Genomic DNA, 47,482 nt, shown 5'->3' on the forward strand with positions numbered 1-47,482 from the left:
GCGATCGCAAAGGCCAGTTCACCCGCTACACCGAGCTGCTTGCCAATGGACGCGGCCAGCGCGCCGCAGCGCTGGAAGCTTTCGGCGATTTCGACAAGCTGGAAAAGGATCTCGACCATTACTTGCGGCAGCGGCGGATGACGGCGCTGACGCTCAAGCCGGAACTGCTGACGATCGGCCCGGTGTCGCTGCGCACGCTCTCGGCGGGGGAGGCGGAGATCATGCCGGTGCGCATCCGTTCGCGGCGCGGCGTGTCGAGCGAGGAAGCCGCGACGCTGCTGGTCGAGGCGCGGGCGATCGCGGCGAAGTATCCCGATGATGCAGCGGTGCTCGCCGCGCTGGCTGAGTGTGAATATGACGCCGGGCACGACAAGGAGGCCGTCGCCGCCGCCGATACCGCGATCAGGCGTGATCCCTCGCAAGTCAACGCCTACGTCCAGAAGGGCTATGCGCTGTTCCGCGAGGCTGAGGACAACAAGGGCGACGACAAGGAGCGCGCTGCCGCGTACAAGACGGCGCGGGCTCCCTTCATCGCGCTCAACCGGCTGGAGAACGACCACCCGCTGCCGCTGATCTACTTCTACCGCAGCTTCGTCGAGCAGGGAGAGCAACCTCCGAAACTTGCGGTCGACGGGCTGATCCGGGCAGTGGAACTGGCCCCCTTCGATCTGGGCCTTCGCATGACGCTCGGGACGACGCTGCTGCGGCTGGGGCGTTCCCCGGAAGCCCGCATCGTGCTGGGGCCGGTGGCGAACAACCCGCACGGCGGCGGCATGAGCACCTTCGCGCACAACCTGATCGAGCGGATGGCGAACGATCCCGCCTGGAAGGGTGAGGATATGGGCGAGGAAATGCCCAAGGACTCCGAGGGTGAGGGCGCCGAAGGGTCCTGAGAGGGTGCCGCAGCCGTTCGGTCAGACCGAATAGCGCCGCGCGCGATCTGCGAGTCGCTCGACCGCGGCAGCATGGATGCCATTCGAGGAAACCAGAACGCCGAATGCGCGGGGATCGCGCTTGTTGTAGTTGAGCGGCTGGCCGAAGGCGTCGGTCACCGAGGCGCCCGCCTCGCGTGCGATCAGTGCGGCAGCGGCGATGTCCCACTCGTAGCCCCAGCGCAGGGTCGCCAGAAGATCGGCGTCTCCGGCTGCGATCATGGCCATGCGCAGGGCGATCGAATTGGGCTGCTCGACAAGGGTGAGGTCGGCGTCCTCGGGAGCCAGCTTGAGGGCGGGTACGCGCGATCCGCCCAGCACCTCGCGTTCGCTTGCGGTGAGCCGGGCGCCGTTCAGCCATGCGCCCTTGCCCGCTTCGGCCGACCAGAACTCGCCGCCGTTGTCGCGGTTACGCACGGGGGCGAAGAGGTAGCCCAGCAATGGCCGCCGCGTGTTCACCAGCGCTACCGAAATCGCCCAGCCCTTGCGACCATGAATGTAGTCTCGGGTGCCGTCGATCGGATCGACCAGCCAGACCAGTTCATGGTCCTGCCGATCCTGCGTGTCGGCCGTCTCTTCCGAAAGCCATCCTGCCGCAGGCAGCAATGCGCGCAGTTCGCGCTTGAGGTAGGCATCGACCGCGAGATCGGCGGTGCAGACCGGGCTTCCCGGCGTCTTTTCCCACGATTCGAGCGCGTGCCCATCGCCCGGCCATCCGGCAAGGGCGATGCGTCCGGCCTCCCGGACGATGGCTTCGAGTCGCTTTCTGTCGATCATCGGGCGCGCTCCCGCATCAATTGCTATTGAGAACTGATATCAAATAAGGTCGATGAAATTCGACGTGGCTATGCATTTGCGCAGGCGCCGGGCCTTTTCAAGGGCGCCGGGATGTGCTTAGGCGGACGCCGAACATATGGCTACGGCGCCTTCCCCGGGAACCTCCAGCAGAAAGCGATTTGAGCGATGAACATTCACGAATATCAGGGCAAGGAACTCCTCGCGAAGTATGGCGTGGGCATTCCCGCCGGCATCGCCGCCCTCACCGTCGAAGAGGCAGTCGCTGCTGCCAAGCAGCTCCCCGGACCGCTCTACGTCGTCAAGGCGCAGATCCACGCCGGCGGCCGCGGCAAGGGCAAGTTCAAGGAACTCCCCGCCGACGCCAAGGGCGGCGTGCGTCTTGCCAAGTCGATCGAGGAAGTCGAGGCTTTCGCCAAGGAAATGCTCGGCAACACCCTCGTCACCATCCAGACCGGTGAAGCGGGCAAGCAGGTCAACCGTCTCTACGTGACCGACGGCGTCGACATCGACAAGGAATACTACCTGTCGATGCTGGTGGACCGCAAGACCGGCCGTGTCGCCATGATCGTGTCGACCGAAGGCGGCATGGACATCGAGGAAGTCGCGCACAACACGCCCGAGAAGATCACCACGATCACCATCGATCCGGCCGAAGGCTTCCAGGCGCACCATGGCCGCGCCGTCGCTTTCGCGCTGAACCTGTCGGGTGACCTCAACAAGCAGGCCCAGAAGCTCGCCAAGCAGCTCTACACCGCGTTCATCGCGATGGACTGCGACATGGTCGAGATCAACCCGCTGGTCGAATCGAAGGGCGGCGAGCTGCTCGTCCTCGACACCAAGATGAGCTTCGATTCGAACGCTCTCGCCCGTCACCCCGACATCTTCGCCCTGCGCGACGAGACCGAGGAAGACCCGGCCGAGATCGAAGCCTCGAAGTACGACCTCGCCTACATCAAGCTCGACGGTGACATCGGCTGCATGGTCAACGGCGCCGGCCTTGCCATGGCGACGATGGACATCATCAAGCTGAACGGCATGTTCCCGGCCAACTTCCTCGACGTCGGCGGCGGCGCCAACAAGGAGAAGGTGACCGCGGCGTTCAAGATCATTCTCGCGGACCCCGCAGTGAAGGGCATCCTCGTGAACATCTTCGGCGGCATCATGAAGTGCGACATCATCGCCGAGGGCATCGTTGCCGCGGCGAAGGAAGTGAACCTGCAGGTTCCGCTCGTCGTCCGCCTCGAAGGCACCAACGTCCAGCAGGGCAAGGACATCCTGGCCAACTCGGGCCTCGCGATCGTCCCCGCCAATGACCTGGGCGATGCCGCCAAGAAGATCGTCGCCGAAGTCCAGGCCGTCGCCTGATCCTTTCGGTGATGCGCATCATGCGCACGATCATATAGCGAATATTGAGACGGCGGGGGTTTCGCGACCCCCGCCGTTTCTGCATGTATGCGTTGCGCGAAGTTTCTCTTTTCCCGTCGCAAGCTCTTAGCGCTTTAGCGAGGCTTGACGTCGAGGCAGAGGAACGCGATAGCTCGCACCAGAATTTAATCGTGCGGTTAAATTTGCCGTCCCAGCAGTGAGAGGACAGATCGCAATGAAGATCATCGTGCCCGTTAAGCGGGTCATCGATTACAACGTGAAGCCGCGGGTCAAGGCCGACGGCACGGGCGTTGACCTTGCCAACGTCAAGATGAGCATGAACCCCTTCGACGAGATCGCCGTCGAGGAAGCCATCCGCCTCAAGGAAGCGGGCAAGGCCGAAGAGATCATCGCCGTCTCGGTCGGGCCGGCGAAGGCCCAGGAAACCCTGCGTACCGCGCTCGCCATGGGCGCCGACCGCGCGATCCTGATCGAGACCGACGCCGAAGTCGAACCGCTGGCCGTGGCCAAGATCCTCAAGGCCATCGTAGCCGAAGAGAACCCTGGCCTCGTGATCCTCGGCAAGCAGGCGATCGACGACGATTCGAACCAGACCGGCCAGATGCTCGCCGCGCTGACCGGCCGTCCGCAGGGCACCTTCGCCTCGAAGGTCGATGTTGCCGGCGACTCGGTCTCCGTGACCCGCGAAGTCGATGGCGGCCTCGAGACGGTGAAGCTGTCGCTCCCCGCCATCGTCACCACCGACCTGCGCCTCAACGAGCCGCGCTACGCTTCGCTGCCCAACATCATGAAGGCGAAGAAGAAGCAGCTCGATGTGAAGTCGCCCGCCGACTACGGCGTGGACATCGCGCCGCGTCTCAAGACCCTCAAGGTCTCCGAGCCGCCCGTCCGTTCGGCCGGTATCAAGGTTGCCGACGTCGACGGCCTCGTCGCCAAGCTCAAGGAACTGGGAGTCGCATAATGAAGACGCTCGTTTGGGTCGAACACGACAACGCCTCCGTCAAGGACGCTACCCTCTCCGCCGTCACCGCTGCTGCCAAGCTGGGTGAAGTCCACCTCCTCGTCGCCGGTTCCGGCGCGCGCGCCGTGGCTGACGCCGCCGCGCAGATCGCCGGCGTGGGCAAGGTCCACTTCGCCGACGACGCGGCTTACGAGCACGCGCTGGCCGAGAACATCGCGCCGCTGATCGTGGACCTGATGGGTCACCACGACGCCTTCATTGCGCCGGCCACCACCACCGGCAAGAACGTCGCCCCGCGCGTTGCCGCGCTGCTCGACGTCGCGCAGATCTCGGACATCCTCTCGGTCGAGGGCGAGAAGACCTTCACCCGTCCGATCTACGCTGGCAACGCCATCGCCACCGTCGAATCGAGCGATGCGAAGCTCGTCATCACCGTGCGCGGCACGGCCTTCGCCAAGGCTGAGGCCACTGGCGGTTCGGGCGTGGTCGAGGACGTGACGGGCGCCGGTGACGCGGGCCTCTCCAGCTTCGTGGGCGCGGAAATCGCCAAGTCGGAGCGTCCGGAGCTGACCAGCGCCAAGATCATTGTCTCGGGCGGCCGTGCGCTCAAGGACTCGGAAACCTTCGAGGCTACCATCATGCCGCTGGCGGACAAGCTGGGCGCCGCCGTCGGCGCCTCGCGCGCTGCGGTCGATGCGGGCTACGTGCCCAACGACTACCAGGTCGGCCAGACTGGCAAGATCGTGGCTCCGGAAGTCTACATCGCGGTCGGCATCTCGGGCGCGATCCAGCACCTTGCGGGCATGAAGGACTCCAAGACCATCATCGCCATCAACAAGGACGAGGATGCCCCGATCTTCCAGGTGGCCGACGTGGGCCTCGTGGCGGATCTCTTCACTGCCGTGCCGGAGCTTACCGGCAAGCTTTGAAATCTGAAAATTCCCGTCTGTCACAAATGCTTAACCCCCGGATGCAAATCCGGGGGTTATTTGCTGGGTATCGTGTGGATGTCAGTGCCTACACGATGTGCATGGTCGGGGGACGTTGCAATCATGAGGCATTGGAATTTTTGGGCTCTTCTTGCGATGCTCTGCGGGTTGACCGTCGGAACCTGCTGCCACGCCAAACCCAAAATCACGACGTTGCCCGCGATTTCGCAATGGTTGGTAGATTACCAGAAGACGAGTTGCGTCATGGTTCGACGCTTCGGTACCAGTAAAAGACCGGTTTTGCTGAGCATGAGGACATACGGCCCCGGTCGCGATTTCGAAGTTACCGTTGCAGGCGAGATCGCTGCACGGCTGCAGCAGGCGCCGCAATTCGGAATCGCCTATGGCCTCCACGAGCTTTCGTTTCCCAGTCTGCATCACAACGCACGCGCGGGCGCATACGGTCCAGCGGTTCTGTTTTCCAGTGCATTGGCTACCAGGAAGCACCGGCAGGTGGGGGGCCTCGCAGCCGAGCCGATGCCGGATTCTGATTTCGAGGCCACGGTCGATCGGATCAGTCTGGCGACATCGCATCAGACATTCGTTCTCGACACCGGCAGTGTTCTTCCGGTGCTTTCCGCGCTGCGGACTTGCACCGACGCGCTGGTGCGGAATTGGGGCCTTGACCCAGCCGAGCAGGCCGAGCTTACGCGCCTCCCTAAAGTGGCGGACAAAAAATGGATATCCGAGATACTCAAGGATTTCCCGTCTGAACTCGAATATCAGGGCAAGGATGGACGCCTGAACTTGCGCGTCATGGTGGACAAGGCCGGACAACCGACGCAGTGCGAAACGGTAAACGCCTTCAGGAATGCCAACTTCAATACGAAAGTTTGCGACATGGTAATCGGCATGGCCAGATTCGAGCCCGCGCTTGATAGCAACGGTCAGCCTGTCGCCTCGTTCTTTTCAGGCAGCATCGTATACGATAACTGACGCCGCACTCAGCGGCCCCCAGGCAAGCGCTCGAACAGCATGAGTTTCGCATCGTCGCTGACATGCGCGCCGTAGCGCGCGAAGCCGAGGGCCGCCGCTACGCGTTCCGATGCCGCATTGCCCTCCTCGATCATGCAGGCGATGCGTTTTGGACCATGTGCTGGATCGAACCAGCCGAGAACGGCCTCCATCACTTCACCCGCCACGCGCTTGCCCCACCAGTCGCGGCGGACGATCCAGCCCGCCTCGGGAACGTCGTCCATGCCGACATCGTGGCCGAAGCCACGCCACGAATGGAAGACACCGCATGCAGCGATGATGCTGTCTGCGCCATGCGGTCGCACCATGAAGGTGCCGTAGCCGTAGAGCGCCCAGGAGCCCGCGTTGCGCATCAGGCGGTCGAACTGCGGCTGCTTCTCGGCCGAGGCAGGGCCGAGATAGCGGCGGGTCTCCTCGTCATCGATGAGCGCGCACAGCTGGGGCAGATCGCTCGCCACCGGGCGCCACAAGTCGAAACGGTCGGTTGTCAGCAGTGGTCCATCGGTCATAGCAGCCGATCGATGGCATGGATGCAGACCCCGAACAAGCCGCCCACCAGCGTGCCGTTGATGCGGATGAACTGCAGGTCGCGGCCGACTGCGCCTTCCAAGCGGTTGCTTATCGTGCGGGCGTCCCAGCGCTTCACGGTGCCCGAGACGAGGCCGACGATCTCCTCGCCATAGCGCGCGGTGACGCCGACCAGCGTGCGACGGGCGAAACGGTTGATCTGGGCCTGCAGGCGCCGATCGCCCTGCAGCGCGGTGCCCAGTTCGCCGAGCATCGTCGTCAGTTGCCCCGCCAGCGCCGCGTCGGGGTTGCGGGCGGCGTCGATCAGCTTGCGGCGCAGGCGTTCCCAGACCGACTGCCACCACTGGCCGACGGCAGGATTGGCGATCAGTTCACGCTTGGCGTTTTCCACCCGCTCTCGCGTTTCCGGATCGTTGACGAGGCGGTCGGCGAGGCTTTCCAGCATCTGCTCGACCTTGAGCTTCAGCGGATGGTCGGGCTGTACGATCATCTCGGCGAGCAGCTTGTAAAGGCCGTCGAGCACCGAATTGGCGATGCGGGTGTCGAGGCCGGTCAGGCGCAGCAGGCTGTGGGCGCGCTCGCGGATCATGGCGCGTACCATCTCCTCGTTCGCCTCCAGAGCCTCTCCGACCCAGCGCACCGAGCCTTCGACGAGCGGCAGGTGGCGGCGGTCGGCGATCATCGCGCTCAGCATCTGGCCGAGCAGGGGGGCGACTTCCACCCGCTCCAGCTGGCGTGCGAGCCCCGACCGGACCTGGTTGCCGAGCCGTTCGGGATCGAGTGATTCGAGCACGTCGGCGATCAGGTTCGCCGCGCCCGCGCGGATGCGCGATTGGCCGCCGCGTCCCGGGTCAGCAAGGAAAGTGCCGGCGGCGGCCGCGAAGTTGAAGGCGTTCACGCGCCGCGCGACGACTTGCGGGGTGAGGAAGTTGTCGCGCAGGAACGTCGCCATCGAATCGGCGATGCGGTCCTTGTTCTCCGGAATGATCGCCGTGTGCGGGATCGGCAGGCCGAGTGGACGGCGGAACAGCGCGGTTACCGCGAACCAGTCCGCGAGGCCGCCGACCATCGCGGCCTCGGTGAAGGCGATGGCGTACCCCCATGCCGGGTGCGTGCCTGCAACCTTGTGGAGCACGACGAAGGCGACACCCATCGCCAGCAGCAGCCCGGTCGCGAACAGGCGCATCCGGCGGCCTCGATCGATGGCGATGCCCGTCAGCGGTATACCTGCATTCCGGCGGCCCAATGGCAGCAAGCTGGCCCCTTCCTTACTCGGCCGGGTGCGCGTGAGTGGGCGTCCCGGCGTGGTGCTGATCGGGGTCGTAGGTCAGCAGCGACTTGCGCAGCTTCGGCCCGACCCGCTTCTCGAAACCATCGGCGAGGCTGAAGGCTGCAGGCACGATCACCAGCGTGAGCAGGGTGGAGAGCAGAAGTCCGCCGATCACCGTCACGCCCATCGGCGCACGGAACGCGCCGTCGCCCGAGATCGACAGCGCGGTCGGCACCATGCCCGCGGTCATCGCCACGGTGGTCATGACGATCGGCTGGGCGCGCTTGTGCCCGGCGTCCATGATGGCGGTGAGCTTGTCGACGCCCTTGCTCATCTCCTCGATCGCGAAGTCGATCAGCAGGATGGAGTTCTTGGCGACGATGCCCAGCAGCATCAGAATGCCGATGTAGACCGGCATCGAGATCGGCTGTCCGGCGACGGTCAGCGCCAGCATGCCGCCCAGCGGCGCCAGCAGCAGCGAGGCCATGTTGACCAGCGGCGAGACGAAGCGCTTGTAGAGCAGCACCAGCACCGCGAAGACCAGGAAGATGCCCGAGATGACGGCGGTGACGAAGTTGGTGATCATCTCCGCCTGCCACTTGTCCTCGCCGACGGGGGCGTTTGAGACGCCCATCGGCAGGTTCTTCATGATCGGCAGGTTCTGGATCTGCGTCATGATCGGCCCCTTGACCTGCCCTTCGCCAAGGTCGGCGCCGACGAAGATACGGCGCGACTGGTTGTAGCGCTGGATCTGCGTGGGGCCGGCGCCGAAGCGGATTTCCGCCACGCGCTTCAGGGGCACGGTGCCGCCGCTGACGGTGGAGACCGGCAGGTTCTCGATCGTCGAGAAATCGCGGCGCGAGGTGCGGTCGAGGATCACGCGGATCGGTACCTGACGGTCGCTCAGCGAGAACTTGGCGGCGTTCTGGTCGATCTCGCCCAAGGTCGCGATGCGGATCGTCTGGCTGAGCGCGGACGTCGTCACGCCAAGCTGCGCGGCAAGGTCGGGGCGCGGCACGATCAGCAGTTCGGGGCGCTGCAGGTCGGCGGCGATGCGCGGGGCAACGACGCCGGGGATCGCGCGCATCTGCTCCACGAGGGTCTGCGCGGTCTTGTTGAGCAATTCGGAATCGCTGCCCGACAGCATGATCGACAAGTCGCGGCCCGAACCGAACCCGCCCGACTGCGAGGCGAAGCTGACGCGCGCATCGGCGACGTCCTGCAGTTGCGGGGCCATGCGGCGCTCGAACTCGATGCTGGTCGCCTCGCGTTCCTTGGCGGGCTTGAGGGCGATGTAGAGCGTGCCGGAACCTTCGCCCGCGAACTGCAGCACGCGCTCGACCTCGGGCTGCTTTTCGAGCAGGCGCGAGACGCGGCCGCCGATCAACTCGGACTGTTCGAGCGTGGTGCCGGGCACCAGTTCGATCTTGACCTCGCTGGTGTCATTGTTGGTGCTGGGCTGGAACTGCTGCGGCAGGCCCGCGAGCAGCGCGAAAGTGACGACGAGCGCGTAGACCGAGGCGCAGAAGGCGTAGAAGCGGTGGTCGTGCATGCGCGCGATCACGCGGTCGGTGTAATAGCGATACCAGCGGCCAAGCGCCCCCATCGCGCTCGCCAGCAGCCGGAACAGTTTGCCCAGCAGCCAGATCGCCACGGGAATGGCGAGCGGGGAGAGGATCGCGGCGATCACGAAGGCGGCGCCCTTGAGGCCGATCTTGGTAATTCCGGTCTGCAGGGCGGTAAACAGCAATCCGGATGCGGCAAGCCCGGCGGCGATCAGCAGGATGAACGCGATCGTGGCGACCAGGGCATAGGCGGGGTGGAACGGCTGGCGCACCAGCGCGGCCTTGCGGCGGTGCGCTTCGCGGCTGTCGAGCGTCCAGGCGAGGATCTTCATGTAGAGGTCCATGGCCTTGCCGCCGCCGTGCTCGGCATGGCCGTGCGCCTTGAGGAAGTAGGCCGCGACCATCGGCGTGATCACGCGCGCGACCGCAAGGCTCATCAGCACCGCGACCACGACGGTCAGGCCGAACGCCTTGAAGAACTGCCCCGGAATGCCGGGCATCAGGCCCACTGGCAGGAACACCGCGACGATCGAGAAGGTCGTCGCGACGACCGCGAGGCCGATCTCGTCGGCGGCGTCGATCGAGGCCTGGTAGGCGCTCTTGCCCATGCGCATGTGGCGCACGATGTTCTCGATCTCGACGATGGCGTCATCGACCAGCACGCCCGCGACGAGGCTGAGCGCGAGGAGCGAGAGGAAGTTCAGCGTGAAGCCCAGCAGGTCCATGAACCAGAAGGTCGGGATCGCCGAGAGCGGGATCGCCAGCGCCGAGATCATCGTCGCGCGCCAGTCGCGGAGGAACAGGAAGACGATGACGATGGCCAGCACCGCGCCTTCGACCAGGGCCTCCATCGAGGAGGTGTACTGGCCGCGCGTGTAGTCCACCTGCGAGAACAGGCGGGTGACGTGGATGTCGGGGTGGGACTTCTGGATTTCCTTCAGCTTCTCCATTGCCGCGTCGTAGACGGCGACGTCGGAGGCGCCGCGTGCGCGCTCGAACCCGAAAGTGACGACTTCGCGGCCGTTGACGCGGGCGATGTCGGTCTGCTCGGAGAAGCCGTCATGGACGCTGGCGACGTCGGTGAGCTTCACCGAACGACCGTTGCCGAGGTTGATGCGCTTCTGCGAGAGGTCGTAGGCGGTCTCGGCATTGCCCAGCACCCGCACCGACTGGCGCGAACCGGCGATTTCCGCCTGACCGCCTGCCGCATCGACGTTGACCTGGCGCAGCACGTTGTTCAGCGCCTCGGCGCTGACGCCCAGCGCCTGCATCCGCTGCGGATCGACGACGACGCGAATCTCGCGGTTGACGCCGCCGTCGCGGCTGACGGTGGCCATGCCCTCGACGCCGAGCAGGGTCTTGGCGATGGTGTCGTCCACGAACCAACTGAGCTGCTCGATGGTCATGTCGTCGGCGCGCACCGCGAAGTAGGCGAGCGAGCCGCCGCCGCCTGCCTCGATCTTCTGGACCTGCGGTTCGAGGATGCCGTCGGGCAACTGGCCGCGCACCTGGTCGACCGCGTTCTTCACCTGCTGGGTCGCGACGTCGACATTGGTGCCGACGGAGAAGAACACCAGCGTGGTGGAGCGGCCTTCCGAGGCGGTGGACTGGATTTCCTCGACGCCGGGGATGGAGCGGACCGAACCCTCGACGATCTGGGTGATCTGCGTCTCGATCTCGGTCGGGGCGGCGCCGGGCTGCGAGACGCCGATGTGGACGCCCGGAAACTCGACGTCCGGCATGTTGTTCACGTCCATTCGGTTGAACGAGACGATGCCGGCGATCATCAGGCCGATGAAGAAGACGATCGGGATGATCGGATTGCGGATCGACCAGGCCGAGATGTTGCGCATGGGTTCGGGTCGCCCGTTACTTGGCTGCAGTCGAGGGGCGCGGCTTGACCTTGTCCCCGTCGTTGAGGAAGCCGCCCGCGCGCATCACGATCTTCTCGTCGCCATTGAGGCCCGAGGTGACGGTGATGCCTGTCGCGGTGACTAGGCCGGTCTTCACCGCCTGCCGGTGGACGCGGTCGTCCTTGCCGACGACATAGACGAACGCGCCCTTGGCATCGTTCTGGATCGCGGATTCGGGCAGCATCGGTGCGACGACCGTGCCGCTTTCGATCACGGCGGTGGCGAAGCCGCCCGGACGCAGCGCCGGGTCGTACTTGAGCGCGATGCGCGCGGTGCCCTGGCGGGTGGTGTTGTCGATGGTGGGCGCGAGCTGCCAGACCTGCCCGGTGAAGCTCCTGCCCGAGCCGACCGGCGTGACGTTGGCGGCGACGCCGACGTGCAGCTTGGCGAGGTCGTCCTCGGAGAGGAGCGCGAGCAATTCCATCTCGCCGTCGCGGGCGAGGTTGAACAGCACGCCGCTGCCGCCGCTCACCACCTGGCCGACTTCGACGTTGCGTGCGAGGACTAGGCCCGAGGCGGGGGCGACGATGTTGAGCCGCGCATTCTGCGCCTGCAACTGGCCGAGCGTGGCGCGGGCCACGCCGACGCGGGCAGCCGCGGCATCGCGGGTCGCGGTCAGCTGGTCGATGTCGGCCTTGGAGATGAAGCCGCGATCGACGAGCTTGAGGCCGCGATCGAGGTTGGCCTGTGCGAGCCGGGCATCGGCCTCTGCCACGCGGACCTGCGCGGACTGGCTGGCGGCGGACTGTACCTGCACCGAACGGTCGATCACCGCGAGGACCTGGCCCTTTTCGACCCAGTCGCCCGCATCGACGCGCACTTCGCGTACTTCGCCGCCTTCGCCGACCGAACCCACCGGCATCGCGCGGCGTGCAGCGAGCGATCCGGTGCCGGTGATTTCGCCGGCAACGCTGGAGCGGCCCGGCACGACGACCGAGACGACGGGAACCTGCGTGGTATCGGCACCGGCGGCATCGGCCGCGTCGCCCTTGTGGAGCACGAACCACAGCGCGGCCGCCAGCAGCACGACGGTGACGATGACGAGCACGATCACCCGGCGCGAGCGACGGTCCAGGGCATCGTCCCTGTCGAGCGACGTTCCCGTCGCGTCGAAGACGTGAGGTTCGTCTGCCTGCCCGCCGACCTGAGAGGGGCCGGCTTCAATCTTGCCATCGTAGTTCATCTGTTCACCGCACGCATGCACGCGCCCCCGGGCGGCGTGCTCTCCCGCCGCATCGTCCGCCCTTGTGCCTGTATTCAGGCGGGGCTGCCGATATGGCTTAAACCGCTGGATTCATATACTCGCGGGAACAGGGTGGCAACGCGAACCGGGTTTCACGTCGACAGGCATCGACGAACGACTTCATTGCGCCAGTCTGGCCAGGTAAATGCGTTTTATTGCGTCGGAACGTGAAAAGGCGACCGTGAAGATGCTCCACGGCCGCCTTTGGACTTGGTTGACGAAGTTAGAGAGTGCTCAGAACTTCTGCTGGCGCTCGTAGAGATCGCGGTAGTGTTGGATTCGTGTCACACGCAGGCCCTGCATGCCCGAACGATCGACGGCGCGCTGCCACGAGGCGAATTCCTCGAGCGTGAGGCAATAGCGCTCGCAGACTTCGTCGATCGTCAGCAGGCCGCCGTTGACGGCGGCGACGACTTCGGCCTTGCGGCGCACGACCCAGCGCGTGGTGTTTGGGGGGGGGAGGTCGGCAACCGTCAGCGGCTCGCCGAGCGGGCCGATCACCTGTGCCGGACGGATTTTCTGGTTCTCGATCATCTTTACCCTCGTTCGCCGCTATCGTTCACATCGGCGACTGGAGAATCCTTGCCTCCAACGGGCTTGCCATTGCTTGAAGCATCAAGGTTAACGTTTCTTGAGCATTCTTCGTAAGCATTAAGAGCCGAGGCGGCGCACCCGTCGAAGCTGCCGCGCAGCCGAAGCCGCGTGGCTGCCGCGTCCTCTCCCAGCACACCGAGCCGGTCGTGCGTGGCGAAGAGGCGGGAGCGCAGCGCCTGCCAGTCGATCATTGCGGGATCGGCGGGGAGGTGCCCTTCGGAAAGCCCGTCGCAGCCCGGAACCGCAGGTATACCTGCGGTGCGACCCGGAGCGTCCCCTGTACTGGGCCCTGTATCGGGGGTCATGTGATGTGGTGCGACGTTCATGATGCAGGCCCTATAACCCGCAGGTGGTCAAGGGATCGTAAAAGCCCTTTTTACCCTTTCTTCACGATGGGAAAGGGAGCGAAAAAGGCGGAGGATAGGAATCCGGCGCGCTTGGCTGTATGTGCGCCCCCACCATGACCGCGTTTTCCGATCTTCTTTCCGGGCTCGACCCCGCCGAACTGTTCCAGCTTGCCGAGCCTCTGTCCGCCCGCCGCATTGTCGTGGCTATGTCCGGGGGCGTGGACAGTTCGGTCGTCGCCGCGCTTGCCGCAGCCAGCGGCGCGGAAGTCATCGGCGTGACGCTGCAGCTCTACGACTACGGCGCCGCGACCGGCCGCAAGGGCGCGTGCTGCGCCGGCGACGATATTCGCGATGCGCGCGCCGTCGCCGACCGCCTAGGCATCGCCCACTACGTCTTCGATCACGAGAGCGCCTTCCGCGAGGAAGTGGTCGAGCGCTTCGCCGACGACTACCTCGCCGGGCGCACGCCGATCCCCTGCATTCGCTGCAACATGGGGCCGAAGTTCACCGACCTCCTGACGATGGCGCGTGAACTGGGCGCGGATTGCCTTGCCACCGGGCACTACGTGCGCCGGGTGATGGGCGCAGCGGGTTCGGAACTGCACCGCGCCCTCGATCCGGCGCGCGATCAGAGCTACTTCCTTTACGGCACCACCGAGAAGCAGCTGGATTTCCTGCGCTTTCCTCTCGGCGGCCTGCCCAAGACCGAGACGCGCCGTCTGGCCGAAGCGGCGGGCCTGCGCGTCGCCGCCAAGCCCGACAGCCAGGACATCTGCTTCGTACCCGATGGCGACTACGCCAAGATCGTGCGCGCCGTCCGTCCCGAGGGCGAGGCACCGGGCGAGATCGTCCATGCCGAGACCGGCGCGGTGCTGGGCAGCCATCGCGGCGTCATCCACTACACCGTGGGCCAGCGCCGGGGCCTCGAGATCGGCGGCCAGCCCGAGCCGCTCTACGTCACCGGCATCGAGGCGGAAACCCGGCAGGTCCGTGTCGGCCCGCGCCGCCTGCTGGCGACCGCCTCGGCGCGGCTGGTGGAGACCAACCGCATCGGGCCGATTCCCGATGCACCGCTGACCGCCAAGGTCCGCTCGCTGGCCAAGCCGGTGCCGATCGTGCTCGACGGCCCGCTGGGCGAGGGCGCGGACACGACGATCCGCTTCGCCGCGCCCGAATACGGCGTCGCGCCGGGGCAGGCGGCGGTGATCTACGCCGGGGAGCGGGTGATCGGCGGCGGCTGGATCGATTCGACCGAAAGCGCGGCTTAACTTTCGTCATTGCGAGCGCAGCGAAGCAATCCAGAGCGGCTCAATGCTGCCCTGGATTGCTTCGCTGCGCTCGCAATGACGAAGTGTGCTTAATCCTGCCACGGCTCCAGCCGGCACCCGCGGGCGGGATCGAAATCCGCGCTCTGCTTCGCCAGCAGCGGCACCGAGGCCCTGACCGTGCGCGTATCGGCATCCTCCGACAGCGACACCCAGCGCCCGGCGCCCGCGAGTCCCGCCACCTTGAGATCGCCCTCGCACAAGTCCATCGGGCGCTGCGATACGAACCGGCAGACGCAGCCGATCCGTGCGCCATAGGCAGCGCCCACCAGCGCTTCCTCGCGCAGGCCGCGCCACATCCAGCCGAGCCCCAGTACGGCGGCCAGCAGCACGAGCAGAATCACGTTGCGTTTCCACCGCGAGGGCTGCCGCGTCGGGTAGGCCCCGCCTGCGGCCTTGTCCCCCGGTCCGGGTTGCCCGGATGTTGCCATTCTCAAACGCCTCGCACATGACCGGCGCGCCATGTCGGTGCGCCGTCCCCCCCTTATCGCCGCGATGCTGATGCTGCCAGCCCTGTGGGGCTGCGGCTCCGGCGCGCCCGAAGGACCGCCGCCGCCGAGCACCGAATCGCTCGCCGCGATCAAGGATGCTGGCGGCGCCCCGCGCGAATCGCTGGGTCGGACCATCGACCGCCTGTTCGACGACGAGGCGGTGGGCAAGACCGACGCCCTCGTCATCCTCAAGCGCGGCTCGGTCGTGGTCGAGCGCTACGGCGAGGGCGTGAAGCCCGATTCGCGCCTTCCCGGCTGGTCGGCGGGTCAGTGCGTGACCGCGCTGATGATCGGCCAACTGGTCAGCGACGGCCGCCTGCGCCTCAACGAATCGGCCCCTGTGCCCGAATGGCAGCGACCCGGCGACCCGCGCGGCGTCATCACCTTGCGCCAGCTCCTGCAGATGCGCTCGGGCCTGCGCCACGTCGAGACGACCAGCGCCGGAACCGGCCGAATCGAGGACGAATCGGACCGCATGCGCATGCTGTTCCTCGATGGCCGCGACGACATGGCCTCCTACGCCGAGGCGCAGCCGCTCGAGGCCCCGGCGGGCAAGATTTTCGTGCATTCCTCGGCCAGCGCGGTGATCCTTTCGGACCTTGCCGCGCGGGTGCTCTCGCCGGACCACGATGCGCTGCGGCGCCGGGCGGCGGTGAGCGACTACTTGCGCAACCGCGTGCTGCAGCCGATCGGACTGGGCTCGGCGATCGTTGGTTACGACCGGGCGGGGACGATGATCGGCTCGGGCATGATCGCCATGACCGCGCGCGACTGGGGCAATCTGGGCGAGTTCATCCGCCACACCGGCTCGGTCGGCGGCGCGCAGATCCTGCCGCGCCGCTGGATGCAGTTCATGCTGGAACCAAGCCCGCGCGAGCCGGGCTATGGTGCCGGCGTGTGGCTCAATCGCGGGGAGGCGAGCGACGGCGCCCGCCTTTGGCCCGGTGCGGCGGAGAAGGACGTCTTTGCGTGCCTGGGGGACTATGGGCAGTTCGTGATCGGTTCGCCCGGGCAACTGCTGACGGTCGTGCGCATCGGCCACAGCGACCCGGCGCAGGCGCGCGAGGTACATGACCGGCTGGGCGCGTTGCTGGCACTGTTTCCGAAGAATTGAGGGGCGCGTATCGCTCAGGGGGCTTCGACAAGCTCAGCCTGAGCGGAAACACCCATAGTCTGAAAATCCGCTCAGGCTGAGCTTGTCGAAGCCCCCCGAGGCAAGGCGTGACCTCAGACCGTGAAGCTTTCCCCACACCCACAGGCGCCCTTGGCATTGGGGTTGGCGAACACGAAACCGGCGGTGAAATCGTCCTCCACCCAGTCCATCGTGCTGCCCACGAGGTACAGCACCGAGGCCCCGTCGATATAGAACAGGCCGCCGGGGGTCTCGATCTTCTCGTCGAACTTGGCTTCCTCGGTCACGTAGTCGACCGAATAGGCGAGCCCCGAGCAGCCCCGACGCGGGGTGGACAGCTTCACGCCGATCGCGCCTTCGGGCGCCTCGCCCATCAGCTTCGCGATGCGGGTTTCCGCGTTCGGCGTCAGGATGACGGCGGCGGGGCGGGCAGGGCGGGTCTTGGTGGTGGTGGTTTCGGTCATGAGAGCCTCTTCTGCCAGAACAGCGCGTGTCCGGTTTCGGGGTCGAGCTGGTAGTCGCCGTAGCCCAGCGATGCGTAGAGTTCCTTGGCGCGCTGGTTCCCGCTCAGCACTTCGAGCGTGATCTTGCAGGCGCCGCGCGTACGGGCCTCGACCTCGATCGCGGCGAACAGGGCGCGGGCGATGCCCTTGCCGCGATGGCCGGGGGCGACGGCGATGTCGTGGATGTTGACCAAAGGGCGCGCCGCGAAGGTCGAGAAGCCGGTGAAGCAGTTGGCGATGCCCACCGCCTCGCCGTCGATTCGCGCGAGCAGGACAAAGGCGCCGGGCACCTGTGCCAGAGCCGGCACCAGCCGTTCGCGCACGTCGTCGGAGAGCGGCTCGCCACCGCCCATCGGATCGCGCGCATAGACGTCGAGCATCGCCACGATCGCCGCCGCGTCGGCAGGATCGGCGAAGTCGGCGCGCGCGATCGCAAGGTCAGGGGCGAGAGTATCGCTCACAGCATTCCCAGTTCCAGCTTGGCCTCGTCGGTCATCTTGGCCATGTCCCACGGCGGATCCCAGACGAGGTTCACTTCGCAGTCGCGCACGCCGGGCACCGCCGAGACGCGCAGTTCCACTTCGCCCGGCATCGATTCGGCGACCGGGCAATGCGGGGTGGTGAGCGTCATGATGACCGACACCGACGCCTCGGGCGAAACCTCGACGCCGTAGATCAGGCCGAGGTCATAGATGTTCACCGGGATCTCGGGGTCGAAGATCTCCTTCAGCGCGTCGATCACGCCGTCGTAGATCGCGCCGCCGGGGTCGGAAGGGTCGATCCCCTGCGGCTTCTCGGCGAGGAACCCGTCGAGATAGTCGCGCTTGCGTTCCTCCGGAGGGGGCACGGCATCGTCCACGCGCGCACGCGGAGCGGGGGGAGCCGCATCGACTTCCTCTACGCTGAATGCAGGCTTCTGGTCACTCATCCGAAAATTCTCCTGGTGCGCTCGATCCCTTTCAGGAGCGCCTCGATATCGCTTTCATCGTTGTAGAGACCGAAGCTGGCCCGCGCCGTCGCGGGGACGCCAAGGTGTTCCATCAGCGGCTGGGCACAGTGGTGCCCGGCGCGGATCGCCACGCCTTCTTCGTCCAATATGGTGCCGAGGTCGTGCGGATGCACCCCGTCGAGCGCAAAACTGACGATGCCGAGCGAATCGTCGGGTCCGAACAGCGTCACGTCGTTGCGCTTGCGTAGTTCGCTGCGCAGGAGGACAGCAAGATCACGCTCGTGCTTTTCGGCGCGGTTCAGGCCGATGGCGGCAAGCCAGTCCATCGCGGCGGCCATGCCGATGGCCTCGACGATGTTGGGCGTGCCGGCCTCGAAGCGCTGCGGCGCGGGGGCGTAAGTAGTCTTCTCGAAGGTGACCTTGTCGATCATCGAGCCGCCGCCGTGCCAGGGCTGCATCCCGTCGAGGATGTCCTTGCGCGCCCAGAGCACGCCGATCCCGGTCGGGCCGTAGAGCTTGTGCGCGGAGAAGGCATAGAAGTCGCAGTCGAACGCCTTCACGTCGAGCGCGAGGCGCGGGGCGGCCTGGCAACCGTCGATCAGCAGCTTCGCGCCGACCGCATGCGCCAGCTTCGCGGCGTGTTCCACGTGGAGCACCGAGCCGAGCACGTTGGATACATGGGCGAAGGCGACCAGCTTGTGCGCCGGGGTCAGGATGCGCGCGGCGGCTTCGAGGTCGATCCGGCCTTCGGCGTCGAGCGGGCAGACGTCGATCTCCACGCCGTTTCGCAGCAACTGCCATGGCACGATGTTGGAGTGGTGCTCCAGCGTCGAGAGCAGGATGCGGTCGCCGGGCTGAAGGTTCGCGGCAGCCCAGCTCTGCGCGACGAGGTTGATCGATTCGGTCGCCCCGCGCGTGAAGACGATCTCGTCTTCCTCTGCGTTCAGGAACGCGGCGGTGCGGCGGCGGGCCGCCTCGAACGCCAGCGTCATGTCGGCCGAGCGGGCATAGACGCCGCGATGGACGGTCGCATAGTCGCGGCCCATGGCAGCGACGGTGGCGTCGATCACCGCCTGCGGCTTTTGCGCGGTGGCGGCGGTGTCGAGGTAGTGCCAGTCACCCGCCAGACCCGGGAACTGGCTCTTGAGCGCGAGTTCTGCGGTGTCGAGACTCACAGGATCGCCTCCAGACGGGCGATCGCCGCCGCGCTCAGTTCCTCTTCGCCTGCCGCGCCGGTGAAGGCTTCGGCGATGAAGGCCTGCAGCATCAGGCGCTTTGCCTGCGGCGGGGTAAGGCCGCGGCTCATCAGGTAGAACAGGCCCTGTGCGTCGAGTTCGCCCACCGCGCAGCCATGCGCGGCCTTGACGTCGTCGGCGTAGATTTCGAGTTCGGGGCGCGCGTTGGCGGTCGCCGTACGCTCCAGCAGCATGGCGCGGACCGACTGCTCGGCATCGGTGCCGTCGGCGCCGCGCTCCACCGCGATGCGGCCGAGGTAAGTGCCGACCGACTTGCCCGCCAGCACCGTGCGCACGATCTGCTCGGAGGTGGCGTTGAGGCCCGCGTGGGTCACTTCGGTGACGATTTCCAGCGTCTCCTCAGCCGTAGCCAGCTGCGCCGCGCCCAGTGTGAAGTCGGCGCCTTCAGCCAGCCGTACGTCCACCGCGATGCGGCCATAGGCCGGCCCGGCGGTCAGCACGCGAAGATCGAACTTCGCGCCCTTGCCGAGCGTGATGGCGATGTGGCGGGCGACGGCTCCGGCACCGGTCTCGACGATCTGAAGCGTCTGCTCCGCGCCTTCGGCGACCACGATCTCCTCGGTCACGATCGGCCAGACAGTGCCCAGCGCCGCGATGTCGGAGTAGCGGAAATTCTCGTCCTTGCGGGTGGGGAGGGCGAGTTCGACGTTCATGCCGCCTCCTGCACCACCGCCTCGTAGCCCTCTTCCTCAAGACGCAGGGCAAGGTCGGGGCCACCCGACTTGACGATGCGGCCTGCGGCGAGGACGTGGACGAAGTCCGGTTTCACGTAGTCCAGCAGGCGCTGGTAGTGGGTGATCAGCAGCACCGCCTTGTCGGGTGCGCGCATGATCGCGTTGATGCCTTCGCCGCAGATGCGCAGCGCATCGATGTCGAGGCCGGAGTCGGTCTCGTCGAGGATCGCCAGCTTCGGGTTCAGGATGCCCATCTGCACCATCTCGGCGCGCTTCTTCTCACCGCCTGAGAAGCCGACGTTCACAGGGCGCTTGAGCATGTCCATGTCCATGCGCAGCAGGCCGGCCTTCTCCTTGGCCAGCTTGAGGAATTCGCCGCCCGACAGCGGTTCCTCGCCGCGGCCCTTGCGCTGGGCATTGGCCGCCTCGCGCAGGAACTGGACGAAGGAGACGCCGGGGATCTCGACCGGGTACTGGAAGCCCAGGAACAGGCCCGCAGCAGCGCGCTCGTGCGGTTCGAGTTCGAGCAGGTCCTGCCCGGCGAAGTCCACCGAACCACCGGTCACTTCATAGCCCGGACGGCCGCCCAGCGTGTAGCCCAGCGTCGACTTGCCCGCGCCGTTGGGGCCCATGATCGCGTGGATCTCGCCCGGATTGATGGTGAGCGACAGACCCTTGAGGATCGGCTTGTCGGCGACGTTTGCTGTCAGGTTATCGATCTTGAGCATGGCTTATCCTTCGTCGCTCACGAACGTCCCTGCCGGACGCGAGCCAGCCTTCTTGCGCGCGGAGCGCTTGTCGAAGGGCACGTTGAGTTCGGTGTTGATTTCGCGGACCACGGTATCGACCTGGCCGAGCACTTCCTCTTCCGAGAAGCGCAGCACGCGGATGCCGACTTCGGTGAGCTTGCGGTCCTGCAGTTCGTTGACGTCGGGGTTGGAATCCTCGGCGCTCAGCTGGATCACGATCCAGCGCGAAGGGCAGGCGAAATCGACGATCGCCGAGCCGACGATCGACTGCCGCGTGAACTTCACCCCGCCCAGCTGCGAGCCGGACAGCTTCGCCCACAGCGCCTTCTGCGCCTCGCTGGGGTTGCGGCGCTGGTCCTTGGCGCGCTCCTTCAGCGTTTCGAGGCGCGTGCCGGTGACGGCAAAGCTGGCCTTGGCGTCTGCCTTCGGCCCGTTGGAGGCGAGGCTGATGCCCAAAGTCTTGCGGGCGGCGGTCATGGTTTCTGGTCCTTCGTTATTCATGTCGGGGGAGGGGGTCAGCCCACGCTCCCCTCAAGGCTGATGCCCAGCAGCTTCTGCGCTTCCACCGCGAATTCCATCGGTAGCTGCTGCAGCACTTCCTTGGCGAAGCCGTTGACGATCAGCGCCACCGCCTGCTCGGTGTCGAGGCCGCGCTGCATGGCGTAGAACAGCTGGTCGTCGCTGATCTTGCTGGTGGTCGCCTCGTGCTCGATCTGGGCGCTGGGGTTGCGCACTTCGATGTAGGGCACCGTATGCGCGCCGCACTCCTTGCCGAGCAGCAGCGAATCGCACTGGGTGAAGTTGCGCACGCCATCGGCATTGGCGCCCACGCGCACGAGGCCGCGATAAGTGTTGTTGCTCTTGCCTGCCGAGATGCCCTTGGAGATGATCGTCGAGCGGCTGCCCTTGCCGTTGTGGATCATCTTGGTGCCGGTATCGGCCTGCTGGTAGTTGTTTGTGACGGCGACCGAGTAGAACTCGCCCACCGAATCCTCGCCGTTGAGGACACAGCTGGGATACTTCCACGTCACCGCAGAGCCGGTTTCCACCTGGGTCCAGCTGATCTTCGAACGCGCGCCCTGGCAAAGCCCGCGCTTGGTGACGAAGTTGTAGATGCCGCCCTTGCCGTTGGCATCGCCCGGATACCAGTTCTGGACGGTGGAGTACTTGATCTCCGCATCTTCCATCGCGACCAGTTCAACGACGGCGGCGTGAAGCTGGTTCTCGTCGCGCATCGGGGCGGTGCAGCCTTCGAGGTACGAGACGTAGCTGCCCTTTTCGGCGACGATCAGGGTGCGCTCGAACTGGCCGGTGTTCTCCGCGTTGATGCGGAAATAGGTGCTCAGCTCCATCGGGCAGCGCACGCCCTCGGGGATGTAGACGAAGGTGCCGTCCGAGAAGACCGCGCAGTTCAGCGTAGCGAAGTAGTTGTCATGGACGGGCACCACGCGGCCCAGCCACTTCTTCACCAGTTCGGGGAATTCGCGGATCGCCTCGGAGATCGAGCGGAAGATTACGCCCGCCTGTTCCAGCTCCTTGCGGAAAGTGGTGGCGACCGAGACCGAATCGAACACCGCGTCCACCGCGACCTTGCGCGCACCCTCGACGCCGGCGAGCACTTTCTGCTCCTCCAGCGGAATGCCCAGCTTCTCGTAGACGCGCAGGATCTCGGGATCGACTTCGTCGAGGCTGGCGAGCGCATCCTTCTTCTTGGGCGCAGCCCAATAGTAGGATTCCTGATAGTCGATCGGCGGAATATCGAGCTTCGCCCAGTCCGGCGGGGTCATCTCCAGCCACTTTGCGTAAGCCTTCAGGCGCCAGTCGAGCATCCACTCCGGCTCGTCCTTCTTGGCCGAGATGAAGCGGATGGTGTCTTCGGACAGGCCCTTGGGGCCGTATTCCTGCTCGATGTCCGAGGACCAGCCGTGCTCGTACTCGGCGACGCGGGCAGCAGCCTCGCGCGCGGCCTGATCGCGTTCTGGCGCGATGGGGAGGGTTTCTTCGGTCATCTCAAACTTCCTCGACGAGCTGGGTCAGCGCCACCTGGGCGAGCGCCCCGCGCACGGCCGCATTAACCTGCGGCCAGTGGCCTTTTACGTTGCAACAGGATTCCAGCGTGCAATCGCTTTTCGCGCGATCGATGCAGGCGGTGAGGGCGATCGGCCCTTCCACCGCCTCGACGATGTCCGCCAGCGAGATCGTGGCGGGAGGCCGTGCGAGTCGCAGACCCCCACCGACACCGCGCGACGAACGCATCAGTCCGGCTGCGGAGAGCTTACTCACCAGCTTCTGGACGGTAGGAGCAGGCAGGCCGGTTTCTTCCGCCAGCTGGGCGGCCGAAATGCGCGCACGCTTGCCGCCCGCCTGCTCGATGAGCGAGCAGGTGCCGCAATGCCGCGCCGCAGCGGACATTATGACGACGGCATAGTCTGTCATACTCGACAGGCGCATGAACGGGCTTTCCGGTTCCTGTGTTTAAATCGGATCAATTCTTTCCGATTTGCACCTAGTGCAGCGCGCGGCGGGTTTCAATGGCCGTTTCGCACCTGCGAGCGGTTCGCACGGTTGATCGCTGCCGCGCCATAGCTCGTCGCAAAAGATACGCAAGCCATGGAAAAAGGCTTGCTTAACGGTCGATCTGTGGGAGCTTGCCGTCAAGAAGCGCGAAAAAAGGCGGTTCCCGATCGAAATCGGAAACCGCCTTAAGTTATAAAGAACTCGAGCGCATCCCGCTACGAGCCCTTCGGGTCGCAGGACTCGTGTATGCTCCGGATGGGGCGATTTATTGTATAAACGCGACACGTTCGCAGGTCCGGATGGCTCGGGATGGCCTCTAACGGGCTTTTTCATCTCGCACCGCAGCAGAAGAAGCGTTTGAGCAACACTGCCGGGGGCGTTATGCGGCGCTCGTGCTCTATTCTCTCATCCGACCCGCCCTTTTCCGAATCGAGGCCGAGAAGGCCCATGGTCTTGCGCTCAAGGCCCTGAAGCTATCCGGCCCCGGCAGCGCGCCGCGCACCGATTCGGCTTTGGCCAGCACCGTGGCGGGGATCGCCTTCCCCGGTCCGGTCGGCATGGCTGCCGGGTTCGACAAGGATGGTGAAGTGCCGGACGCGCTGCTCGGCCTGGGCTTCGGGTTTGCGGAAGTCGGTTCGATCACCCCGCTACCGCAGGCCGGCAACCCGCAGCCGCGCCTGTTCCGGCTGGTCGAGGACCGCGCGGTCATCAACCGGATGGGCTTCAACAATGGCGGCGCGCAGGACGCGGTCTACCGGCTGGAGGCGCGTGTGCAGCGTCCGGGCGTCGTCGGCATCAACATCGGCGCGAACAAGGATTCGACCGACCGCGTCAACGATTATGCGATCATGGCGCGGCTGATGGCGCCGCTGGCGGGCTATCTTGCGGTCAATATCTCCAGTCCGAACACGCCGGGTCTGCGCGCTCTGCAGGACGAATCGGCGTTGACCGGGCTGCTCGAGGCGGTGATCGACTCGCGCGACGAGGCTTGCGGCGCAGGCCACCGGCCTCCGGTCTTCCTCAAGGTTGCACCCGATCTCTTGCCTGCCGACGTCGACGCCATCGCGCGAATCGCCATCGACAAGCAGTTGGGCGCGCTGATCGTGTCCAACACCACGATCTCGCGGCCACCGCTGGCCTCGCAGCACAAGGGAGAAACCGGCGGCCTCTCCGGCGCGCCGCTGCGTGATCTGGCGCAGCAGCGCCTGCGCGATTTCCGCAAGGCGACCGGCGGCGCGGTGCCGCTGGTCGGCGTGGGCGGAATCGCCAATGCGGCGGACGCCTGGGCGCGCATCCGGGCGGGGGCGAGCCTCGTCCAGCTTTACAGCGCCATGGTCTACGAAGGGCCGGGCATCGCCAAGGCCATCAACAAGGGCTTGCTCGAACTGATGCGCCGCGATGGCTTCGCATCGATTGCAGAGGCGGTTGGAACCGAATAAGCCTTTCTGCAATGTCCGGAAAGCTGATCCTGGGGCTGACTGCCTCGCTCGCCCTCTCTGGTTGTGCCGCGACGACGGCGACCATCCCTTCGCAACCCACTGCGAGCAGCCCTGCCGTAACCGGACCTGCCGTTTTCGACGCCGGTATGGTCAGCGCTGCCGATCCTCGTGCGGCGGAGGCGGGGGCCTCGATTCTCCGCCGCGGCGGCAGCGCCACCGACGCGGCGATCGCGACGATGCTGGCGCTAACCGTGGTCGAGCCGCAAAGCTCGGGCATCGGCGGCGGCGGCTTCCTGATGCTCGGCAACGAGAAAGGCGAGGTCGAATCGTGGGACGGGCGCGAGACTGCGCCGAAGACTGCGACGCCCGCGCGCTTCCTCGATGCCTCGGGCCAGCCGCTGCCGTTCCGCACCGCTGTCATTGGCGGACGCAGCGTCGGCGTGCCGGGTAACCTCGCGCTTGCCGCCAAGATTCACGCCGAGCACGGGCGCTTGCCGTGGGCGGAGCTGTTCCAGCCCGCGATCGACCTTGCGCGCGAGGGCTTCATGCTCTCGCCGCGTGGGTTCCAGTCGCTCTCGCGGCAGCCCGACACCGGCGCCCATGATGCGCAGGCGCGAGGCATCTACTACGGCGCGGATGGCAAGCCGCTTCCCGTCGGCACGACGATCCGCAACCCGGCGCTGGCGAGCACGCTGGAAATGCTCGCAGCCAAGGGGCCGGAAGGGTTCTACAAAGGGGACCTCGCGCGGGAGATCGCCGCCAAGGTCGCGGCCGAAACCCCTGCGGACGGCAGGATGACCGAGGCGGACATCGCCGCTTTCGCGGCGAAGGAGCGGCCGAGCACCTGCGCGAAGTACCGGGTCTACAAGATCTGCAGCATGGGGCCGCCGTCTTCGGGCGCGACCACGGTGCTGGCGACACTGATCCAGTTGGAGGGCTTCGACCTCGGCAAGCTCGGGCCGGACTCGCCGGTCGCCTGGCACCTCATCGCCGAATCCGAGCGGCTGGCTTATGCCGATCGCGACCTGTTCCTTGCCGATCCCGATTTCGTGAAGGTGCCGGTCGCGGCGCTGATCGATCCGGCTTACCTCAAGCGGCGCGGGGCGCTGATCTCCGCCGATCGGACGATGCCGACCGTGAGCGCCGGGTTGCCGGCGCCGAAGCTGGCTCTCGGCAAGCATTATGCCGAACACGGCACCTCGCACTTCGTCGTCGTCGACAGGCAGGGCGACGTCGTCTCGTGGACTTCGACGATCGAAAGCGCTTTCGGTTCGGGCATCATGGTTGGCGGGTTCTACCTGAACAACGAACTGACCGATTTCAGCTTCGCGCCCGAAAAGGACGGCGCGGTCGTCGCCAACCGGGTCGAGGGCGGCAAGCGTCCGCGCAGTTCGATGGCGCCCACCATCGTCTATGGCCCAGACGGCAAGCTGCTTTTCGTCGTCGGCGCCGCAGGCGGGGCGACGATCCCGGTACAGGTCATCCGCGCGCTGGTCGGCGTGCTCGACTGGAAGCTGCCGGTGGACAAGGCACTGGCGTTGCCCGTGCTTTTCGCGCCGACCGATACGATCAACGTCGAGAAGGGCTCGCCGCTGGAGGCGATGATACCGGCGCTGCAGGCGCTCGGCCATACATCGGTCCGGGCGATGGAGATGCCGCTCAAGACCAACGGGGTGCTGGTGGTGGACGGCAAGCTGATGGGATCGGGCGATCCGCGCACCGAAGGTGTCGCCGTTTCGCAGTAAGCTTGTGGCAACCCGCCAGCCCACCTAGACGTTCGCCTACGATAGAAGATTTGAGGATACACCGGGGGCCGCCATGGACATTGCCGATTTCGATAGCAGCGCCAACGTCGTGTCGCTTTTCCTCGCCCGCGCCGACGCGCTGGGCGAGGCGCCGATGCTTTGGGCCAAGCGTGATGGCCAGTGGCGCTCGATCAGTTGGGCCGATGCGGCGCGCCGGGTATGCCTGATCGCCGCATCGCTGCGCCGCATGGGCCTGCAGGATGGCGAGCGCGTGCTGATCGTCTCGGAAAACCGGCCCGAGTGGTGCCTTGCCGACCTTGCGATCATGGCGGCGGGCTGCGTGACGGTGCCGACTTACACCACCAACACGACGCGCGATCACATCCACATTCTGGAGAATTCCGGCGCCCGAGCGGCGATCGTCTCGACCGCGAAGCTGGGCAAGGCGCTGCTGCCGGCCGTGGTGCAGACCGACATGTGCCGGCAGGTCATCGGCATGGAGCCGCTCGTGCCGATGCAGGGCGGGGCCTATGAAACGCATATCTGGGACGAACTGCTCGAAGGTGATGCCACCTCGGCGCGCGCCGAGGTCGATCGGCGGATCGCGGACATCGGCCGTACCGACCTTGCCTGCATCATCTACACCAGCGGCACCGGCGGCGCGCCGCGCGGGGTGCGCCAGCATCACGGCATGCTGCTGTCCAACGTGGCGGGCGCCGCGCAAATCATCGAGCAGGACTTCGGCTGGGATCGGGGGCCGGACAAGCGCGAGATTTTCCTTTCGTTCCTGCCGCTCAGCCACGCTTACGAGCACACCGGCGGCCAGTGGCTGCCGATCGGGCTGGGCGGGCAGATCTATTATTCGGAAGGCCTCGACAAGCTCGCCGCCAATATCGAGGAAGTGCGCCCGACCGTGATGGTCGTGGTGCCGCGCCTGTTCGAGGTGCTGCGCACCCGCATCATGAAGCAGATCGAGAAGCAGGGCGCCGTCGCCAACCGCCTCATGGACTGGGCGATCGGCGGGGGCATGCGCCGTCTGAACGGCAAGCGCGGGCTGCTCGACTATCCGCTCGATCTGGTGATCGAGCGGACCCTCCGGCCCAAGATCCGCGCCCGCTTCGGCGGGCGAATGAAGGCGCTGGTCTCGGGCGGGGCGCCGCTCAACCCGGAGATCGGCGTCTTCTTCGACGCGATGGGGCTGACGCTGTTGCAGGGCTACGGCCAGACCGAGTCGGGGCCGATCATCAGTTGCAACCGCCCGTCGGCAGGCGTGAAGTTCGACACCGTCGGCCCGCCGATGCGCGGGGTCGAGGTCAGGATCGCCGCGGACGGCGAGATTCTCGTGCGCGGGGAACTCGTGATGTCGGGTTACTGGCAGAACGAGGCGGCGACGGCGAACGTGCTCAAGGACGGCTGGCTCCATACCGGCGACATCGGCCATATCGACGATCGCGGGCGCATTGCCATCACCGACCGCAAGAAGGACATGATCGTCAACGACAAGGGCGACAACGTCTCTCCGCAGAAGGTCGAATCGATGCTGACGCTCCAGCCGGAGATCGCGCAAGCGATGGTCTACGGTGACCGCAAGCCCTACATCGTCGGCCTGATCGTCCCCGACGCCGACTGGGCGCTGCAGTGGGCACGGGATAACGGCGAGACTTTCGATTTCCGCAAGCTGCAGGGGCTTCCGGCATTCCGCACCGCGCTGCGCAATGCGATCGACCGGGTCAACGCCGACCTCTCGGTGATCGAGAAGGTGCGTCAATACGCCTTCGCCGACGAGCCGTTCTCGATCGAGAACGAGGAGATGACCCCGAGTCTCAAGATCCGCCGGCACAAGCTCAAGGAACGGTACGGCACTCGGTTGGACGCGCTTTATCGCGCGTAAGGAAACGGTGGCGCGCTTCCTGCGTTGACGGGGCAAACGTCAATTACAGCGAGTGCGCCATGCGTGCCTTCCCCTGCCCGAACTGCCGCCGCCTGAATCATTTCGAAGTCCGGGTTTGCCCCGGCTGCCAGGCCACCCTTGGCTACGATCCCGAAATCGACGGCTTCCGCTTCCTGGCCGACGGCGCGACTGTCTGGCGCGATGCGCAAGGCGAGGTGGCGGATGTCGTCGTCTGCGCCAACAACAACGACTACCAGATCTGCAACTGGCTGGTGGCGAGCGACGACACCACGCCGATGTGCCGCGCCTGCCGCCACAACCGCACGATCCCGGACTTGTCCGAACCCTCGGTGCCGCCGCGCTGGGGCAGGATCGAGGCGGCCAAGCGGCGGCTGTTCCACACGCTGATGAGGCTGGGCCTCCCGCTGGAAACCAAGGCCGAGGAAGGTCCAGGAACACAGGGCCTCGCCTTCGATTTCCTCTACGATGCGGCGGCGGAGCAGGCGGGCAGTCCGCGAATCTTCACCGGTCACGACGGCGGCGTCATCACGCTCAACCTGATCGAGGCCGACGATGCCGAGCGTGAGCGGATGCGCCATGCGATGGGCGAGCCCTATCGCACCCTGCTCGGCCATTTTCGGCATGAAGTGGGCCACCACTACTGGTCGCGGCTGGTCGAGACCGATCCGGCCGAACTGGAGGCTTTCCGCACGATATTCGGTGATGAGCGGATCGACTATCAACAGGCGCTGCAGGCGCACTACAATGATGATGGGTCGAAAGTGTGGACCGACGCTTTCGTCAGCTTCTACGCGACCTCCCATCCGTGGGAGGATTTTGCAGAGACCTTCGCGCATTACCTGCACATCGTCGATGTTCTGGCGACGGCGGGCGGTTTCGACCTGTCGCTGGCTCCGCTGCCGGGCGACGAGGTCGGGCTGGAAGTGGAGCTGGATTTCAATCCCTACACGGCTGACACCCGTGCGCTGACCGAAGCGATGGGGCCGCTCTCCTTTGCGATGAACGCGATCAACCGCTCGATGGGGCAGCCGGATCTTTACCCCTTCCATCTGTCCGACGCGATCGTCGCCAAGCTGGACTACGTCCACAACCTGGCGGCGAAGGCACGGGCAGGGGGCTCTGTCGTCGAGCCGGTACCGGCTTAAGCGGCTTCCTTCTCGATGAACTCGGGATAGAAGCTCGGCTCGCGGTCGGACCAGCCGGGCGCGGTGGCGGCGGCTTCGCTGATCGAGTGGAGCAGGGTGCGGCGGCGGTCAGGGCGGATCTGCGGCAGTGCTGCGGCTCCGCAGAAGGCCCCCGGGAGCCACGGCCGTGCCCAGCCGCCTAGCAGGCGCTCGTAGAGGAAGCGGAAGGCGGAGAAGCTCGTCAGGCGTTCCTGCGCGAGGTCGAATGCGGCCATCCGCACCAGCTTGCCCATGAAGGCGTCGACGTCGTCGAAGCTGTAGTCGTCCGGCCGCATCGCGCGCAGGGCCTTGAGGTCCTGATAGGCGACGTACTGCTTTCGGATCGAGGCCAGTTCGTCCTCGTCGCGCGCCCAGAGCTTGAAGGCATCCTGGCGGCCGAGGCCGATATCGAGGCTGCGCCGGATATAGCGCTGCTCGCTGGGGGAGAAGCTGGCGAATTCGCGCAGCTCGTTGATCGTCAGACTAGCCGTACCTGTGTGGGCCATCGTGATTGTCCCTGATGTGTCGGGAAGATCCCCGTCACGAGTCGGATTTAACCACGATCATCCTTTCTGGACGGTTTACGATGCAAAGGTTTGTATGCGCAGTTTGCCGTCGGAAACGGGAAAGGTGGGAAGCCCGTCCCGTTTCGGTACGGAGGCACTCAGATGAGGCCGGCGAGGGGGCTCGACGGATCGGCGTAGCGGCGCTGGCCCATGCGACCGGCGAGGTAGGCGTGGCGACCGGCCTCGACTGCCAGCTTCATGGCGCGGGCCATGCGGACAGGCTCCTTCGCCTCGGCGATCGCGGTGTTCATCAGCACGCCATCGCAGCCCAGTTCCATCGCCACGGCGGCTTCCGAAGCGGTGCCGACGCCCGCGTCGACCAGCACCGGCACCTTGGCGCCCTCGACGATGAGGCGCACGGTCACCTTGTTCTGGATTCCGAGGCCCGAGCCGATCGGCGCGCCTAGCGGCATCACCGCGACGGCGCCCGCTTCTTCCAACTGCTTGGCGGCGATCGGATCGTCGACGCAGTAGACCATCGGCAGGAAGCCTTCGTTCGCGAGGATTTCGGTGGCCTTCAGCGTTTCGCGCATGTCGGGGTAAAGCGTGCGGGCCTCGCCCAGCACTTCGAGTTTCACCAGATCCCAGCCGCCGGCCTCGCGCGCCAGGCGCAGAGTGCGGATGGCGTCTTCGGCCGTAAAGCAGCCGGCGGTGTTGGGAAGGTAGGTAATCTTCTTCGGGTCGATGAAGTCGGTCAGCATCGGCGCCTTGGGGTCCGACACGTTGACACGGCGCACCGCGACGGTGACGATTTCCGCGCCCGAGGCTTCCACGGCGGCGGCGTTCTGCGCGAAGTCCTTGTACTTGCCCGTGCCCACGATCAGGCGCGAGGTGAAAGTACGACCGGCAACAGTCCAGGTATCGGCGGGGAAATCGGTCACGAAGCGCGTCCTTTCGGGGAAGCGTGAATCAGGAAAAGCGGGGGCAGGGCGGCCCGATCAGCCGCCGCCGACGAAGTGGACGATCTCCAGCACATCGCCTTCGGACAAGGTCACGTCGGCAAGCGTCGAGCGCGGCGCGATCTCGGCATTGTGCTCGACCGCGACCTTCTTCGGGTCGAGGCCGATCTGCGCGACGAGGTCGGCAATGCTGGAACCGGCGGCAATGCGGCGCGGTTCGCCATTCACGGTAAGCAGGATTTCGGCAGCCATGGCTTGCCGAATAGCGCTCAACAGGCGCCGTGCAAGTTCCGAATGTGCGCGAAGGCGACGAGGCTGACGCCTGCGATCGTCAGCACGGTCTCCTCGATCCCGTGATCGACGAGGAGGGCGATGCCCATCAACGTCAGGCCCGAAGCACCGATCGCCAGCGGCGCGACCCGCCCGTGGCGCAGCACGCCGAAGCCGAGCGAAATGATGCCCACGACCAGAGCCATCGCCAGTCCGATGCGGTGGATACTGGGCGAAAGAAGCGCTTCGCCGCCCAGTCCCAGCACGCCGACAAGCACGACGCCCAGGATGCAATGCACCGCACACAGCCCGCTCAGGATGATTCCGGCACGGTCGAGGCGGTTACGAATCGCAAGAAGGGCAGTACGCATGGGCAGCCATCTATGTAACGTTGTATCATTTCGCAAGGGCCGGACGCAAAATTTTCACGCAGGACTCGTCGAAAACACGTGCCGTCGAACGCCCTCTTGCGCAAATGCCCGCAAAATCGCAGGAATCGCCCGCATGACGGAAGAAGCAGACGCATGAGAGTGAACGACGGTCGCCCGATCATCGGGACAAGTGATGATATCGCCCCGATGGTGCGCTGGCTCCTGAGTGTTGCGGTGCTGGTGGTGCTGATCGTCGCGGTCGGCGGGATCACCCGGCTCACCGAGTCGGGCCTTTCCATCACGCAATGGAAGCCGCTGACCGGCGCCATCCCGCCGCTCACCGACGCTCAGTGGCAGGCCGAGTTCGCTCGCTACAAGCAGATCCCGCAGTATCTCGACGTCAATGGCCCGGCAGGCATGACGCTGGCGCAGTACAAGTTCATCTACTTCTGGGAATGGTTCCACCGTCTTCTGGCGCGCACGATCGGCCTCGTCTTCGCGGTTCCGCTGGCGTGGTTCTGGTACAAGCGCACGATTCCCGGCGGCTACAAGCCGCGCCTGCTGGCGCTGTTGGCGCTGGGCGGCCTGCAGGGCGTCGTCGGCTGGTGGATGGTCTCCTCCGGCCTCAGCGCCGAGGCGCTCGACCGGGTGAGTCACTTTCGCCTCGCCGCGCACTTGCTGGTGGCGCTTTTCACGCTGGGCGGGCTCGTCTGGACCGCGCTGGACCTCAAGGCGATGGAGCGGGGAGAGCAGCGCGCGCGGCTGACCCGCTTCGGCGCCCTGGCGCTGGGCATGCTGGCGCTGCAACTGTTCATGGGCGCGATGGTGGCGGGCCTGCGTGCCGGTTACATCGCCGGCGCCGGCTGGTGGAGTTGGGACGCCTGGCCGCTGATGCAGGGCAGCTTCTTCCCCGAAGGCGTCGATTGGGCGCGCGGGTTCTTCTCCTCGCTGGTCAACGATCCCTACCTCACGCACTTCATTCACCGCTGGTGGGCCTGGGCCATCGTCGTGGTGCTCGTCGTCATGGGCCGCAGGCTCAAGGCGAAGCACGAGCGGCTAGTCTCGGTCGCGGTGCACTGTGCGTTCGGGACGCAGGTGCTGCTGGGCATCTTCACGGTGTGGTCCGGCGTGACCTTGTGGATCGCCGTGGCGCACCAGCTTTGCGGTGCACTGCTGGTCGCCGCGACGGTGTGGGGCGCGCATGCCCTCGGTCGCCGGGGATGACAGGCGGTGCGCTCGTCTGGTGCCCGTTCCCCGACGAGGACGCGGCGCTGGAGGTGATCGACGCCATGCTCCACGAATCGCTGGCGGCCTGCGCGAACATCGTGCCCGGTATTGTCAGCGTCTTCGTCTGGAACGGCGAACGCGGGACGTCGCGCGAGGTCGGGGTGCTGTTCAAGACCCGGGCGGAACTGCTGGATGCTGCCGTCGCCCGGGTGGCGCAACGGCACCCTTACGAAGCGCCCGCCGTGCTCGGCTGGCGCTGCGATGCCGGAGCGCCGGGAACGCTGGCAGGGCTGGGCGGATTGCCGCTGCCTGCTTGAAGGTATTATTTTACCTCTCTGCAATCCCGCGCATTGCTTGACTTACGCAGCCATTTCGACGATTTGGCCGCCTTCCGCGCTATCAGGGGATTCGCTCCCGTGGCTGGCGCTCGAATTATAGGGAATGACCAGCCATGAAGGCGCTCACGAAGGTCACCCGGTCGATCAAGCCGGCCGAGGTGGAGAAGAAGTGGCATCTGATCGATGCCGAGAATCTGGTTGTAGGCCGTCTGGCCGTGATCATCGCCGACCTGCTGCGCGGCAAGCACAAGCCCAGCTTCACCCCTCACGTTGATTGCGGCGACCACGTCGTCATCATCAACGCGGAGAAGGTGCGCTTCACGGGCAACAAGCTCAAGCAGCAGACCTACTACAAGCACACCGGTTATGCCGGCGGCATCAAGGAAGTCACCGCGGACAAGGTCCTCGCCGGTCGCTTCCCCGAGCGCGTGCTTGAAAAGGCTGTCGAGCGCATGATTCCCCGTGGTCCGCTCGGCCGTGACCAGATGCGCGCCCTGCACGTCTACGCCGGCACCGAGCACCCGCACGGTGGCACCCAGCCCGAAGCGCTCGACGTCGCTTCGATGAACCGCAAGAACAAGGTGGGCGCATAATGTCCGACAACGAAACCGTGCAGAGCCTGTCCGACCTCGCGGACATCGCCGGCAACGTCACCGTCGGTGACGAGACCGTGGCAGCCGCTCCCGTCTCGAACGCTCCGCTGCGCGAGCAGCAGATCGACGCGCAGGGCCGCGCTTACGCCACCGGCCGCCGCAAGGACGCCGTTGCCCGCGTGTGGATCAAGCCCGGCTCGGGCAAGATCATCGTCAACGGCCGTGACCAGGAAGTCTACTTCGCACGTCCGACCCTGCGCCTCGTGATCAACCAGACCTTCCAGGTCGCTGGCCGCGAAGAGCAGTACGACGTCATCGCCACCGTCAAGGGTGGCGGTCTGTCGGGCCAGGCCGGCGCTGTGAAGCACGGCATCGCCCAGGCTCTCGCCAAGTACGAGCCGGCCCTGCGCTCGGCCGTCAAGGCAGCCGGCTTCCTCACCCGCGACAGCCGCGTGGTCGAGCGTAAGAAGTACGGCCGCGCCAAGGCACGCCGCAGCTTCCAGTTCTCGAAGCGCTAAGTTGGAAGCTGGGTTTAACCAGCTGGAAATTAAGGAAAAGGGGGTCAGAAATGGCCCCCTTTTTCGTTACACGCAGCTTACACGCTCGCCGCAGAAATGCGCTGCCACGGGTTAGCCTGACACACGCAGATAACACGCGCAATTACACGTTTGTTCATGTTTTGATCGCAACATCGGTCCCGCGAGCTTACGACTTAGTCACCTTTACACGCATAGGGTGGCAAGCATGGGGCATCAGCAAGACACCGTAAAATTGATGGGCGGCGCAATCGTCCTCTACAAGCGCGGCGACAATAGTGACGGGACGTGGCAGGCTCGTTTGGAGCTTGGCGGCGGGAAACGGACACGCCGCAGCCTGAAGATATTGGATCAGGCAGGAGCGGAACGTGCCGCCTTGGAACTCTACAGCAAGCTAAAGCCCCGTGCAGATGCTGACATGCCGCTGAATTCCATCAGATTTGACGAATTCTGGGACAAGCGCTGGATTCCTTGGGTTGAGAAGAACCTCAGCATTCACCGTCAAAGGCTGCACAACGGAACTGGTACCCGTTATATTAAGCCGTATTTCGGTAACTGCGCCGTGGACAAGATCACCGTGCAGAAGGTCGAAAATTACGTCGGTTGGCGTCGCGAAAAGGGAATGAAGCGCCCAGCTCAAAAGACGCTGATGATGGAGATTGGATTGATCCGCCAGGCACTGGATCAGGCCGTGCGCTGGTCACTCTGCCCCGTAATGCCGCGGATCAAAGTCCAATTGCTCAAGACCGATCCTAACCGCGCCAAGCGTTTCGGATTTGATGCCGACGAGTGGTTCAAACTGGCGCAGCACATGGATGATTGGCAGCACAGCGGACAGCACAAGCTGCACAATCACCAGCGTCAGATCGTCCGATGCCTTGTGTGGTTCTACTATCTCACGGGCATGAGGCCGCGCGAAGCCGCCCTCTGCAAATGGGCTGACGTGAAATGGACCCGCGACGGCCTCGCCAAGATCACCGTGATGAACGAAACGAAGACGGGTACGCGAATTGTGTTCAGCCAGCCCGGCCTCAAGGCATATTTGCAGGAATTGGAGAATCTCCGAAAGAATGACGGCAGCACGGAAGAGGAGAAGCTTTTCCTATTCAAGCCGGGCTGGGATCCGCATCACACTTTCCGCAATCTGTTGACTGAGGCGGGCTTGCTGAAAGGGCCAGATGGACACAACCGTACCATCTATAGCCTGCGGCATACCTACATCACCGATCGACTTACAAACGGGAAGCAGCACGCCGACATTGCCCGCAACTGCGGAACCTCCGTGACGCAAATCCACAAGCACTATGACCACGTGCTGCCAGAGCACCGAGTCAAAGAGCTAACTGGATACCCAGAGGGCGAATGGGATCCTGCAACGATCCTTGCTGCTCTACGCTTTGCGAAGCAGAATGGCGGGGAGGATTTCGATTTTGACGCTCTCGTGAAATCCGCAGGGCTTGCTGATTTGGAAAACGACCCGTGGGGCGAGGAGCATCCCGCACTCAGACGCGCTCTCCAGCCCGACGATGGCGATTTGCCCGGCCCCAGCAGCGCAACAGCTTGAAATGGAGCGTCAGCGCTCAGAAGCTCTGAAAGGGCATTCTCACTAGTAGTGGGATTCGCCGCCGTCTCAGATCGACGCGCGAGAATGCCGACGCTTGATCGACGGCCTCAAGTTTGGAAGGCAAGAATGCGGCAGAATTTGCAGGATGGTTCGGGGCAATTTTTGGGGTGGCGGCAACAGGTGGGGCGGCAGATCAGGGGGTACATTGCCGATGGATCGCCAGCGGGATGGTTCAATCCCGAGCTAAATGCCACCTATGATAGCAATGGCCGCCGTATAGGTGTCGGCGATCTGCTCGCTTCACTAATAGTGAGACTACGCGGCTAAGCATGGCAATCTCGCTTGACGTTGTGCGCCAACGATGTTCGCGGTTGTCTAGGTTGAAAAATGAGATACTTATCCGCCAAGAGGTAAGCCTGCTGGTACGGTTTGCCGTAAAGGGCGGGCAAGTTGCGACATGGCTGATACTGATTGGGTTTCTGCCCTGCTGCGCGCCTATCCCACTCTAACTGCACGCCACGTCGAGATTGTTGAGCACTTGGTCAACGGTTTCACCAAATCCGTTGACGCAACCCAATACCGCACAGATTTCATCAGTACGAGCGAGTTCGAGCATCTATCGGGGCGTTTGATTGCCCACCATGCGACGTCCTCGAATCCGCTGAAGAAAGAGAATTTCGAGCACGCCCTCGAAGCAGCGTTCACGCTGGAAGGCAAAAATGTGCCCCCGACTGATGATCCCACGCGCCGAGGCGCCGATCTTGTCGTTGATGGCCTCCGCATCTCGCTCAAGACGTGCAGCCGAAAAGCCAAGCCGCTAACATCTATGGACGTATCGAAATTTGCAGAGTGCCGATGGTTGCGCGAACCATTGCAGCGCAAAGATGCGTCAGAAATCAACCGGCTTATGAAGGCCGCGCTAAACTCGCATCTTCAGGATTACGAAAAGATAATAATGTTCTGCAACGGAGTGGTCGGTAAATTTGTAACGTACAAAATGATCGAAATTCCTAAATCGATATTTCAGATTGCCAATATCATTGGTGATAGAGATTTCGCGACTTGTCTACTTAAAGGAACTCAAACGCTAACTATACCGCTTCTACAGAATGGATCTAAGGTTGCTAGCTTGTCCCTCGATGGCAGTGTCGAGAAGATGCGGTTCCTAGGTATCAACGTGGGCAGTTGCATGTTGCACGCGGAGTGGAAGGTCGAGTTGCCTTAGATCGCCTCAAGCAAATCCCTCATGACCGTTTGTGCTTGAAACTGCCCGTTGGCGTCGTCTCCGATCACGCTGGCAATTTGCTCGCTTACAAGGGGGGGGACCGCGTCGCCAATGTGGCGATAGCGCGAAGCGAGGGACCCTTTGAACACGTAATCGGCCGGGAAGCCTTGCAGCAAAGACATCTCGCGAACACTCAAGAGTCGATCCTGTTCGGGGTGACAGTAGCGACCGTTTCCTGGCGAGCTGCATTCTCGCGTGATGGTCGGTGCAGGGCGATCCCACCAGAGCCGCCCGTAGATGTCGGGAAATGAGCCCGGCTTCTTTTTGTTCATGCTTGGAATGCGGAGGTGAGCCAAAGAATCTGGAATATCGGTCCAGCTACCTCCGTCCTGCGGGATGCTCATCAAGCGCTTCAATGGAACCTCCGTCATTGAAGGGCAGGCGTGCATGTCGTCCTCAGGGTGGGTTTCGCCTGCACGAAGGGGCGGCAAGTGGCTGATCGCGTCGCGCACTGTTCTAACACCCGACCGCGATGGTTCAGGGAAAGGTGCATGGCCCTCGCGTTTGGCAACCAGCATGGCGCGAATTCGCCTCTGAGGAAGGCCAAAATCAGTTAAGTCATGAACCTCGGCTTTAATCTTGTAGCCCAAATCTGTGAGGGATCTCACTAGAGACCGGAAGTGGTGCTGATGCTTTCCTTTTATTAGCTCCTTTACGTTCTCCATCACAAAATACTCCGGCATAAAATGCCGGACGAATTCAGCGCTCCGTTGAACTAGTCGATTTCTCGGATCGTCATTGACTAGGTTGTTCGCATTCTTCTGACTGAATCCAGTGCAAGGGGCGCAGGAGATCAGAACTCCGAGATCGCCTATCTTTAGGTCGAAAGCGCTTAGAAGCTTGAGGGGGTCAACCGCACTCAAATCTTCAGCCATCGGGGCTATCCCAATGTTTGCTTTGTAGGTCTCATTGCAGTTCGTGCTGCCATCTCCAGAACTGGGTTTGCCTCTTTCGATATCGACTGCCCCCACAACCTCGAAGCGTCCATCACGGTGAAATCCGGTCGACATTCCGCCCGAACCAGAAAAGAGGTCAACGACGGACAAAACGCGAGTCATTCCATAGGTCTCCGAATTTCACAGGCAAAAGCTGCGAGCTTGAGTTTATGCCCGCGTGAGCAGCAGGCATCAAGCCGAACCGTTCACATGATGTTCCGCTTCAGCCGATTATGCACATCATCAGATAGGCGCGGCAGGTGCGGGCGCGCTATAAGCGCAACGCTCTACTGCATTAGGGGCAATTATGGCGATCAAAACGAGGACGAACCCTCGTTATGCCGCTATGTCAAGCGGCAGGCTGTTTGGTCTTCCGCTGGACCTTGCGGTCTGCGATAGCAGCTTTGGCCTGCACGTCGAGTTCGCCAGCATTAATGGCTTCGATGATCGACGCGATCAGGCTGGGAAGTTCAGAGAGGTTTTCTACCTCCACGGCATTCATGCCCTTGGCCAGTTCCAGCGGCTTGCTGCCGTAGCGAATCTGGAAGAACATTTTGCCCTGGGCATCCGTGAACCAGCCTTTGCGGACATGACGTGGGGCATCTATGCGAACCTTCTCGCCCTCTTCGTTGATGCGGGTCACGCGCTTGGTAGCGCTGAACGCCGTGCCGCTGATTTCTGCTTCCGCGAGCGCCTTCTGTTCGTTGAGGAAACCGATCAGTTTGCCGCGTAACACCTGCTCCGGCGTCAGGAGCGCATTGCGGGTGGCAGCGGTCAGCTTGAGGGTCTTCAGGATCGACATTTTCATTACTCCTTGGCCGTGATGGTCAAGGTCAGTCGATGGCATCGTCATTCGGAAGGTCGACCAAAATGTCCAACCGTGCTTTTTACAACGCGGAAACGCTGCTACCCAATCATTATAGCAAGTGAAGAAGCCAATGGACCCATCGCTACCATTTGAAGAATATGCAGATGCGCTGGAGCGCAGCGGCCAGTATCGCGTTTTGCGGCGCCTCCCTGATCTGGATTATGAACGCCGCAGTGCATTTCCCGAAGAGCGCGTTGTAGCAATCATTGATACTGAAACGACAGGGTTGGATTCTAATAGAGACGACGTAATCGAGTTCGCTGGAATTGCATTTTCCTACAGAGCGGACGGCCAATTGCTAACGCCATTGAATTTCATTTCGCAGCTTCAGGAATCTCGTTCCCCGCTGCGTGAGGAAATTGTGCGCCTTACCGGCATTAATGATACGATGATTAAAGGGAAGTCGTTCGATATCGATGCGATAGAAAATTTCATTCGATCTGCTGACTTAATTGTCGCTCATAATGCTTCTTTTGATCGGCCATTTTGCGAGAAAATATCTAAGATATTTGCCAATAAGCCGTGGGCATGCTCTGCCACTGAAGTTGATTGGAAAACTCTCGGATATGAAGGCACGAAGCTCGCGTATTTGGTCAATAGTTCAGGCTGGTTTTTCGATGCGCACAGGGCGCTCGATGATTGCCGAGCGTTAGCAAAAGTGCTTTCAACTAAAACCTCTACTAATGCTCCGCACACGCCATTTGAGCACCTGTTGGCATCTGCTCGTGAAGTGAAATGGCGGATAGCATTCTCTGCGCCATTTGAATTGAGAATGTCATTGAGAGAGCGTGGCTTCCGTTGGAAACCGGGGCAAGAAGGCAAGGCTGGCAGATGGACGGGCGACTTTTCTGAAGTGGACGCCCGTGATCTAGTGAATTGGCTAACTGACACCTTGGGGGTTAAAAAAGCGACAGTTAGCGTTGATCGAATTACCGCGTTTGAGCGGTACCAAACCTAAACTTGATGGGCAAAGACGTACCACGCGGTGGCACCAATCACTACCAATAATACCAAGATATTTGAAGGAACAGATATACAGAAAACTAATGCTGAGAATGTAAAATTTCTAACAGGATACCAAATTTTAGTAATCCATCCTGTTGGCTTTTGCTTGCTGAAGAGATAAATTTTATAGTCGCTAGGACTATGGTTAACCTCAGTATCCGCAATGTCATTTTCGTAATCGGTTGCCCAATTCCTTAGCGCCTCCATATCAGGCATTGGTTTTGCAACTTCCCTTTCCATCGCCCGCATTCTTTGGTTTATCCGAATTGCATTTTGATGCAGTCGTAAAGCTAAGACGCTACGACTTAAAGCATAGTCAAATAGCGTTATCACTAGAATCCAAACTGACGCGATTACGGATAAAGCACCAAAGAATTTTGCACCATCGCTTCCAAAGGCATCGGATGACACCAGCGAAATTACGGATATTGCGATAAGAAATATCGACAGTATTGATAGTGTTGCAACGCTAAATCTGTCGCGAACGGTCAGATTGTTCGCGGCGCTAAATCGAGTTCCGCTCGTTTTTTGCATTATATTGATTAGATTTTTATAATACTCTATTTCAGAGCTCATGGATACGCATATCCCATTCCTTGAGGATCGATGCCGCCCAAGCCATGGCGTGACCAGCTTTTTCTAGCAGCACGCCAAGCGGAGAAAAAGCTGGGGAGCTTCGTCTCCATCGAAATCCCAGAAAATTTATACCAGCCGCCATCAATTAACTGCTCAGATGTTAGAGGCGTAATGGCACGTTTCTTTGGCAGATTTGCAGCAATGTCGATGCGCGCTTTGTATGCGCGCTGAAGGACGTTTGCCAGCCACCCGTCCAGCTCCCTAAATACGCTCCCATCTTCGACTAACGCAAAATACGATACAGCGCCCGAGATATTTTTAATCGTTGCCTTGCTACTTAAAGTTCTGTCAATCGATGACTGGGATAATCCGCCATAAATGTAAGATCGCAACTCATTTATGCATGTTACAAGGTCCCAATCCTTGAACTTTTTGCCGATCCTTTTCTCATTCAATGATTTTGCTCGGCGCATATGGAGGAGCAAATTGTTATATATGATTGTTGAGCAGCGGCGCTTTATATTACGTTGAGCGCGCTCACCTACAAACAACCCGCCTTTAGTAAATCTGTATCCAAGAAATTCAAACTCAGAGATATGAGCCATTTCCATTGGAGAGTCAGAGAACATCCTAATTCCGCTGGATTTCAAGGCGTTGATTTTTACACCACTTTTTCTAGCGAAGCGATGGAATGCTTCAGCAGTGCGTAAAGCATCTTCGTATGATGTGTTGACTACAACAGAGTCGTCCGCAAAGCGTGCGAATGTGCCATTTAGCCTGCCGAGTTCATCATCAAGTGGATGTGCAGCCACATTGGCGATAAACAAGGATAGGCTATTGCCTTGAGCCGTACCGCAGTCACGGCTCCCAAGCTGCCCGCTTACCGATTTAAAATCGTGGGTCAAAACTGATCGTAGAAGGCTGCGCTCCATTTCTGTTGTAAGAAACGAACCTTTTTCGAATAGAATACTATCAAGATATTTGTGGTCAATTGAATCAAAATACGATGAAAAATCGTACTGGCTAATGAAAGCAATATCTAAAGAAATTGCAGACTTCAGCTTGATGACCGCGTCCAGGGGGGTTTTATTTACCTGATAAGCATAGCTGCTGTCCGAAAAAATTTTCGCATTTCGCTGCCGTAAGTTGTTCAAGAAAATTTTCGCTACAGCTGCATCTGGCACGCTAAAGCTATCTATAGTGCGGAAACCGCCTGTGGCTTTCGGAATTTCTACGCGCAGAGAAGCTATTGGTTTGTATGTTCCCGCCTGCAAGGCGGCCCATATGCCCTTCGCTAAAAATTTGGCGTGATTGATGCAGTATCGCGGATCAAAATGCGGGTGGTGACTCCATGAGTTTGGAGTGACAGAAGCGCCGCCTTTCGCCTTTTTGCCTGTTCTTTTTGTAAAGGTCTTCCGGTATTTGTGCGTGTAATACCAGTCACGTGAGTACTTTGCTAACCGCTTTTTTGCCTCGCTCTCAATAGCGGTGAGCAGCAAACTCTCCATATTTTCCCCCAAGAATTCGCCAGCAGGCAGCAGTAGTCAGAAACCGTTGCATGGTGAGTCACGACCGCCGCCGCAACCCCGCAAAGTGAAGCCGCTACCTGCTGGCTAGTGCTTCTCGCACATAAGTTATTGATCAACAGCTAAATCGATCAGTGTCAAGGCTGATCAAGAAGATCCACTGCCGAGCAATCGGTAAACCGACTGTCGGTGACAGCCCATTTCCTTCGCAATCGCCCCTGCCGTCATGCCTTCAGCAGCTAGCGCTTTGATCTTTGCTGGATCAATGCCAGCCTTACGCCCCACATAGATCCCGTTGGCCTTCGCCTTCGCGATGCCAGCGCGCTGCCGCTCCCTGCGAATGTCGTTCTCAAATTCCGCGACGGCACCCAAGATCGCGAGCGTCAGCTTGCCGGTGCTACTACTGGTGTCGATGGATTGATGGACGCACTGAAACGCGACGCCCTTGCGGCCCAGTTCGTCCAGTAGCTGGAACAGGTCCGTCAGCGAACGGGCGAAGCGGTCCAGCCTACTGACCACGATTGTATCGCCCTCGCGGACAAACTGTATCATCTCCAGCAGCCCGACACGCGCCCTGCTGGTTCCACTGGCCTGATCCTGAAAGATGCGGTCGCAGCCGTGGGCAGCAAGTTCATCTATTTGGACCTCAAGGCTCTGGTCCGTGGTGCTGACGCGCGCATAGCCGACGATCATATGTGCTCCTGTCACTTTTGAATCTGGAGCCTGACCATCTGATGTCATTTTTGGCGAAATTCGACCTGAATGTGACAGGCGCAGCGCGGAATGCGACTGTCACGACAGGGACTACCTGATTTTGGCTTCACTCGAAGTGAAAGCGCCACCTCGGGCAATGAGAATTAGAGCGCCTCCTTCATCAAAGTAATGGCCGATTCAATCGCTTCCTTTTCCTCTTTGCTTCCGCACAAAATCTTAATGTAAAACGTATATTCACGGGTCAATTGTGAAAAATCGTTTACATACTGATGATAATCCCAATCGTATATCCAATTTACGACAAAGCCTCTTCCGAATTCGTCAAATGGATAATCGACGAAATTGTCAATAGATTCAGGACTGTCAGGATCGAATGATCCAGCAATTATTTTCTGAAAATCTATTAAAATATCTCCACCCAATGTGTCTTCGTCAAGATCGATGACCAAATCATGATTTATATTTGGAAAATTGCTCTGAGGTTCAACATTTATTTTCACTACAAAATATCCAATTCAGCCGAGTTTATAGACTTTTTGCGCTCTCTCATGGCCCGCATCCGCTCTTTTGCGGTTTTCGGCGACTTACTGGCCTTTGGACGGCCAGCCTTACCAAGCTCCCAATCCAGCCCCGTTTCCAGCTTGGTCATCATGCAGCCGTCGAACTTGCTGGCCAGCCAAGCAGCGCTTGCTTGGCTGGGAACAATCACCGTCACGGGCCCGCTGGCCTTGGGATCACGCAGGGAACATCGCATGATCGCCTGATATTCCGATTGGTAACAGATGACTGTGCGGACCTGCGCGTCAGTCAATCCTAACATGCCCAGAAACTTGGCGCTGGCATGGTTATGGACAAGCGCGATCAGGCTGACCACGGCGTTGCAGTTCTGAAAATGGGGCTTGTTCAGGCCGTGGCTTACCGCAGGCAGGCGGTCGTTCTGGTCGAACATCGGCATTTCCGCAGCCTTGTTGGCAACCCAGAGGAACCGCCGTTTCGCGAAATGGTCCTGCACAAAATGCCCGACCGCCTCCAGCAGCGTCTTGCCCGTTTGCGGGTCCACTCGTCGTGAGCGCGAAATCGACCATTCATGCTCGAACAGGAAATTGACGGTAAGGCGGTGGCCATTGTCATGCTTCGTGAAGCGCAATCCCTTGGACAGTTGCGGATGCTCCACGAACTGAGCCTCGCTGAGGGCTTCCCACAGGATGAAAAGTTCGGTTTCCGTCGCATTCGCGCCCATGAAGGTCACAGAGCGATAGTCCGCAACAACCTCCGCGCGAAGCAGCGAGAAGAAATTCAGCTCACCTTTTGGCCGTTTGCCATTGAGCAGCGCATTGAATTCCGCCGTCTCGACCATCACAGTGCGATTCTCGTCGAGTAGGTGTGTGGCAATCTCGCCAAACAGGCCCAGAAGCTGATCGCCGGTTTTGTTGACCCGCAGCGCTTCCATCTGGGATTTGGACCCCTCACGGATTTTCACCGCTGCAACCTTGTCCGTGATGTCCTCCAGATCGAGCAAGTCCGTCAGATGGCTGTGCGTCTTGGCCACTCTGAGTGAAACATTTTCGAAGACGGCGGGAATTTCATCGACAAACAGATCCCAATGGACACGATAGGCATTGGGGAGACGCTTCAATGCCTCGTGCGTGATGAGCAGGATTTGCCCGTTGTGTGGGTCTGCCTGTCCCATATGCTCAACGATCTCAGGCGTTATGGGTTTGCCATCGCCTGCATTGTAGATGGCTTGAGCGGTAACGTCAGGGAATCGGGATTGGATTTCCGCGAGGGTCTGCAGAATCAGCACTTTGGTAGGCTGGGCAATCAGCACCTTGGCCTTTTGTGTCTTCACTAAAGTGGCAGCGTGGCCGACAAGCTGATGCGTTTTCCCTGATCCTGCACCCGCGTTTACATAATGAATGGGCGTGGCCGTCATTTTAAATTCAGTTCCTGAATGATCGCCTCCGTCAGTTACGGCGGCACCAGCATAAATTGCTGAAATGTTACGATAATTATCTTAGATATGGGTTTGCGTAACGCCAGGAATTGAGGAATTGGTTAAAAATGAGGGAAGTGGGAGTGCAAAAGGCCTGCGCCAGCAAGGCGTTTTGCGCTTCTCGCCTCGTTTTTATGGATTTGCGAACCGCGATGCGGAGCAAAGCGGCTGAGTAAAGCCACAAAAAGTAGGGGGGATGCCTAACCCACAAGTCCGCCGTCAACGGCGAGACGCAATGGCGAGACCGCGCAAATGGAAAATATCTTCCGCTGCGCTGCGCTTGCGCAAGATAGCTTCCCACTTGCACAGCATGATGTTGGGCAAGCCCAACCTCATGCCATGATAATAAGTTGTCAGCGACTTCAATCTCTCAGTGGCTTCTGCGGAGCAGCAAAAAATGGGGCGGCGCGATAGCGCTTTCCATCTGAGTGCCGCCGTAACGGGCAACGCCTTGTTAACGGTCGCTGCCTAATCTGATCGTTCGCGTCGGTCACTGTAGTGGTGGCTGTCGCGATAGCTCTTTGAATGCTCAGGAAAATCCAACGCGAGAGCAAGCAGCGCGTTTGCAAATGCGTGTCCGTCCATTGGCTTAATGCCGTGACGATGGGCTGCATGGAGAACAGGCGTTGCCACAACCGCAGGGTCAAACCTGCATCCGCCAGTGGCAGCGCTGCAACGCTCAGACATAGGAGATTTTATGAGCACAGAAGACGTGAAGAATACTTTATTGAACCTCGTTTCTCAGTTCACCACGCGAGTGGATGACGACGAGAAGACGATCAGGAGCCTTGAGGCTCAAGGCCATAAGGTGACTTGGGAACAAATTCAGGAGGCGTATGGCATTGCCCAGCGCATCTTGGCCCCAACGAACCAGACGGCCTATGAAGCAATCCTCACGGATTGCGGCATCCCCAAGGCTACTGAAAAGAGCAATCGTTGGTTGCCCGTCACGAAGCTGTTGTATGGCCGTTGGAACTCCGCAAGGACGGAATTCGTGCTGAACCGCAGCGCTGAAAAGTATGCCTGTTCATTCAGGTATTTCGAGACCAACGGTATCCCTGCGAGCGGTGTCGCCGCATATGTTGAGGCGTTTAACGACCCTCAGCATGGCGCGCATCTCAAGGGTATTGAAGCTGCGGACCGTGCGACGAATGGCAGGACGAAGGACGACGCAAAGATTGATCGCCTCAAGCGAATTGGTCTGAGCCGCGTCAATCCTGACGTTGTTCGCATCAAGCGGCCTGACTGCGTGCCTGCGGGTAAGCAGAACGGTTTCTTGTGGTTCGAGGTTGAAGGCGACGAGATTGTCGTGCTGGGTTACGATGACATCAAAATCCAGCAGTTCGACCAGCTTGCACTCCGCAAGGGGCGCAAGATTGAAGCTGACAAGCGTGCGAAAGCTGACGCGGAAGTCGATGCGATCGCAAGCGGAGGAAGCTCCAATGAGGTATCTCAGGCTGCGTAAAAGCGCCAAGGGGGTGGAGGCAGCAATGTCGCCATCCCCTTTTCGCGTCCTCACTCTTCGTGAAATGCGGTCTCGCCGCCACGCCGATCAGGAATTATCTACATAGTAAATTTGCAGCGAAGCGATGATCGCGCAATCCATCCAAAAGCGGCCTGCCTGAACAGCATCGACACCGCGCATGATGGATATATGTGGGTAGAATGGGAGTCTGCCTTCCAGATTGAAGGCGAATAAATGATCAGTTTGATCGCGGCTGCAATTTTCCAATGTAGGAGATGCGGCGAGCCTTTTCCGCATCCTTCTTTTGCTTCTGGCGATCCTTCACTGACTGCATGGCTTGTTTCGCTAAGTCCACATCGCGCTTTCTCGCCGCAATCAGCGACTGCTCAGGCGTCATGGGCTTTTTAGGCTTGCGCGGCTTCGTGGGTTTGGCTGTGGCGAACTCGTAAAATCTCATACCGTATTTATGTCTGCTCACTCTAGTGAATTGAAAATACACGATAATTTTCAATGTTCTTACACGTCTCTTACACGTACATATCCAAATTGTTATTATCCATTTGATATTACATTATAATATTTTAGGCTCGGACTAGCGAAGCGTTAATCGCTTTCAGAGTTTCGGCTACAAAAAGGGGTCGCGGGAAACCGCGGCCCTTTTTCGTTATGCCCAATGTGGGATGCCGAGCGCAGACAAGGCGCCAAGACTTTGAATTTCCCGACTCGGCGTTGCGTTTTACGGCATCGGTCTGGTACGCATTTCAGCCTGCTCGGCTGGAGTTGACCTGAGATGGAAACAACGGTTCCCTCGGAACTACGCGACTTTCTGGCATCGCTGCCGATGGCGCTGGCTCTGGCATCTATCGAGGGGGATCATCCGCTTCTGTTCGTCAATGAGCGTTTCAGCGAACTGACCGGCTATTCCGGTGACGACGTGATCGGTCGCAACTGCCGCTTCCTGCAGGGCGATACGCGGGATGGGCAAGCCCATGCGAAGTTCCGCGCCTTCCTGCACAACGACGACACCATGTCGGCCAGGGCGCCGATCATCAATTTCCGGCGAGACGGTTCGGCCTTCGTGAACCTGCTCTACCTGACACGGTTGCGGGCGGAATCGGGCGAGACACTATCCTGGGCTCGCAGTTCGATGTGAGCCGAGTGGAGGTCGAGCGCTTGCAGGCGTACGACAGGGATCTGGCACGGGCGCTGACCGGCCTCGGCCCCCTGAGCGTGTCGGCCGTGAACAATGCGATGTTCGTTTCGGCGACGGGTAGATTGCGTCCGATGTGCCGTGAGGGGTTTATCGAACTGGTACGCTGCTTTCAGGCAGCGCCCATTTCGGGCAGGACTGGGGATAGCCAGGCGGCGATGAGGGCGCGCAAAAGCGCAGTCAGC

General features: G+C 62.1%; 49 protein-coding genes and 1 pseudogene (1 of these 50 only partly in view). 21 read left to right on the forward strand and 29 right to left on the reverse strand.

What is annotated here, in order from left to right; genetic code table 11:
• Window positions 1–893 carry the 3' portion of a DUF1570 domain-containing protein gene (locus QRN25_RS11705; RefSeq protein WP_271182569.1) on the forward strand. Its footprint begins 667 nt before the window's first position, so the window shows 893 of its 1,560 coding nt (coding positions 668–1,560); its start codon lies beyond the left edge, outside the window; the stop codon is at window positions 891–893.
• A gap of 21 nt (window positions 894–914) precedes the next feature.
• On the opposite strand, the gene QRN25_RS11710 is transcribed toward QRN25_RS11705, so the two are convergent.
• On the reverse strand, window positions 915–1,709 hold the full coding sequence (locus tag QRN25_RS11710) for a 3'(2'),5'-bisphosphate nucleotidase CysQ (protein WP_008829362.1): 795 nt from the start codon (window positions 1,707–1,709) through the stop codon (window positions 915–917).
• 186 nt (window positions 1,710–1,895) lie between these two features.
• Here QRN25_RS11710 and sucC point away from each other — a divergent pair, with 186 nt between their 5' ends.
• The 4 genes from sucC (at window position 1,896) to QRN25_RS11730 (ending at window position 6,002) form a co-directional block, all read left to right on the forward strand.
• A complete protein-coding gene (sucC, locus tag QRN25_RS11715) occupies window positions 1,896–3,095 on the forward strand; it encodes an ADP-forming succinate--CoA ligase subunit beta (protein WP_271182568.1) in 1,200 nt (399 codons plus the stop codon).
• Window positions 3,096–3,330: 235 nt separating this feature from the next.
• Window positions 3,331–4,077 carry an electron transfer flavoprotein subunit beta/FixA family protein gene (locus QRN25_RS11720; RefSeq protein WP_069708595.1) on the forward strand — a complete coding sequence of 249 codons (747 nt, stop codon included), beginning with the start codon at window positions 3,331–3,333 and terminating at the stop codon, window positions 4,075–4,077.
• Window positions 4,077–5,006, forward strand: coding sequence for an electron transfer flavoprotein subunit alpha/FixB family protein (locus tag QRN25_RS11725; protein ID WP_271182567.1), 930 nt, complete (start codon window positions 4,077–4,079; stop codon window positions 5,004–5,006). The genes QRN25_RS11720 and QRN25_RS11725 overlap by 1 nt, the downstream gene beginning before the upstream one ends.
• Before the next feature lie 123 nt (window positions 5,007–5,129).
• Window positions 5,130–6,002, forward strand: coding sequence for an energy transducer TonB (locus tag QRN25_RS11730; RefSeq protein WP_285019655.1), 873 nt, complete (start codon window positions 5,130–5,132; stop codon window positions 6,000–6,002).
• An 8-nt stretch (window positions 6,003–6,010) separates the two neighbouring features.
• Here QRN25_RS11730 and QRN25_RS11735 read toward each other — a convergent pair whose 3' ends face one another.
• The 6 genes from QRN25_RS11735 to QRN25_RS11760 all read right to left on the reverse strand — a co-directional run bounded on the left by QRN25_RS11735 (window position 6,011) and on the right by QRN25_RS11760 (window position 13,345).
• A complete protein-coding gene (locus tag QRN25_RS11735; RefSeq protein WP_271182565.1) occupies window positions 6,011–6,550 on the reverse strand; it encodes a GNAT family N-acetyltransferase in 540 nt (179 codons plus the stop codon).
• The gene (locus tag QRN25_RS11740; protein ID WP_271182707.1) at window positions 6,547–7,755 is read right to left on the reverse strand and encodes a DUF445 domain-containing protein; all 1,209 of its coding nucleotides are present in this window, start codon (window positions 7,753–7,755) and stop codon (window positions 6,547–6,549) included. The genes QRN25_RS11735 and QRN25_RS11740 overlap by 4 nt, the downstream gene beginning before the upstream one ends.
• A gap of 82 nt (window positions 7,756–7,837) precedes the next feature.
• Window positions 7,838–11,257: an efflux RND transporter permease subunit gene (locus QRN25_RS11745; protein WP_271182564.1), complete on the reverse strand. Its 3,420-nt coding sequence runs from the start codon at window positions 11,255–11,257 to the stop codon at window positions 7,838–7,840.
• A gap of 16 nt (window positions 11,258–11,273) precedes the next feature.
• A complete protein-coding gene (locus tag QRN25_RS11750) occupies window positions 11,274–12,500 on the reverse strand; it encodes an efflux RND transporter periplasmic adaptor subunit (protein ID WP_285019656.1) in 1,227 nt (408 codons plus the stop codon).
• Between the two features lie 294 nt (window positions 12,501–12,794).
• On the reverse strand, window positions 12,795–13,094 hold the full coding sequence (sciP, locus tag QRN25_RS11755) for a CtrA inhibitor SciP (protein ID WP_008829371.1): 300 nt from the start codon (window positions 13,092–13,094) through the stop codon (window positions 12,795–12,797).
• A gap of 2 nt (window positions 13,095–13,096) precedes the next feature.
• The gene (locus tag QRN25_RS11760; protein WP_008829372.1) at window positions 13,097–13,345 is read right to left on the reverse strand and encodes a hypothetical protein; all 249 of its coding nucleotides are present in this window, start codon (window positions 13,343–13,345) and stop codon (window positions 13,097–13,099) included.
• 269 nt (window positions 13,346–13,614) lie between these two features.
• Between QRN25_RS11760 and mnmA the strand changes: the two genes are divergently transcribed.
• Window positions 13,615–14,769, forward strand: coding sequence for a tRNA 2-thiouridine(34) synthase MnmA (gene mnmA / locus QRN25_RS11765; RefSeq protein WP_285019657.1), 1,155 nt, complete (start codon window positions 13,615–13,617; stop codon window positions 14,767–14,769).
• Between the two features lie 89 nt (window positions 14,770–14,858).
• Here mnmA and QRN25_RS11770 read toward each other — a convergent pair whose 3' ends face one another.
• Entirely contained in the window at window positions 14,859–15,170 is a 312-nt protein-coding gene (locus QRN25_RS11770; RefSeq protein WP_271182561.1) for a hypothetical protein, read from the reverse strand.
• A gap of 118 nt (window positions 15,171–15,288) precedes the next feature.
• Between QRN25_RS11770 and QRN25_RS11775 the strand changes: the two genes are divergently transcribed.
• Window positions 15,289–16,431, forward strand: a complete 1,143-nt coding sequence (locus QRN25_RS11775; protein WP_008829375.1) for a serine hydrolase domain-containing protein — start codon at window positions 15,289–15,291, stop codon at window positions 16,429–16,431.
• 113 nt (window positions 16,432–16,544) lie between these two features.
• Here QRN25_RS11775 and QRN25_RS11780 read toward each other — a convergent pair whose 3' ends face one another.
• Genes QRN25_RS11780 through QRN25_RS11820 form a run of 9 tightly spaced genes read right to left on the reverse strand, consistent with a single transcriptional unit; the run spans window position 16,545 to window position 23,031 of the window.
• Window positions 16,545–16,913, reverse strand: coding sequence for a HesB/IscA family protein (locus tag QRN25_RS11780; protein ID WP_271182559.1), 369 nt, complete (start codon window positions 16,911–16,913; stop codon window positions 16,545–16,547).
• Window positions 16,910–17,413, reverse strand: a complete 504-nt coding sequence (locus QRN25_RS11785; RefSeq protein WP_271182558.1) for a GNAT family N-acetyltransferase — start codon at window positions 17,411–17,413, stop codon at window positions 16,910–16,912. The genes QRN25_RS11780 and QRN25_RS11785 overlap by 4 nt, the downstream gene beginning before the upstream one ends.
• The gene (locus QRN25_RS11790) at window positions 17,410–17,880 is read right to left on the reverse strand and encodes an SUF system Fe-S cluster assembly protein (RefSeq protein WP_271182557.1); all 471 of its coding nucleotides are present in this window, start codon (window positions 17,878–17,880) and stop codon (window positions 17,410–17,412) included. The genes QRN25_RS11785 and QRN25_RS11790 overlap by 4 nt, the downstream gene beginning before the upstream one ends.
• Window positions 17,877–19,076: an aminotransferase class V-fold PLP-dependent enzyme gene (locus QRN25_RS11795; protein WP_271182556.1), complete on the reverse strand. Its 1,200-nt coding sequence runs from the start codon at window positions 19,074–19,076 to the stop codon at window positions 17,877–17,879. Before QRN25_RS11795 ends, QRN25_RS11790 begins: the two co-directional genes overlap by 4 nt.
• The gene (locus QRN25_RS11800; protein WP_271182555.1) at window positions 19,073–19,810 is read right to left on the reverse strand and encodes a SufD family Fe-S cluster assembly protein; all 738 of its coding nucleotides are present in this window, start codon (window positions 19,808–19,810) and stop codon (window positions 19,073–19,075) included. The genes QRN25_RS11795 and QRN25_RS11800 overlap by 4 nt, the downstream gene beginning before the upstream one ends.
• Window positions 19,807–20,559 carry a Fe-S cluster assembly ATPase SufC gene (sufC, locus tag QRN25_RS11805; RefSeq protein ID WP_036525708.1) on the reverse strand — a complete coding sequence of 251 codons (753 nt, stop codon included), beginning with the start codon at window positions 20,557–20,559 and terminating at the stop codon, window positions 19,807–19,809. The genes QRN25_RS11800 and sufC overlap by 4 nt, the downstream gene beginning before the upstream one ends.
• A gap of 3 nt (window positions 20,560–20,562) precedes the next feature.
• Window positions 20,563–21,057: an endonuclease domain-containing protein gene (locus tag QRN25_RS11810; protein WP_069709257.1), complete on the reverse strand. Its 495-nt coding sequence runs from the start codon at window positions 21,055–21,057 to the stop codon at window positions 20,563–20,565.
• A 38-nt stretch (window positions 21,058–21,095) separates the two neighbouring features.
• A complete protein-coding gene (sufB, locus tag QRN25_RS11815; protein WP_211150716.1) occupies window positions 21,096–22,589 on the reverse strand; it encodes a Fe-S cluster assembly protein SufB in 1,494 nt (497 codons plus the stop codon).
• A 1-nt stretch (window position 22,590) separates the two neighbouring features.
• Window positions 22,591–23,031, reverse strand: a complete 441-nt coding sequence (locus QRN25_RS11820; RefSeq protein WP_008829384.1) for an SUF system Fe-S cluster assembly regulator — start codon at window positions 23,029–23,031, stop codon at window positions 22,591–22,593.
• Window positions 23,032–23,489: 458 nt separating this feature from the next.
• Between QRN25_RS11820 and QRN25_RS11825 the strand changes: the two genes are divergently transcribed.
• From QRN25_RS11825 to QRN25_RS11840, 4 genes are all read left to right on the forward strand, one after another.
• Window positions 23,490–24,536, forward strand: coding sequence for a quinone-dependent dihydroorotate dehydrogenase (locus QRN25_RS11825; RefSeq protein ID WP_271182554.1), 1,047 nt, complete (start codon window positions 23,490–23,492; stop codon window positions 24,534–24,536).
• Window positions 24,537–24,547: 11 nt separating this feature from the next.
• Window positions 24,548–26,281, forward strand: a complete 1,734-nt coding sequence (gene ggt / locus QRN25_RS11830; protein ID WP_271182553.1) for a gamma-glutamyltransferase — start codon at window positions 24,548–24,550, stop codon at window positions 26,279–26,281.
• A 73-nt stretch (window positions 26,282–26,354) separates the two neighbouring features.
• Window positions 26,355–28,172, forward strand: coding sequence for an AMP-dependent synthetase/ligase (locus QRN25_RS11835; RefSeq protein ID WP_271182552.1), 1,818 nt, complete (start codon window positions 26,355–26,357; stop codon window positions 28,170–28,172).
• A 59-nt stretch (window positions 28,173–28,231) separates the two neighbouring features.
• Window positions 28,232–29,338 carry a zinc-binding metallopeptidase family protein gene (locus QRN25_RS11840; RefSeq protein WP_271182551.1) on the forward strand — a complete coding sequence of 369 codons (1,107 nt, stop codon included), beginning with the start codon at window positions 28,232–28,234 and terminating at the stop codon, window positions 29,336–29,338.
• Here the strand turns inward: QRN25_RS11840 and QRN25_RS11845 are convergent.
• The 4 genes from QRN25_RS11845 to QRN25_RS11855 form a co-directional block, all read right to left on the reverse strand.
• The gene (locus QRN25_RS11845) at window positions 29,335–29,862 is read right to left on the reverse strand and encodes a hypothetical protein (protein WP_008829389.1); all 528 of its coding nucleotides are present in this window, start codon (window positions 29,860–29,862) and stop codon (window positions 29,335–29,337) included. The genes QRN25_RS11840 and QRN25_RS11845 overlap by 4 nt on opposite strands.
• Before the next feature lie 158 nt (window positions 29,863–30,020).
• On the reverse strand, window positions 30,021–30,803 hold the full coding sequence (locus tag QRN25_RS11850) for a bifunctional sulfur carrier protein/thiazole synthase protein (protein WP_309298985.1): 783 nt from the start codon (window positions 30,801–30,803) through the stop codon (window positions 30,021–30,023).
• A gap of 57 nt (window positions 30,804–30,860) precedes the next feature.
• Window positions 30,861–31,073, reverse strand: a complete 213-nt coding sequence (gene thiS / locus QRN25_RS26360) for a sulfur carrier protein ThiS (RefSeq protein WP_008831265.1) — start codon at window positions 31,071–31,073, stop codon at window positions 30,861–30,863.
• Between the two features lie 17 nt (window positions 31,074–31,090).
• On the reverse strand, window positions 31,091–31,462 hold the full coding sequence (locus tag QRN25_RS11855; RefSeq protein WP_008831264.1) for a MerC domain-containing protein: 372 nt from the start codon (window positions 31,460–31,462) through the stop codon (window positions 31,091–31,093).
• A gap of 153 nt (window positions 31,463–31,615) precedes the next feature.
• Between QRN25_RS11855 and QRN25_RS11860 the strand changes: the two genes are divergently transcribed.
• From QRN25_RS11860 to QRN25_RS11885, 6 genes are all read left to right on the forward strand, one after another.
• Window positions 31,616–32,686, forward strand: a complete 1,071-nt coding sequence (locus QRN25_RS11860; protein WP_271182550.1) for a COX15/CtaA family protein — start codon at window positions 31,616–31,618, stop codon at window positions 32,684–32,686.
• Complete coding sequence (gene cutA / locus QRN25_RS11865) at window positions 32,683–33,006, forward strand: divalent-cation tolerance protein CutA (protein ID WP_271182549.1); 324 nt, start codon at window positions 32,683–32,685, stop codon at window positions 33,004–33,006. Before QRN25_RS11860 ends, cutA begins: the two co-directional genes overlap by 4 nt.
• Before the next feature lie 134 nt (window positions 33,007–33,140).
• A complete protein-coding gene (gene rplM, locus QRN25_RS11870) occupies window positions 33,141–33,620 on the forward strand; it encodes a 50S ribosomal protein L13 (protein ID WP_008831262.1) in 480 nt (159 codons plus the stop codon).
• Complete coding sequence (rpsI, locus tag QRN25_RS11875) at window positions 33,620–34,138, forward strand: 30S ribosomal protein S9 (protein ID WP_008831261.1); 519 nt, start codon at window positions 33,620–33,622, stop codon at window positions 34,136–34,138. The genes rplM and rpsI overlap by 1 nt, the downstream gene beginning before the upstream one ends.
• Window positions 34,139–34,364: 226 nt before the next feature.
• Entirely contained in the window at window positions 34,365–35,720 is a 1,356-nt protein-coding gene (locus QRN25_RS11880; RefSeq protein WP_285019658.1) for a tyrosine-type recombinase/integrase, read from the forward strand.
• Between the two features lie 457 nt (window positions 35,721–36,177).
• Window positions 36,178–36,945: a hypothetical protein gene (locus tag QRN25_RS11885; protein ID WP_285019659.1), complete on the forward strand. Its 768-nt coding sequence runs from the start codon at window positions 36,178–36,180 to the stop codon at window positions 36,943–36,945.
• Here the strand turns inward: QRN25_RS11885 and QRN25_RS11890 are convergent.
• Window positions 36,942–38,063 carry a DNA cytosine methyltransferase gene (locus QRN25_RS11890; RefSeq protein ID WP_285019660.1) on the reverse strand — a complete coding sequence of 374 codons (1,122 nt, stop codon included), beginning with the start codon at window positions 38,061–38,063 and terminating at the stop codon, window positions 36,942–36,944. The genes QRN25_RS11885 and QRN25_RS11890 overlap by 4 nt on opposite strands.
• Window positions 38,064–38,289: 226 nt before the next feature.
• The gene (locus QRN25_RS11895; protein ID WP_285019661.1) at window positions 38,290–38,742 is read right to left on the reverse strand and encodes a hypothetical protein; all 453 of its coding nucleotides are present in this window, start codon (window positions 38,740–38,742) and stop codon (window positions 38,290–38,292) included.
• Between the two features lie 136 nt (window positions 38,743–38,878).
• Here QRN25_RS11895 and QRN25_RS11900 point away from each other — a divergent pair, with 136 nt between their 5' ends.
• Complete coding sequence (locus tag QRN25_RS11900; RefSeq protein ID WP_285019662.1) at window positions 38,879–39,766, forward strand: 3'-5' exonuclease; 888 nt, start codon at window positions 38,879–38,881, stop codon at window positions 39,764–39,766.
• Here the strand turns inward: QRN25_RS11900 and QRN25_RS11905 are convergent.
• The 5 genes from QRN25_RS11905 to QRN25_RS11925 form a co-directional block, all read right to left on the reverse strand.
• Window positions 39,763–40,389 carry an SLATT domain-containing protein gene (locus QRN25_RS11905; protein ID WP_285019663.1) on the reverse strand — a complete coding sequence of 209 codons (627 nt, stop codon included), beginning with the start codon at window positions 40,387–40,389 and terminating at the stop codon, window positions 39,763–39,765. The genes QRN25_RS11900 and QRN25_RS11905 overlap by 4 nt on opposite strands.
• Window positions 40,386–41,897, reverse strand: coding sequence for a reverse transcriptase domain-containing protein (locus tag QRN25_RS11910; protein ID WP_285019664.1), 1,512 nt, complete (start codon window positions 41,895–41,897; stop codon window positions 40,386–40,388). The genes QRN25_RS11905 and QRN25_RS11910 overlap by 4 nt, the downstream gene beginning before the upstream one ends.
• A gap of 165 nt (window positions 41,898–42,062) precedes the next feature.
• On the reverse strand, window positions 42,063–42,608 hold the full coding sequence (locus tag QRN25_RS11915; RefSeq protein WP_285019665.1) for a recombinase family protein: 546 nt from the start codon (window positions 42,606–42,608) through the stop codon (window positions 42,063–42,065).
• 164 nt (window positions 42,609–42,772) lie between these two features.
• On the reverse strand, window positions 42,773–43,129 hold the full coding sequence (locus QRN25_RS11920) for a hypothetical protein (protein WP_285019666.1): 357 nt from the start codon (window positions 43,127–43,129) through the stop codon (window positions 42,773–42,775).
• Window positions 43,129–44,562, reverse strand: coding sequence for a DEAD/DEAH box helicase family protein (locus QRN25_RS11925; RefSeq protein WP_285019667.1), 1,434 nt, complete (start codon window positions 44,560–44,562; stop codon window positions 43,129–43,131). Before QRN25_RS11925 ends, QRN25_RS11920 begins: the two co-directional genes overlap by 1 nt.
• A 757-nt stretch (window positions 44,563–45,319) precedes the next feature.
• On the opposite strand from QRN25_RS11925, the gene QRN25_RS11930 reads away from it, so the two are divergent.
• Complete coding sequence (locus QRN25_RS11930; protein WP_285019668.1) at window positions 45,320–46,087, forward strand: hypothetical protein; 768 nt, start codon at window positions 45,320–45,322, stop codon at window positions 46,085–46,087.
• 238 nt (window positions 46,088–46,325) lie between these two features.
• Here the strand turns inward: QRN25_RS11930 and QRN25_RS11935 are convergent, their stop codons facing one another.
• Complete coding sequence (locus QRN25_RS11935) at window positions 46,326–46,598, reverse strand: hypothetical protein (protein ID WP_285019669.1); 273 nt, start codon at window positions 46,596–46,598, stop codon at window positions 46,326–46,328.
• A 279-nt stretch (window positions 46,599–46,877) separates the two neighbouring features.
• On the opposite strand from QRN25_RS11935, the gene QRN25_RS11940 reads away from it, so the two are divergent.
• Entirely contained in the window at window positions 46,878–47,240 is a 363-nt protein-coding gene (locus QRN25_RS11940; protein ID WP_271182548.1) for a PAS domain-containing protein, read from the forward strand.
• A gap of 20 nt (window positions 47,241–47,260) precedes the next feature.
• Window positions 47,261–47,482, forward strand: a pseudogene (locus QRN25_RS11945) (hypothetical protein); the annotation flags it as partial.

The organism is Novosphingobium sp. fls2-241-R2A-195 (assembly GCF_030209485.1).
Classification (GTDB): Bacteria; Pseudomonadota; Alphaproteobacteria; order Sphingomonadales; family Sphingomonadaceae; genus Novosphingobium; species Novosphingobium resinovorum.

Bases quoted from the DNA above. Each gene is read 5' to 3' on its own strand.
- QRN25_RS11710 (WP_008829362.1), bottom strand. From the start codon at position 1,709: ATGATCGACAGAAAGCGACTCGAAGCCATCGTCCGGGAGGCCGGACGC.
- sucC (WP_271182568.1), top strand. From the start codon at position 1,896: ATGAACATTCACGAATATCAGGGCAAGGAACTCCTCGCGAAGTATGGC.
- QRN25_RS11720 (WP_069708595.1), top strand. From the start codon at position 3,331: ATGAAGATCATCGTGCCCGTTAAGCGGGTCATCGATTACAACGTGAAG.
- QRN25_RS11725 (WP_271182567.1), top strand. From the start codon at position 4,077: ATGAAGACGCTCGTTTGGGTCGAACACGACAACGCCTCCGTCAAGGAC.
- QRN25_RS11730 (WP_285019655.1), top strand. From the start codon at position 5,130: ATGAGGCATTGGAATTTTTGGGCTCTTCTTGCGATGCTCTGCGGGTTG.
- QRN25_RS11735 (WP_271182565.1), bottom strand. From the start codon at position 6,550: ATGACCGATGGACCACTGCTGACAACCGACCGTTTCGACTTGTGGCGC.
- QRN25_RS11740 (WP_271182707.1), bottom strand. From the start codon at position 7,755: ATGCGCCTGTTCGCGACCGGGCTGCTGCTGGCGATGGGTGTCGCCTTC.
- QRN25_RS11745 (WP_271182564.1), bottom strand. From the start codon at position 11,257: ATGCGCAACATCTCGGCCTGGTCGATCCGCAATCCGATCATCCCGATC.
- QRN25_RS11750 (WP_285019656.1), bottom strand. From the start codon at position 12,500: ATGAACTACGATGGCAAGATTGAAGCCGGCCCCTCTCAGGTCGGCGGG.
- sciP (WP_008829371.1), bottom strand. From the start codon at position 13,094: ATGATCGAGAACCAGAAAATCCGTCCGGCACAGGTGATCGGCCCGCTC.
- QRN25_RS11760 (WP_008829372.1), bottom strand. From the start codon at position 13,345: ATGATCGACTGGCAGGCGCTGCGCTCCCGCCTCTTCGCCACGCACGAC.
- mnmA (WP_285019657.1), top strand. From the start codon at position 13,615: ATGACCGCGTTTTCCGATCTTCTTTCCGGGCTCGACCCCGCCGAACTG.
- QRN25_RS11775 (WP_008829375.1), top strand. From the start codon at position 15,289: ATGTCGGTGCGCCGTCCCCCCCTTATCGCCGCGATGCTGATGCTGCCA.
- QRN25_RS11780 (WP_271182559.1), bottom strand. From the start codon at position 16,913: ATGACCGAAACCACCACCACCAAGACCCGCCCTGCCCGCCCCGCCGCC.
- QRN25_RS11790 (WP_271182557.1), bottom strand. From the start codon at position 17,880: ATGAGTGACCAGAAGCCTGCATTCAGCGTAGAGGAAGTCGATGCGGCT.
- QRN25_RS11800 (WP_271182555.1), bottom strand. From the start codon at position 19,810: ATGAACGTCGAACTCGCCCTCCCCACCCGCAAGGACGAGAATTTCCGC.
- sufC (WP_036525708.1), bottom strand. From the start codon at position 20,559: ATGCTCAAGATCGATAACCTGACAGCAAACGTCGCCGACAAGCCGATC.
- QRN25_RS11810 (WP_069709257.1), bottom strand. From the start codon at position 21,057: ATGACCGCCGCCCGCAAGACTTTGGGCATCAGCCTCGCCTCCAACGGG.
- sufB (WP_211150716.1), bottom strand. From the start codon at position 22,589: ATGACCGAAGAAACCCTCCCCATCGCGCCAGAACGCGATCAGGCCGCG.
- QRN25_RS11820 (WP_008829384.1), bottom strand. From the start codon at position 23,031: ATGCGCCTGTCGAGTATGACAGACTATGCCGTCGTCATAATGTCCGCT.
- ggt (WP_271182553.1), top strand. From the start codon at position 24,548: ATGTCCGGAAAGCTGATCCTGGGGCTGACTGCCTCGCTCGCCCTCTCT.
- QRN25_RS11835 (WP_271182552.1), top strand. From the start codon at position 26,355: ATGGACATTGCCGATTTCGATAGCAGCGCCAACGTCGTGTCGCTTTTC.
- QRN25_RS11840 (WP_271182551.1), top strand. From the start codon at position 28,232: ATGCGTGCCTTCCCCTGCCCGAACTGCCGCCGCCTGAATCATTTCGAA.
- QRN25_RS11845 (WP_008829389.1), bottom strand. From the start codon at position 29,862: ATGGCCCACACAGGTACGGCTAGTCTGACGATCAACGAGCTGCGCGAA.
- thiS (WP_008831265.1), bottom strand. From the start codon at position 31,073: ATGGCTGCCGAAATCCTGCTTACCGTGAATGGCGAACCGCGCCGCATT.
- QRN25_RS11855 (WP_008831264.1), bottom strand. From the start codon at position 31,462: ATGCGTACTGCCCTTCTTGCGATTCGTAACCGCCTCGACCGTGCCGGA.
- QRN25_RS11860 (WP_271182550.1), top strand. From the start codon at position 31,616: ATGAGAGTGAACGACGGTCGCCCGATCATCGGGACAAGTGATGATATC.
- cutA (WP_271182549.1), top strand. From the start codon at position 32,683: ATGACAGGCGGTGCGCTCGTCTGGTGCCCGTTCCCCGACGAGGACGCG.
- rplM (WP_008831262.1), top strand. From the start codon at position 33,141: ATGAAGGCGCTCACGAAGGTCACCCGGTCGATCAAGCCGGCCGAGGTG.
- rpsI (WP_008831261.1), top strand. From the start codon at position 33,620: ATGTCCGACAACGAAACCGTGCAGAGCCTGTCCGACCTCGCGGACATC.
- QRN25_RS11880 (WP_285019658.1), top strand. From the start codon at position 34,365: ATGGGGCATCAGCAAGACACCGTAAAATTGATGGGCGGCGCAATCGTC.
- QRN25_RS11885 (WP_285019659.1), top strand. From the start codon at position 36,178: ATGGCTGATACTGATTGGGTTTCTGCCCTGCTGCGCGCCTATCCCACT.
- QRN25_RS11890 (WP_285019660.1), bottom strand. From the start codon at position 38,063: ATGACTCGCGTTTTGTCCGTCGTTGACCTCTTTTCTGGTTCGGGCGGA.
- QRN25_RS11895 (WP_285019661.1), bottom strand. From the start codon at position 38,742: ATGTCGATCCTGAAGACCCTCAAGCTGACCGCTGCCACCCGCAATGCG.
- QRN25_RS11900 (WP_285019662.1), top strand. From the start codon at position 38,879: ATGGACCCATCGCTACCATTTGAAGAATATGCAGATGCGCTGGAGCGC.
- QRN25_RS11905 (WP_285019663.1), bottom strand. From the start codon at position 40,389: ATGAGCTCTGAAATAGAGTATTATAAAAATCTAATCAATATAATGCAA.
- QRN25_RS11910 (WP_285019664.1), bottom strand. From the start codon at position 41,897: ATGGAGAGTTTGCTGCTCACCGCTATTGAGAGCGAGGCAAAAAAGCGG.
- QRN25_RS11915 (WP_285019665.1), bottom strand. From the start codon at position 42,608: ATGATCGTCGGCTATGCGCGCGTCAGCACCACGGACCAGAGCCTTGAG.
- QRN25_RS11925 (WP_285019667.1), bottom strand. From the start codon at position 44,562: ATGACGGCCACGCCCATTCATTATGTAAACGCGGGTGCAGGATCAGGG.
- QRN25_RS11930 (WP_285019668.1), top strand. From the start codon at position 45,320: ATGAGCACAGAAGACGTGAAGAATACTTTATTGAACCTCGTTTCTCAG.
- QRN25_RS11940 (WP_271182548.1), top strand. From the start codon at position 46,878: ATGGAAACAACGGTTCCCTCGGAACTACGCGACTTTCTGGCATCGCTG.